This window comes from Marisediminitalea oceani (assembly GCF_003731635.1).
Taxonomy (GTDB): Bacteria; Pseudomonadota; Gammaproteobacteria; order Enterobacterales; family Alteromonadaceae; genus Alteromonas; species Alteromonas oceani.
Genome location: NZ_RCUA01000043.1, coordinates 1 through 57,133, shown reverse-complemented (window position 1 = coordinate 57,133; position 57,133 = coordinate 1). Strand labels below are relative to the sequence as shown.

The window sequence follows — 57,133 nt, the reverse complement described above, 5'->3', positions numbered from 1 at the left end:
TGAAGAAGCGGTACTACAACGCGCCATCTTTAAAAACGGACAATTTTATAACAGTCATATTTTCAGCCTGCTCAAACAGGCTTAAACGAGTATGTTTAACTGGTCGATAACTGTACAGTACGGCTGGGATTGCTTACTCTTAAGGTTTGAGTATGTCAGGTGAACCACAGGAAGGTAAATGAAACAGTCTGAACTTAAGTTGGTGCAGTCGGAGTTAAAATCTAGAGGCTATTACAGTGGCGGAGTAGATGGTTTATCCGGCCCGAAAACCCGTGCCGCAGTCCATCAGTTTCTTAGCGATAACACCGGGCAACTAAGCGTAGAGCGCTGGACCGAGTGGAACAACGCGCGTAAACGCGTGGCAGCTTTGCAGTTATTGGCGCTGCAAAATCAGCTTGACGTGGGGCCGGTAGATGGCTTGCACGGCCCGCAAACTGAGTCGGCAGCCACGTTGCTGCAGCAGTTATTAACCCAGGGGGCTATTGCCCGTCAATTCAGCGATATTACGCCTGTCAGGGAAAACCCCCATCAGTTTCCACTGGAAAATGAAGCCGCTCTGAATGCTTTTTACGGCCAGCCCGGCAGCATTGAACTGGTGCGGATAGAATGCCCCTGGCTGTTAAGGCTCGACTGGGATCTCTCTACCACCACCCGGGTAATTGCTATTCATGAAAAACTCAGTGAAAGCCTGGTAAAAGTGCTCAGTGAGGTTTACGAGCATTATGGTGATGCCGGCATCCAGCAACACGGGCTCAACCGGTATGGCGGCAGCTATAACCATCGTAAAAAGCGTGGCAGTGCTACGGCCTGGTCTACCCACGCCTGGGGGATAGCCATAGACTGGTTTCCTTCGCAGAATAAACTAAGCTGGCGCAGCGATCGCGCCAGCCTTGCCGATCCGGCACTGGATTTCTGGTGGCAAAGCTGGGAGCGAGAGGGATGGTTAAGTCTGGGCCGCAGCGAAGACAGAGACTGGATGCACGTGCAGGCGGCTAAACGATAGCTAACCTTCAGCGGTTTGGCTAAATTCTCCGGCGGATAAGTTGCTTAACAGTGCCCTGGATATGGTTTACTCCAACATAACACTAACTCACATATAAAAACTATGAACACATCACAACGGCAAGCCATTATAGATACCAGTTGGGACCTGCATAGCCAGGTCGAAAGCGCTTATCTTGAGCACCCGGCAGGGAAAGGGGATGACGCCTGGCATGACAAGCAACGATTACTGTTGGCCGACATGGCGTTACACCTGCTTCAAACGGCGGTCAAACCAGGCGATTTAGCGCTGGATAAACTGCAAAACAACCTGCATGCCATTTTAACTATCAGCGATCAGTTTTTACCGCAGGCGGGCTTAAAACAGGCAACCGACCGTATTTACACCGGCAGCAGTCATGACTGAAGTAGAACTGGTCGCCGAGCTTTTTCGGCAGATGGCTTTCAGTGCAGCCATTCTCGGCGGCTTTGCCATGACTTTTTTAAGTGTCTTGTTGTCAGCCTTTCCTAAGGGGCATCCGCTGGCGCTATGGTGCATTGGCGCTAAGGCAATGGCGGCGGTATTACTGATAGTGGCAACACTCGGCGCTACGCTTTCGTTGCTAAGCATCCAGCAAATGGGCTTATCGTTTAACTTTGCCAACTGGCCGGCCCATGTGTTGCGTACTAAGCTGATCACAGAGCTCACTTTTTTCAGTGGCGTAGTAGTGTTGCTGAGTGGGCTTGGATTAAGTGGCTTTGCACGCTGCCGTCGCACCGGGTTAATCACCGTGGCCGCGGCGCTGGTGGCAAGTGTATTGTTGGTGGTAATGTTTGTGCCCACTTTTTAACCGGATCCGGTGATGACAAAAAATACAATTGGTGCATGTGTGCTCTCATCCGAACAAATCGGTGAGGGCGTAAAACACGTAGCCACACAACTTAATGGCCAGTTTGAGCGGGCTGTGGTGATTGTGGTCGTTCCGGGCGGGATTTTCTTTAGCGCCGATCTGCTGCGACAAATCAATTTTGACGTATTGATGGAAACCATTTCCTGTCCGCACACCCCCGGGGAGCGAAATAACGCATCGCCTATTGTGTTTCACCCCAATGTGCCACTTGCCGGCGAAGATATTATTCTGGTGGATGACGCCATTGAATCCGGCGGCACCATGAAGCGCCTGGTAGCGCATGTCCGTTCCCACTATGCGGTAAACTCCATTAGTGTGGCAACGTTGTTTGTAAAGCCGGGCAGGGTGGATGTTGGTGCTCAGGAATATTATGGCCTGGCTATGCAAAGTGATGAGCTGTTAGTGGGCTACGGCTTACCCTGGGCGCATAAAAGTCGCAACCTTCCTTATATTGCCCGGGTAGAGAACACGTCTGAGTAATTTCTTCCTCAATGAATACTCGTTTTCGCCCTGCTTAGGCCGGCTGACTATCGTGATTATCCGGCGCCGCGCAGGGTAGAATTGTGGTGAGTAACCGCAACATGCAGGAGCATTATAATGATAAAAAAATGGCTGAAATCACTTCCCGACCAGGAGCGTGCTGGGGTAACCACCTTACTGGTTTTTTGCGCTATTGTTTTGCTAATTGCTTTAGGCCTTACGGTTTTCGATATATTGCGTCAGGCGCTGTAAATTTACCCCGGTAACAACAAATACTCGTTGCTCTGCGGAGCCGGTATCGCTATGGTAAAGCTCATTTTTTTAACAATTGAGATGAAGTATGCAGAAATGGTGGAAGTTAGCGATAGTCGGTTTGATGTTGGTATCACCCTGGTGTGCAGCCGCTGAAGACGATGAATATGAGCCGGTTCGGCACATTGTTGTGTTTAAGTACAAAGAGGGCAGCACACCAGCTCAGATCCAGCAGGTGACAGACGCATTCAGAGCGCTGAAAGATAAAATACCCGGCATTCTTAATTTTGAGTACGGCATTAATAACAGCCCGGAAGATCTTGATCAGGGCTTTACCCACATATACCAGATGACCTTTAAAAATGCCGAAGCGCGGGATAAATACCTGCCGCACCCTCAGCACAGCAAATTTGGTGAGTTACTGGGCGAACTTGAGATCCTTGACGGTGTGTTTGTAGTGGATTACGCCATTAAACCCTGAACGGTACCGGACTAAGTTGTTTGTAATACCCTGACTTCTTCACTAAAGTAAGGCCATATAGCCTGCAGTTTTTAGGGTAGTCAGGGTGATTAAAAAAGCGATAGTTTGTGGTGCTTTATGGTTATTGTGTTCTACGCAGAGCACATTAGCTGCTTATTCTTCTATTGTTGAAGCAACCGGCGAAAGCTGTGAGGCCGATGGGGGAAACGCTCAGCGCCTGCAACTGGCCCTTACCGATGCCCGGCGCAATGCCGCCGAAGCGGTGCAAACCTCGGTAGACAGCTACAGCAAGGTAAATAACTATGTGGTGGTTGAAGACCTGATTGAGTCTTATTCCAATGCCTCGGTAGAAACCCTCAATGTTTTATCCAGGTGGTTGCAAGACGGCTGTTTAACCGTAACCATTCGCGCCGAGGTCACGCCGCAGAAAAATATCGATCAGCAGTTTGTCAGTGAAGAGCTGCTTGCCGACCCGACCATTCCCCTTACCGTAAAGTTATGGCTTAGCAAAGCGCAATATGCCCTAGGCGAGCAGGTGAGTATTTACCTGAAGGCCAATAAACCTTTTTTCGGGCGTCTGGTGTATACCATGAATGACGGTACCCAGGTGCAGTTACTGCCCAACCCCTATCGCAGTGAAAACCATTTTCAGGGCCAGGTGCTGTATACCGTGCCCGACGCCAAAGACAGCTTTTTGCTGGAAGTCACGCCGCCTATTGGCGTGGAACAGCTTACTTTATATGCCAGTACCCATCCTTTAGGTGAATTACAAACCTCTGCAGTATCGGGCATGTATTTGATCAATAACTCGCAAACGTCGTCTGATGTGCGCAATCGCACCCGGGGCATCAAAATTAAAGCACTTAATCCGCCATCTGTTAAAGCGGCGGCCCAGCAAAACCCACCTGAAGTTGCTGAGTTTGCAGAAGTGTCTGCCGATGTGGTGATCACGCAGTAAGGAGTGAATTATGCGCTTAACATCCTTGTTGATTGTTACTTTCCTTGGCTTACAGGGCTGTGTGTCCAGCCCCTCCCACATGAATAAGTTTTCAGAGGGTAATTATGCCGAAGTGGTAGCAGAGGTAACCGGTAGTCACCTGACACTCGAAGATGTGCCGTTACACAAACTGTATCTGCTGTGCCCGGCTTACTACGAGATACGCGAATACGAAAAGTTTACCGAGTGCGCCGATTATGTACTGGCCCACCCGGATCCGGGTACGGAGTTTTACCCCGGACTGGATTTTACGTATGTGAATAAACTGGAATTTCAGGGCTATGTGAAGAGCTATCAGGCAAAAATGCTGCTGGAATTTACCGAGTACGAAGAAGCCTACGAGCTGGCCGGGGAAGCCTATACCCTGTTAAAGGAAAACACCTCTACGGAAGTCAACGAAGGCCGCTTGTTAAGTTATCTTGTTGCCCCGCTTGAGGTGCAGGCACTATCACTGATTTACCGTAACAAAGGTGCTCAGGCACAGCCGTATATCGAAGAGTTAAGCGGGCTGAACTATTATTCTCCTGGTCGTTCAAGCTTTCTGCGTGTTAAACAAACCGCGCTTGGACGCATCTACTTTGCGCAAAAAGACTATGCCCGTGCGCTGGATATTCTGCGCCAGGACATTTCTGATCCGCTGGCTGCGCTGGTAACCCCGTTAATCCTGATGGTGGAGAATGTGAGTACCGACGCGGATGTGCGAGAAGGCGCGTTGCGCACGCCAGAGCTTTATATGCTGAGCAAATCCTATTTTGAAACCGGTGATATTGATAAAGCCCGTCAGGGCTTTGATACCTTATTGGCCAATCCGATTATCAACAGCCTTGGCGAGATCCACTGGGCCGCACTGAAAGACCGCGCTGTGATCAGCTGGCAACAGCAAGCGCCCGATGAAGCAATTGAAATGCTGATGCAAGCCGTGGAGATTATCGAAAGCCAGCGTTCAACCATTCGCTCAGAGGCTTATAAAATTGGTTTCGTGGGCGATAAACAGGCGGTTTACGAGTTACTGGTGGAATATCTGCTGGCAAAAAACCGCACCGCCGATGCGTTTGTCTACGCCGAGAAAGCTAAAGCCCGGGCGCTGGTGGATATGCTGGCGCAAAAGCAATCCTTTGCGGGGGATGGTGCTGCCCGGGCCGGGCTCGCTGAGCTGGCAGATCTGGAATCACAAATGCAGCGCACGACCGTGGCGGCAATTAAAAATTCAGCGCGTACCCGTGGTTTAATCCTTCGCCAGCGTGAGGCGCTTGAAGCGCAGGCACCGGAAGTGGCTTCTCTGGTGAGTGTGGGAAATGTAGATACCCGTGCCTTACAACAGCAACTGGCTGGTGACGAGCAGTTAATTGAGTTTTTTGGTAACCATGAAGCGCTTTACGCCTTTATCGTCGACCGGGAGCAGATAACGGTAAAGCACCTGGACGGCAGGGGGCTGGCAGAGAAGATCAGCCGGTTCAGACAAGACATTATGCAAACCAACAGTAACGCCTGGCAGTAGTCGTCAAAAGCGGTGCATGAGACACTTATTGAACCGCTACAAAGCAGCCTGACGGCCGATAAACTGGTTATCGTCCCGCATGGTCCCTTACATTATTTACCCTTCGCCGCGTTGTACGATGGCGCCGATTTTATGCTGGAACAATACAGTTTGCGGGTGTTGCCCTCGGCCAGCGTGATGGCTTACTTAAAAACACCTCAGCGATCGGGCCAGACCACCATGCTGGCGCTGGGTAATCCGGCCCTTGGGGATCCGGCGCTGGATTTACCCGGCGCGCAAAACGAGGTAAGGGCACTTAGCAACGTTGTACCGGATACGGTGGTGGCGGTACGCGAGCGGGCCACCGAGAGTCTGTTTAAGCGCTATGCTGCCCGGGTGCCGGTATTGCATATTGCTTCACACGGCGAGTTTAATCCTGAGGAGCCACTGTCTTCCCGGTTACTGCTGGTGGGCGATGAATCTAACGATGGCTCGTTAACCGTAGGCGAGCTTTATGATCTGGAGCTTAACAGTGAATTAGTTACCCTCAGCGCCTGTCAGACCGGTTTGGGCGATGTGCAGTCTGGTGACGACGTGATTGGTTTAACCCGGGGCTTTTTGTTTGCCGGTGCGGCCAACATTGTGGCCAGTTTATGGATGGTGGATGATGAGGCAACGGCGCGTCTAATGGTTAACCTGTATAACAACCTGCAAAACCAGGATAAACAGCAGTCGTTGCGCAATGCTCAGCTGAGCGTAAAAAATAACTATCAGGCGCATCCTTACTACTGGGCGGCGTTTCAGCTAACCGGTTCTGGCCGCTAATCCTGGCGGCCGGGCTGTTAGTGCAGGTGGTTTAACCCATAGGTAACCAATCCAAACACTACCACTCCTAAAAACACCGGCTTACCGAGCGTGCGGCTGCGATACCAGCTTAACAGCGTGGTGGCACAACCGGCCAGCGTGGCGATAACGCCCACCCAATCCTGACGAACCGGTACCAGTGAAACGCCAAACATGGCGGCAATCATCAGCGGCCCGAGCAGTCCCAGCCAGGTTGGCAGGGTATTGGTCGTGTCATTTTGCCGGCGGGCCAGGTGTCTGCGGGTCCACACCAGCGGCAGGGCCCGAATTAAAAAGGTGCCGGCAGCGCACAGTAATATCAACAGCCAACGATTAGTGTCCATGCTCAGCTCCGGCTTTTTGGTTAAGTGCCATCAACGCGTAATAAGCCAATGCGCCGGCGGCGGCTGCCACCGGAATGGCGGCATTGGTAAATTGCAGCACGGCCAGTAATAAGGCGGTGCCAATGGTGATCCCCAGCACAATAAACCACAGGGGCGAGGTAAAGCGCGGCGCAATAAGTACAAGAAACAGTGCCGGCAGGGCAAAGGGCATAACCTCACCAAGCAGTGGCCACTGCTCAGTCAGGCTGGCACCGGCTACTGCGCCTAACGTAGTGCCCAGCACCCAGCTTGCCCAGGCCAGCAGGGCCGCGCCGCTATACCAGCCCTGACGAGTTGCCATGGGTAGTTGGGGTAAACGATTATGAGCCAGCGCAAACACCTGATCGGTGAGCCCGTGCATCAACGCTATCCATCGTCGCCCGGGCGGTAGCAGCGGTGTTAAATTAGGGGCATACACCACGTGACGGGCATTAATTAGTAACGTCATTACCACTACCAGCCAGGTTGATGCGCCACTGGCCAGCATCGCGACCATCAGAAACTGCGAAGCGCCGGCGTAGATTAGCGCCGAAATCGCAGTGGCTTCCCATACGCTGAAATTAGCCTGCGTGGCAATGAGACCAAAAGAGATTGCCACCGGAATATAACCGCCCAGTAATGGCATGGCATCGCGCATTCCTTGCAGCCACGGCGACAAAGTAGAAGCGCTGGTGGGATTATTCATGTTGGGTGGCCTGATGATAAATGATAGTAATTAAAAACGTGGCGCCGTGCTCACCGGTGGCATACAGGTGGGGTTGGTCGGCAATAAAAGTAAATGTTTCCCCGGCACTTAGTTGCCTGAGGTTTTCTATGCTACCCACTTCCAGCTTGCCACTTATTAATGTAATGGACTCGGTGGTGCCTGCAGTGTGGGGCTCTGCCTGGCGCGTGGTATGCGGGGCTACCGACATCCAGTAAGCATCTACCTTTGGGGTATCCTGACCCTGATCAATGAGCCTGACCTCCATGCCGGTTTCACCGAAGCTACTGTTAACCGGTGCCACCAGTGCGCCAAAAGGCATATTTAACTGCACTGCCAATCGCCAGATAGTATCGAGGGTCGGGTTGCCGTTACCTTGTTCCAGCCGCGACAGATTTGACTTGGCAATGCCTGCATCGGCAGCCAGCTGAGATAATGACAGCCCTCGCTCAAGACGAAGCTGCTGAAGGTGCTGGCCAAGGGTGATCAGTGATGCTTTATCCATACTTTGCATTGGCAATAAAGTTGTTCTATATATCGAACGTTCTATAAAAGGAACGCATGTTTGTCAAGTGATACCTGGCTCAACGCTTTATTTTGCGCGGTAGAGTGAAAGTACTGAGACGAAAGTGAATAAACCAGACCGGGCATTAAGGTTGCTATTCGCTGCGCTGCGTAGGATGATTGCCGGCATGCTAACTTATCTGTTAAATCACTTATGCTAAAAATTTGGGTTGATGCCGATGCCTGCCCGGTGGTCATTAAAGAAATTATTTTTCGGGCGGCTAATCGCACCAAAACCGAAGTCACACTGATTGCCAATCAGTATATTCGCACGCCACCATCAAAGTTTATTAACAGCATCCAGGTGCCTAAGGGCTTTGATGTGGCCGACAATGAAATTGTTCAGCGCTGCAATGAAAACGATCTGGTGATCACCAGTGATATTCCGCTGGCCGATGAAGTGATCGCCAAAGGCGCTCAGGCACTAAGCCCGCGAGGGGAACTGTTTACCCGCGAAAATATAAAATCACGGCTTAATATTCGTGACTTTATGGATACCCTGCGCAGCAGCGGTGTGCAAACCGGTGGGCCGCCGGCACTGGGATCCAGTGAAAAACAGGCATTTGGCAATGAACTGGATAAGTGGCTGGTATTCAGGCAGCGCCAAAGCTAGCCAGCAACGTCTGAAAGACCGCCTAAACCCAAAGGATCTCTAATGCCGGTTAAAAAATGGTTACGCCAGTATGCGATTACGTTTCCTGTGCTCACAGGCATTTTTACCCTGTCACAATACATAAAGGGTTATACCCTTAAAGATTCATTGAGCTTTGCGCTGTTCTGGGCACTTATTAGCCTGGGTATCTTTGCTGTCACGCGGGCGTGGAATTTTCATCGTAACCAGTACTGCGCACTGTGTAATGATTTGCCGGAAAACAACAATGATAATCAACCCTGATAAATTGTCTCTGGTAACGCCGGGAATGGCCTGGCAAGCCTCTTATATTAGTTACATAGAAGAGTTGGGGGAGGAAGAGCGCTATCCTTTCCCGATGGATTTTGACCATCGCGATTTTGCTTCCATGCTGCAAAAAATTGCGGATTTTGCCGCCGGTGTGAACCTGCCGGATGGCTATGTGGCAAGTACCACGTTGTGGCTGGTTAGCGGGGATGATCTGCTGGCTGTGGCCAATATTCGTCATACCCTTAACGATAATTTGCGTTACGCCGGCGGGCATATCGGCCTTGGCGTTCGCCCGTCTGCCCGTGGCCAGTCGCTGGGAAATTACCTTATGCAGCAATCTATTAACTTTGCCCGCCAACTGGGAATTGGTGACGTGCATATTCATTGTTATAAAGATAACCTCGCCTCGCGGGGGATGATTGAACACTGTGGCGGTGAGCTGGAAAGTGAAGTCGCAATGGATGATGGCACAGTGGTGTGGCGCTACGTGGTTCAAGAAAAGCCGGCGGCATAAAAAAGGCCGCTGAGTGAAGCGGCCAAAGTTGGGAAGGGGAAATATTAGCGGGACGGGTTTGGACCTTCCGGGCGTTCGCCCCGGTCTCCCCGCTCGCCCTTGTGATGGCCTTTACGGAAGTGTTTATCACCACCACGGTCTTTGCGGTGCTTCATCATGGCCTGCAGCATGGTGGTTTTCTGGTCTTCAGTAAAGACCTCCCAGAACTCGGAGCGCAGTGCCTGCTGACGCTCCTTAAGGCTTTTCAGTTCTGCTTGCTGGGCTTCGGTCAGGTCAAGCTTATCGGCCAGTCTCTCTATCATTGGCGGCAGTAGCGGCATTTCGCGTTCTGCCTGTGGTTGGTTACTGTTAGCGGCGATAGCCATACCGCTAATGCCGGTGCCAACAATCATCGTGGCACAGGTAATAATGCTAAGTTTTTTCATTAAACGTTTCATCAGGTTCTCCTGGTTATTTGGCTTCCCCGTATGAGGACGGTGTTAATACTATCTGGTTAAAAGTCAGGTAACGTTAAGATATGCAAATGTGCTGTGAACAAGTGAAAAGTCAGGCATTATTAGCCTTAAGCAATAGATGTAGACAGTAGAAAGATGACCATATTATTAATTGAAGATGACGCCGGCCTGGCGGAGCTGCTGACCGAATTTCTCGGTATGTCCGGCTACCAAGTGCTGCATTGCGCAGACGGTGAGTCGGGTCTTAACGCCGCTTTGCATTACGATAATATCGAATTAATTTTGCTGGACGTTATGCTGCCCAAACTGAATGGTCTGGATGTTCTTAAAGTGCTGCGCCAGAACAGTGAGATACCGGTACTGATGCTCACCGCTCGTGGCGACGATCTGGACAAAGTGTTGGGCCTTGAGCTTGGCGCCGACGATTACCTTGCCAAGCCGTTTAACGATCGTGAGTTGCTGGCCCGGATCCGGGCTATTATGCGCCGCACCAAAGACCGCAGTGACTCACCTGAAAATAATGGCGCCGGCTCGCGGGCAAAACGCATTGAGCTGGGCGATTTGCAGCTTGATTTACAACGGATGGAAGCGCACTGTAAAAATCAGCTGCTGGAGCTTACCGGCAGCGAGTTCGCGCTGCTTAAGCAGCTTTCCAATGCGCCCGGCGAACTGATCAGTAAAGATGATTTGTCGGAGCAATGCCTTGGCCGGCGACTACAGGCGTTCGACCGTAGTATCGATACGCATATAAGTAATTTACGTAAAAAGCTCAGTGCGGCTGACTCTGCTTGTGAAATAAAAAGTCAGCGTGGCAGGGGCTACGGGATCTTCAGCGGATGATAAGTCCCATTCGTAGTTTTAATGTCAAAGTACTCGGCTGGTTCTGGCTGACACTGTTAGTGTCGGTACTGTCGATTGCCATTCCGGCCGTGCTGATCCAACAGTTTTCCGACGAAAATCACCTGCAGGGTAAAGACCGTGATCTGCTCAATGCTATGGTTAGCCGTGTGGATACCCTGATTGCTGACAGTAACGGGGACTATCGACGCCTGGGCCGAATGCTAAACAAGTCTGACCGGCGCATGCCCTTTGAGTGGTTTGTGATTAATAATGAGCTCGAGATTGTCCTGAGTAGTGCGCCGCTGCGAAAGTCGTTACGAGAGCGCTTTGAAAACCCGCGTTTCTGGTACTTTCTGCAAAGCGATCACCTGCGCGATATTAACCTGGAATGGACCCGCTTACTTGGCCCGGGCGTACTGCCATCGCGGCCTGAACTTAAGCTAATACTGTGGCGACCGGAACGGCCCCGGCCAATGGAGATTTTTCGCGCCATGCCATGGTGGAGCATTATTGGCATTTTTCTGATCGTTACCAGTGTGATGAGCTTATTGCTGGTGCGTTCCATTGCGCAACCGCTTAACCGCCTTGGCAGTGCGTTTAACGCAGTAGGGCGGGGCCAGCTTTCGCATAAAGTTGAGGTGGATAACCCGGCCAGTGAAGATAAACGCTTTGCATCCAACGCGCAGTTTGCCCGCCTGTTTGAACAGTTTAATGATATGACAGCGCGGATCGCCGCGCTTATCCAGAATCAGAAACGCCAGAGCGCCGATATATCCCATGAGCTGCGCACGCCGTTAACCCGGCTGCAAATGACACTGGCACTGGTCCGAAAAAAGTCTGATGACGCCACTATTTTGCCACTGCTGGAGCGGGCTGAGAAGGAAAGCGAGCTGCTGAATTTGCATATCCAGCGTCTGAGTGACCTGACCACCATGGAAGCCCATGCTATTCAGCAGGGGCGCCAGCTACTCACTACAGAAGCACTACTGGATGACTTATGCGAAGATGCCGCCTTTGAAGCCAAAGGAATGAACATTGCCTGGCAGCATTCGTTGTGCAGCGCCACCTTAAACATTTATGAGGAGCCTTTTGTTACGGCTATCGAAAATGTGGTGCGCAATGCCTTTAAATATGCCAATTCATCGGTATCGTTGCGCTGTGAGTGCGATGCTGAGTGGTTTAAGGTGGTTATCTGTGACGACGGGCCTGGTGTGGCTCCCGAGGAGCTTGAGCGACTGACCAAAGCTTTTTATCGTACTGACAGCGCACGCAATTCAGATACCGGCGGCTTGGGCCTGGGGCTTGCCATAACGGCCGAAGCCATGCGTCTTAACGAAGGCGAGATAAGCTTTGCATTGGAGCCGGCTGGAGGCTTATGTGTAACGCTTAAGTTCCGCGTTGCCAATCAGGCAACACGAAACTAGCTAAGTTTTACTTACCATCGATATAGAATTTATCGTGGAAAGTGTAAGCCAGACCCGGAAAGTAAATGATCAGAATGGTCATGGTCATGCCGTTTAACATGCCTTCCGGAAACAGCAGCAACGGAATAAGAATAAGGTAGTTATCTTTCACCACCGACCAGCTGTAAATATCGTCGATAACGTAATAACCGCTCATCAGGGCAATTTTGAGGGCGATGGCCAGCGCGCCGGGAATAAAAGCGCACAGAAACACATAAATAAACAGGTTTCTGGGTAGCTTGTGAAATGCTAGCATAAACAACATGTAGCTAAAGGCGACGGGGGCAGCAATGCCCAGCATGCCGTTAATCCCGAACATTGCCCAGCTTTCCTTACCAATGGCGGTAGCGCCAAGCAGGGCGATGGTGGCAGCTATCATAGCGTATCTGAAACCGAGAATTAGCGCGAGTGCTACCAACCACATGAAATGCACACTGGGGCTCGGGTCGCCGGGCACACTGGCGCGAAAGATCCATAAAAAGAACACGGCAGCTGCGCAGCCAAACAGCATATGCTGCTTTTGTTTAGAGGCAACAAACTCGGGCCAGTGAATGTTGCGGACAATAAATCCCAGCAACACCACAAATAAACACAGCCCGACCAGTTGTAATGTGGTCATGGTTTATCCTTTGTAGGTGGCCCAGATGGGGGCATGATCAGAAGGCTTTTCGATACCGCGCAGTTCGTAGTCGATACCGGTTTCCTGCAACGTATTATGCATACTCTGAGTGGCCAGGATCAGATCGATTCTCAGGCCGCGATTATCGTTAAAGCCTTTGGAGCGGTAATCAAACCAGCTAAACTGATCGGTGCAGTCCGGGTGCTGACTGCGGAAACTGTCATACAGGCCCCAATCGAGCAACGTATTGAGCCATTCCCGTTCTTCCGGCAAAAAGCTGCACTTACCGGTGCGTAACCAGCGTTTGCGGTTGTCTTCGCCAATGCCAATATCACTGTCAGTGTGGGAAATATTCATATCGCCCATGATCACCAGATTATCTTCTGGGGTATGCTCGGAAGTGACATAGTGCATCAGATCAGCGTAGAACTTTTCTTTGGCCGGGAATTTGGTTTCGTGACTGCGGTTTTCACCCTGCGGGAAATAGCCGTTAAGCAGGGTAACCGGTTCGCCCTTATCGTTTTCAACCGTGACCATGATCATGCGACGCTGGGCATCTTCATCGTCGGTGGGAAAGCCGTATTGCACCTTGCTGGGTGTTTGCTTAGTCATGAACGCCACGCCGTAATGGCCTTTCTGACCATGAAAATACACGTTGTAACCCAGTGCTTCCACATCGGCCACCGGAAACTGGGGATTATCGACTTTGATTTCCTGTAATCCCACCACATCCGGCTGGTGCTTTTCGATAAGGGCGGTTAACTGATGAATGCGGGCACGGATGCCATTAATATTAAAAGAGATGACTTTCATTGAATCCACGGGTAGATAAATCTTCGATGCCGGGCATAGTACCAGAAAGCCAGGCTGAGCTTAACCGCCGGTTACGCCCGGGCTTACAAATTGTCAGAAACAGGTATAATCGGCGAAAATAATTAACTGAGTCACATTATGACGGCACAAACAGAACAGGAAAGTCAGCTTCCGGCCCGTGAGCGGGGAGAGTTATTGGTTGAACGGGTACTGGAAACCCAAACGATTTGGGGGCTGATGGGCGCCGATGGCTGGGTAATGGTCGACAGTGATACCCAGACCTGTCTGCCGGTATGGCCCGATGAGGCCAGCGTAGCCTTCTGGCAACGTAAGGATCTACCCGACAGTAAGCCTCAGGCTATTGCTCTGGATGAGTTTACCGGGACCTGGTTACCGGGCCTGAAAAAGAACCAGATTGGTCTGGTGTTATTTCCCTCAGGCAATTTGCGCGAGGGCATTGTTACATCAGCAGACGAACTTCTGTTACAACTAACCGATGACGACGAATAGCTCTAAACTCGCGACGCAACTGGCACAGGCGAAGGGATGGGATAATCTGTTACGGCAACTGATGCTGGCTGGCAAGGCGCTGCATCCGCTTAGCGATGAGGCTCGTGATGAGCACAGCGAAGTGCAGGGGTGTCAGAGCCGGGTGTGGTTGCAACTCACGCTAGATAGTAATCACCGGGTAGCAATGCTGGCCTGGTCAGACAGTAAAATAATCCGTGGCGTGCTGGCGGTGATCCAGGAAAAAGTCAATGAGCTTTCGCCTGAGCAGATTGCCGCCTTTGACTTTGATGACTGGTTTGCGTCGATACAGCTCGAACGCTATCTGAGCCAGTCCCGGGCCAGTGGTATTGCTGAAGTGATCAGGCAGATACGGCACCAGGCTGCAGTTAATGACTGATCAAATTTGCTCTGCCTGGCCGGGCAGGGTTAAAAACGTTTCATCAATACATGCCATGGCAGGGCTGTCCATGTCGCAGCGAAAAGGCAGCAGGGACGACATCAGACTCACCTGAGCCGAATTATCCTGATAACTGTGCCAGCAGGCGTGGGTATACAACATGCCCTGCCAAAGGTATGGCAAGTCTTGCGACTGGTTAAGAAACTGACCAATGTGACTGACCAGGTCGTTACCACTGTGCTCAGAGATACGTTTAAGTACTTGTACACCTTTGTTTTTGTCGTCGGGAACGCCCTGTTCGCGGCCCTGCGCTACCGTGGCCGTGGCCTGTCCGAGCCCCTGGCATAGCGCCATCATATTTTGTGGTGCCAAACGCGACTGTGCGCTGGCAGCCTGGCTAAAAGTGAGCAAAAGCATGCCCGCGCCAAGTGTAAGATAATGCCTCATTCGACTGTCCTGTTGGTAACCTGTATAAATGTATACGTGGTTAACAGCAAAACTGATTAGCGGTTTTTTGCTTCTATCCACTGACTCATAAACTGTGAGGCACGCAGGCTGTGGTGCCACATCAGGCTATGCAGAAATAAGCCCTGACGAAATGCCGGTAAATCGTTACGCGCAACAGTAATTTTCTCAAATAGGGCAGCTTGCGCCTGGTGCTGTGAAACCTGATAGGCAGCTGTGACCGTTTTAGCCTGTTGACTGGCTTGTTGCCAATTCGCTTCCTCGCTATATAGCTCGCAGGCAGCATCGATAAATGCCGCAGGCTCCGTTAATTCTATAACTTTACCAGGCCATTCTTCAGGACTGGCAATGCCTTCAGCACCAACCTCTGTAGTGACACTGGGCGTGGCATATTGCATGGCGGTCAGCAGTTTACCTTTGATGCCGGCGCCAAAGCGAAGTGGTGCCAGGCAAACCCGGGCGCTGGCCATAGCCTGGCCGATATCGTCTACCCAACCCTTAACAACGAAGCCTTGTTTTGAATTATGAAGCTGGGTGGCTTTTTTCGGTGGGTAAGCCCCATAAATGTGCAGTTCAGCATCGGGTATCCGGGTTCTGATGGCCGGCCACAATTGTTTTAACTGCAAGACCGCATCCCAGTTTGGTGCGTGTCGAAAATTGCCCACGGTAATAAAATGCTGGCGCGCCGCGTTATCGGGCAGTTCAGACGGAGTAGTCAGGGATTGCTGAAGTGGATATAACTGCAACTGTTTTTCCGGCACCTGATAATAATCGGTGAGCAGGCCGTATTCTGCCGATGAAATGATCAGGCTGATGTCACTGCGCAAAATAGCGGCGATTTCGCGCTGTGAAAAGGCATTGTTCAACTCTGCGTCGCCGGCCGAACCGCCTTGCTTCACCGCTTCATGGCGGGCATGACGCAGGCTGTGCAAATCTTCGGTGTTGAGAATATGCAGGGCATCGGGGCAATGCTTTTTAACTCGTGCTGAAAACTGCTCTTCGGTCATAAAGCGGTCGAAGATGACGATCACAGGGTTCAATTGCGCAACGAACGTGTCGAAAGAGGCGTCGTTCAGGTTTATTGAGTGCAGCGCACACTCGTGAAGCAGGTCGTTGTCCATGTGCGGGCTTTCAGCCGCCGCACTGGCGAAATGGATGCCGTAGTCCCTTGCGGCAAAGAGCTTAATCAACGCAGCCATATTCTGGCCGGCCGCAGAAGATTTCGACTCCGGCCACACGGCGCCAATTATCAACACCTTTTCTGTCATATCAGGTTCAACGCTAAAAACCGCAAATATACCATGGCTTGTGCTTTGCACACGAGTAAAGTCGGTTAACATAGGCATGTCTTTCATCGCCTGGATATTTTTTATGGCGCAATATCAGCATGTCATTGCCGGTAGTGGTTTAATTGGCGGTTTTCTGGGCGGCATTATTGGCCAGTCTGCCCGGGTGAGCTTTATTGGTCGCCCGAACTGGCTGGGGCGGCTGGCTGAGGGAGTAACCCTGACCGACTACGCCGGTAACGAAACAGCTTATAAAGCGAGCGCAGAAGAGTGCCTGTCGGAGCTGCCGACGAAAATTGAACGCAGCATTATCTGGCTGACAGTTAAAAATACGGCATTGGAAGAAATGCTGACGCGTTTACAGCCGGTGATCGCGCCGGATTGTATTGTCGTTTGCTGTCAGAATGGGCTTGGCGCAGCAGCGCTAGCGCGAAAGTACTTACCAGGCATTCGCATTTTACAGGGCATTGTGGGCTGCAACGTGGTTTGGAATGAATCACTAAAGCAGTTGCAAAAGACCACGGAAGGGGAGTTTTACCTGGAACAGCCAGAGGATCTGGCGCCTGAGCTAACTAAAGTGCTGAGTGCGGTGCAGCATAAACTTCTAATGCTTTCATGGCGCAAGGATATTGAAGCTGTCGCCTGGGCTAAGTTGCAGCTCAATCTGGCCAACAGTATCAATGCTATTGTTAATCAGCCGGTCAGAACCATGTTGCTGGACAGAGGTTGCCGGCAGGTGATCGCGGCGCTGATGGACGAACTGTTGGCGGTGACTGCCGCCCGCCATATCAGGCTCCCCAAACTCACCCGGGTCCCGGCTCGTTATTTACCCGCCGTTTTACGTTTACCTGACTGGCTGTTTAAGCGCCTGGCCAGCGCTATGTTGCATATAGAACCTACGGCGCGCTCTTCTATGTGGTGGGATTTGCAGGCCGGCCGGGTAACCGAAATAGATTATCTCAACGGCGCTGTGGCAGAGCAGGGCGCCCTGAGTGGTATTGCCTGCCCGATAAACAAAAGCGTAACTGTGCTGGTGAAATCCCTGGAAACCTCGGCGCTAGTCGCAACGCGACGCCCTTTGGACGGGAATTCTTTGAAATTTCAGCTACACTTGGAATAATGGCGCCAATTTAGTGGCAGTGCCAGCAGAGATGCGCTATATCAGTAGTGCAGAGAATGGAAATTGTTGTGAATAAGTATTTAAAAGGATTGCTTTCGCAGCAGAGGCTTTAATATGAAAAATGTGTCTGAAATTGCTTCACAAGCTACCGAAATATTCGTGTTACCTGAAGCTGTGACCCGTCTGAAAGCGTGCATGGATGATAGCGCTGCCAGCATGGATGATATTGGCGAAATTATCGCCTTCGACCCGGCACTGACCGGCCAGCTATTAAAAGTGGCTAACAGTGCGTTGTATAAATTCCCTAACCGTATCGACACTATCACCAAGGCATTGCAAGTGATAGGTACCCGTGCCGCTTATGATTTGGCATTGGCCTACGGTATTTCCCACGCGTTTCGTAATGTCGAAGCCAAAATTATCGATCTGGACCGGTTCTGGGAGCAGAGTGTTAGCTGTGGTTTGCTGGCTAAATACATTGCTGAGCAAAAGAAACACAAAGAGTCAGAGCGGCTGTTTGTGTCTGGCTTGCTGCATAACATTGGTGAGCTGGCGATGGTGTCTATGTATCCCAAACAAGCGCAGCGCTGCACGGCTTTTAATGCCAGGGTGAAACCGGCGGAGTTACAACAGGCGATCTGTGGCTTTACTTACGCTTCTTTATCTGCCGGTATTATTAAAAACTGGGGGATACCAGAGGCTATCAGCCATCCTTTGGAGCATATTCATAATACCGACACACCGGCGACCGAACTGGATATTCAGATCCTGCAGTTGTCTTATGTACTGGCATTGGATAACGTTAACACCGAGGTGTATCCAAGCTACAACAACCTGCTACCCCATTTACATGAAACCCTGGGACTGGCTCACGAGGATCTGGAAGACGCGCTGGACATTACCAATCTCCAGTGTCTCAGTGTGATGAGCTTATTTAACCCCAGCGCGTTTATGCTTTACTGACACACGCATTGTCTCAGAAGTTAGTATTCAGCGAATTGTCTCACGAGAATGATTGCGCTTACATAAATTCAGCCAATATTCCCACTTTTGCGCTTAATCCTGCAATATTCAACCATTGTTTAATTGTTAATCAAATGAGTTGCTAAGTGTCCGCTTTTCAGTACAACAGAGTAGAAAATGAAGGCGGCGAGCGCGTTTAGCGCTTAAAAAGCCACGCTACCAGACGTTTTAATTTCCGTGGGTAGTTGAATGAAATTAATACAAATCAATGTAATTAAAGCGAATTTCATGATTAATCCTTAACATTGGCGCGTTGAGCGAGCCGTGCTGACAGCACAAACCAAAAATCACAATCGTGATGCACTTTATAGTAAAAAAATTGTTAATTTGAATTTACTTCTCCAACTTAATGTAATAATCTCTGTAAGCGCTTACATAATTTTTTGATTGCACATGTAAGCGCTTACACTTTTACGGCGGATGAGAGCCGACAGGTGACGCAACATAAATTCCGTTTAGATCGGGGCTGAAGAATGAAAAACACAACAATGCAACTATCTCGGTTGCTTGCTGCTATGACCGCGGCAACGCTGATGGGTTGTGGCGGCGAAAGCGCCAAAACAGAATCAGATTTTACCACCGTTGATCCGGCTCAGCCGGTATCCGACTGGCAGTTAGTCTGGAGTGATGATTTTGATGGTAGCGCAATCGATAGCGCTAAATGGACACACGAAGTAAATTGCGCCGGCGGCGGTAACAATGAGCAACAGTGCTACACCGACGATCCGGCAAACTCTTATGTCGCCGACGGTATGCTGCATATCGTTGCACTGCCAGCAGAGGAAGGGGCTGAAAAGCCTTACACGTCTGCCCGGTTAAACACCCGCTATAAAGGTGACTTTAAATACGGCCGTTTCGAAATGCGCGCCAAACTGCCGTCAGGGCAGGGCAGCTGGCCGGCATTCTGGATGCTTCCTACCGACTATGTGTATGGCGGTTGGCCGAAATCCGGTGAAATCGACATTATGGAAGCGGTTAACCTGAAAGTGGCCGACGCGGAAGGTAATGTTGAGTCTAACATTCACGGTACCCTGCATTATGGTCGCGACTGGCCAAACAATGTGAACTCCGGTAAAGCTTATGAGTTCCCTGCCGACATGAATCCGGCTGACGATTTCCACACTTATGCTATTGAATGGCAGGAAGGGGAGATTCGCTGGTATGTAGACGGTTACCTGTATGCTACTCAGCGTAAATCCACAGTACGCTACAACGCCAGCGGTGAGGCCATGGGCCTGAGCCACCGTGGTTGGTTTGCTGAGTACTACGATCAAATCACCGGTGAGTTAACCACTTTCTGGAATAACGCACCGTTCGATCAGGAATTCCACCTGTTACTCAACCTGGCGGTTGGTGGTGACTGGCCTGAAAACGTCAATAACATGGGCATCGACGCTGAAGCGTTTGCCGCTGGCCAGGAATACGTTATCGATTATGTGCACGTGTATGAGTGTGCATCTGATCCGGATACCGGTAAAGGTTGTGAAACCATCCGCCCTGGCTACGAAAGCCTGGATGACGCGCTGGTTGAAGGCGAAGCGCCTATCCCAACACCACCATCAAGTGGTGTAGTACAAAACCTGACCATCTTTAACGATGCGGCGAACCCTAACTGGCCTGCCTGGGACTGTTGTGGTGGTTCAACGCCAATGATCGTTGAAGATCCGGATCAGGGTGCCGTATATGAATTCATGGTGGGTGCATCGCCCACGGTTAACGGTTTTATCAGCCGTGATGAGTTTATTACCGACGAAAACGGTCAGGCTTCTCCTTTTGATGGCTCTGGCATGCTGGAAACCGGCGTGATTTCATTTGATATGAAGGTCGTGTCTGCACCGGCCAGCCCGGATGCTACCTGGTTATTCAAGGTAGAAAGCAACAACGCGGCAAGTGCTGCCGAACTGCCTCTGACTGACAACCGCGACGGTGTAACGCCAGTGGTTGGCGAATGGCAGACCTATGTATTCCCACTGCAGATGCTGGCAGATATGGGACTGGATGTTAGCGCGATCGACGTGCTGATGGTGTTCCCTTCATGGGGCTTGGGCGAAGGTGCTGTTTACCAACTCGATAACGTTGAAATTAAAGCGCCATCCCCGGAAGTAGTGTTCTTTGACGACGGTGAAAACCCGGATTGGGTAATGTGGGACTGCTGTGGTGGTTCTATGCCTACTGAAGAACTTGACGATGATGATCATGGTCTGGTTGCGCAGTTCTCTATCGGCGAAGCGCCAACCGTAATGGGCTTTATTACCCGCGGTGCTAATGGTGGAGGTGATACACCATTTGACGCCAGTGCCATTTTAGAAACCGGTGTACTGGAATTTGAAATGAAAGTGGTTGATGCGCCATCAAGCCCGGATGCCTCATGGTTAATTAAGCTGGAATCCAGTGACGGTGCGACCGCGGTAGAACTGCCTGTTACTGACAGTCAGGAAGGCGTTGCCCCGGTGACCGGCGAATGGCAGACCTATACCTTTAAGCTGTCTGATTTATCAGCGGGTGGTCTGGATGTTAGTGCCATTGATGTGCTGATGATTTTCCCAGCCTGGGGAACCGGTAATGGTGCGGTGTACCGTGTGGATAACGCCCGCATCTACGACCCGTCTGCGGAGTCTGCCAACGGTATTAAACTGTTCGAAGATGTAGCCGCCGATGGCTGGTCTATCTGGGATTGCTGTGGTGGTTCTACACCAACCGTAGAGATGGACGAAGACGACAGCAAAGGTGCCGTAGCACAGTTCATCATTGGCTCACAGCCAACGGTAATGGGCTTTCTGGCCGATGACGGCGTGTCTTACGACGCTTCCGCTCTGCTGAGCACAGGTGTGGTTCGCTTTGACATGAAAGTGGTATCTAACCCGTCTGACCCGGACTCAAGCTGGTTATTCAAAATTGAGTCTACCGGTGCAGCCACCGCTGTTGAACTGCCACTGACTGACAGTGTGGAAGGCGAAGCGCCAGTACTGGGTCAATGGCAAACCTACACCTTTACCTTGCAACAGTTATTCGATGCAGGCCTGGATATCAGTGACATCAATGTACTGATGGTCTTCCCGGCCTGGGGGACTGGCGACGGCGCCGTCTACCGTATCGATAACGCAGAAATCGCTGCCGAGTAATGCAGCCGGTCGCAGGTGCCGCAGCCAACAGGCCGGTACCTGCACAAGGTAAAGAATTTAACGTGAGTATCGAACTATGAACTACACAATTTTTAATAAAAATCGTCTGGCCATAGCCGTAGGGTTATTGCTGGGCACCGCAGGTCAGGCAGCCTTCGCGCAGGAAGCGAACGAGTCTGAACAGGAACCGGCAGTTGAAGTTATCGAAGTGCAGGGTATCCGTGGCAGTTTAATTCGTGCAATGGATATCAAGCGCAGCACACCGGGTGTGATGGATGCGATTTCAGCGGAAGAAATGGGTAAATTCCCGGACTCTAACCTGGCTGAATCACTGCAACGTATTACTGGTGTATCGGTAAGCCGTGCCAATGGTGAGGGAAGCGAAATCACCGTGCGTGGTTTTGGTCCGGGTTTTAACCTGATCACCTTAAATGGTCGTCAGATGCCGGGTACGGGGTTTACCCGTTCTTACAGCCTGCAACACCTTTCTTCTGAGGGCGTCAGTGCCCTGGAAGTGTACAAAACGGCTAAAGCCGAACTGCCAAGTGGTGGTTTGGGTGCAACGGTAAATATCGTTACCTCAAAGCCATTGCAACAACCAGGTCAGCGTTACTCGTTTATGGCCAAAGCGCTGCATGATACGTCTGTAGTGGAAGGGGATGATGTAACGCCGGAAATCGCCGGTATCTACAGCAATACTTTCAACGATGACAAACTGGGATTTGCGGTAAGCTTCTCTCATTATCAGCGTGACTTCCAGCGTCAGCAGGCCAATATTCAGGGCTGGCAGGCGAATGTGGATTTGCCGGAATTTAACGAATCTACCATGATCGATCCGCGCGCCGTGGATGATGAAGGCAACCGCATTGGTAACCACTTTTTCCCTAAAGATATGAACTACGGTATCGACAATGTGGAAAACGACCGTACCAATGCTCAGGTGACTTTCCAGTATGCGCCTAACGACGACATTACCATGACACTCGACTACACCATGACCAATGCGATTGTGGGTCTGGAGAGTGTTGGCTGGGGTATCTGGAATGAATTTGGCGGTAACATTAACGGTTACGAGCTGGATGAAAACGGTACCGCAATTTACGCCGATATTGGTGGTAACGATGGCTCATTTACGGCCTTCCGTGAAACCACCGAAGTAGATGCCCGCTCAATCGGTCTGAATATCGACTGGCAGGTAACTGACGATCTGAAATTCAACATCGATTATCACGATTCCAGCAATGAAATCGATAACGGTGCGGATGATGGTATGGGCAGCAATGGCCAGATCATTCTGGGATCGGATAAACTCATTACCAAAATTTACGACTATCGTAACGGTGAAGTACCGTCTGCTTTTATCAGATGGCAAAACGGCACCAATGAGTTAATGCCAAGTGAAATCGACTCAAACTTCAGTCAGTTTATTCACTCTCCGGGTGAATCAAATGTAGAACAGCTGCAGTTTGACGGTGAGTGGTACAACTCTAAATTTGATATTCCTATGCCGGTAGTTAAATTTGGTTTTGCCCGCACTGAGCAAACCATGTACGGCACCAACGCGTGGAGTGGTCTGCGTGGTGGCCCGGGCTTCAACCCGTCTTTCCCGGAAATCTTCCCGGACAGCATGTTTACCCGTCATGACACTGGTAGCTTCCTCGATGAGTTTGCTGGTGGTGGCGCTAACCTGATGCCTAACTATTACTACACCTACGACTTCGACGAAGCTGTAGCGCGTCAAATGGCCTATCTGACCGAAGACGTTATGGGCGGCGACGCTTATGTACCAGATGCTTACTTCAATGGCATTACGGGCGAAAGTGAAGTAGAGGAAGTGACCAACAGTATTTACATTCAGACCGAATGGGAATTTGAAATTGGTGACTATCCGGCGCAGTTAATTGCTGGTGCCCGCTACGAAGAAACGGATGTAACCAGTACCGTACGTCAGCGTGTTGAGCAGCAGGTAAACTGGGTTGCAGCCTCTGAGTGGATCATGCAGTACGAAGAGGGCGGTACCGCCAACTACCTGACCCAGGAAGGCTCACACGATGTGTTCCTGCCGTCGATCGACTTCCGTCTGGACGTTACCGACGAGTTACAGGCCCGGGTATCATGGGGTAAAACCATGTCACGTGCACCATTAGGCTTCTTAGCCGGTGGCCGTGCCCTGAGCGGTAGCCCTAAACCAGGTTCACGGACTGGCTCACAGGGTAACCCGAACCTGTTACCGTTTGAGTCGACCAACCTCGATTTAGCCCTTGAGTACTACTACGGTGAAGCAAGTTACGCGTCAATCGTATGGTTTAAGAAAGACGTTGATAACTTTATTCAGACCACGATTACCGAGACCACCATCGATGGCTTGTACGATATCTACAATGGTCCGCGTTACCAGCAGGCAATTGCCGATATTGAAGCCCGCGGTGAGCAGGCAACCAGTACCGCGATCTTCGATCAGATGCTGGCCAATGGTCATGGCAATGCCGACGGTCAGATTGAGCCAAACAGCAATGATCCATTGATTGTGTGGAATGTCAGCCAGCCAAATAACACCGATGCAAAATCGGTTGATGGTGTGGAAGTGGCATTGCAGCACATGATTGGTGAAACCGGTTTTGGTTTCAATGTGAACGCCACCTTCGTTAACGGTGATGTAGAGTTTGACGTGGACAGTCTTACTCAACAGGCGCCATTAACCGGTTTGGGCGACTCTGCTAACCTGCAGGCGTTTTATGAAAAAGACGGTCTGTCAGTGAAGGTGACTTACGCCTGGCGTGATGATTACCTGTTAGGCGTTGGTCAGGCTCAGGGTTCTGCTGATGCACCACCTCAGTTCTTTAAAGACTATGGCCAGGTGGATATGAGCATTAACTACGACATCAATGAAAACCTCACCGTGTTCTTTGATGCGTTAAACCTGAACAACGAGACTGAACAGGGTTACGGCCGTTATGAGGAGCAGTTTCTGTTTGCCCGCCAGTATGGCACACGCTATGCGCTGGGTGTTCGTTACGGATTTAACTAATCAACCTCCCAACCAACCTGTGGAGAGTTCGCAGTAGCTCTCCACTGATTAGTTAAAGGTTGTCGGGGGCAGTGAGTTCTGACTCCGGCAATTTACCTTGCTAGCTTTATAATAATAATAAGTGCGTTAAAAATTTACCCGGCCTGTGCCGGGTTTTTTTATGTTTGAATGGCGCTACAACTTAATCGAAGACTGCGATGGTCTGGCGGCTGAGAGCGATTACCCGCTCTTTATCGTCCCAGATGGTTGCTTCGGTGTGGGCATAGCCACCATTGGCGAGTTTGGTATCCACCTGGTAGCCAAACCAGGGATTTTCACTACCTGGCGCAAGCGGTTGTACCAATTCAATATCCCAGCTCACGGTGCTTACCGGCGCCGGTAATTTGAGTTGTTGAATAATGGCTGGCGGCCAGGCATCAATCAGAGATATCAGGTGAGTGTAATTAAACTCGCTGACGGCCTCTTTAAAGCGCATCCAGCCATGATAATGACTGTGCTTACTCCAGCTGAACGGGATCTGGCCTTGTTCGATAGCCAGTTCGTAGTGCCGGAAGAAGCGCGGTGTCACCTTAGGAATTTGCGGAATAAACTTGGCTTTTTGCGGCAGCTTCATTGAGTGGGTAGGCAGTTTATCCACCTGTATTTTTGAACTGCGCTCTACGCCGAAACAGGCCTGCACACAAACACAGACTTTGCCATCCTGCTGCAGCCTGGCCAGGTATTGCGACATATTGCGCCCCGAGCGTAATTTCTCAACAATTAGTTCCAGCGGTTTATCGAAACTCACCGGCCCGACAAAATTGGTGTGATAAGCGCGTAGGCTACGGTCCTTATCCACCACCTGAGACAGAGCGTGGTGCAGGAAACCGGCAGTGATACCACCAAATGCAGTGCGGCCCTGACCCCAGGTATCGGGCAGACCCGGGTGGGTCATCAGCCACTCATTATCGTTAATGGTCGTTACGTCGGAAGTCAGGGCTAATAGTTTGTCTATGTGCATACAGAGTTCAACATCAGATAAATAGGATGATATTATCCCGGCTCGCTGGCCGTGTTTCGACTTATTCTTAATGATATACCGCTATAAGTCTGCTTGTTAATGTATTTGTATCACAGGTGATGTGTGAACCCTAATTCTGTTACCCCCGCTGAAAAACCTGATCGTTATCGGTATTACGTGTTGCTGATGCTCACGCTGGTGTACGCGTTTAATTTTATCGACCGTCAGATCATTGGTATTTTATCGCCGTTTATTAAGCAGGATTTAGGACTCGATGATGCCCAGCTAGGTTACCTTAAAGGGATCTATTTTGCGGTGTTGTATACCGTAATGGGGATTCCGGTGGCCTGGCTGGCAGACCGCTACAGCCGGGTTAATATCGTTGCCGTTTCGTTAAGTTTATGGAGTGGTTTTACGGCATTGTCAGGGCTTGCCGGCAGCTACCTGCAACTGACTTTATGCCGGATTGGCGTGGGGATTGGCGAAGCCGGCGGTACGCCACCGGCGCACAGTATTATTGCTGATCTCTTTACCCCGAAAGAGCGGGCCACGGCCATGGCGCTATATGCGCTGGGCATTCCCTTTGGCATTATGCTGGCGTATCTGGCCTCAGCATTTGTGCTCAGCGGAGGTCAGGCTAACTGGCGCTCGGTAATGATAGCGCTAGGGCTGCCCGGTATCGTACTGGCTATTGTGCTTAAACTGACGGTAAAAGAGCCCGTTAGACAGCAAACCGAACAAGAGCGTCAGCGACCCATGCTCGATAGCATTATTGAGCTGCTTAAAACGCCGAGCTGGTGGGGCATGGTACTGGGGATTACGTTGTCGTCATTTGCTAACTATGCCGTGATTGGCTGGCAGATGGATTACTTCGTGCGGCGCTTCAGTGAAGTAGACATAGTCTGGTTACTGGTAGTTTTTGGGGTTATTAACGGCACTTTATATGCCATTGGCGTGTGGGCCGGTGGTGCTATTGCCGATAAATGGGGGCGTAGCAATCCAGGTGCTTATGCGCGTCTGCCAGCCATTGCTCTATGCGTTGGCGTGCCGGCTTTTTTGCTGGCTATTCACAGTGAATCGCTGTGGCCGGCGATTGCTGGTTTTACTTTATTGCAGGTTACCAGCGGTACTTATTTCGGGCCGTGCTTTGCCATGGCACAAACGCTGTCTCCGGCTAATTGCCGGGCCATGTCTACCGCGTTATTTTTCTTTGTTCTGAACCTGATAGCGCTTGGCGGTGGGCCAACGTTTGTGGGCGTACTCAGCGAGCATTACACGGCGAGTCTGGGTGAACTTGAAGGGTTGGTAGCCGCACTTGACTGGCTGGCTATTCCGTTTGTGTTATCAATACTGGTGTTTGGCTGGACGTCGTTACGGTTACCGCAGGACCTGGCTAAGCGCCAGATCCATGGATAGAAGCATCAACCTAAGGCGGTGCCACCCACTGGCTGACCAAGCATCTCGCGGGTTACCAGCACAACGCCTTTTTCGGAGACGCGGAAGCCGCGGCGACGGTCTTCGTCGTGATCGTAACCTATTACAGTGCCTTCCGGGATTACGCAGCCGCGGTCAATAATCACCTTACGCAGTTTACAGTGACGCTTGATTTCCACGTTTGGCAGGATCACGGCTTCCTCAATCAGGCCATAAGAGTGGACCCGGACATTTGAGAAGCACAGTGAGCGACGCAGGGTCGAGCCGGAAACAATGCAGCCACCGGAGACTACCGAGTTGATGGCTTCTCCGCGGCGGTCATGATCTTCCCAGACAAACTTCGCTGGCGGCAGTTGTTCCTGATAAGTCCAGATTGGCCACTTACGATCGTATAAGTTTAGTGCCGGAACGGGCGCTACCATTTCCATATTGGCTTCCCAGAATGAGTCCAGGGTGCCTACATCACGCCAGTAAACGTGTTCGTTCTCGCTGCTCTGGAACGGATAAGCAAATACGTCGTGGTCTTTAATAATGCTGGGAATAATGTCTTTACCGAAATCCCGTTCAGAGCCTGAGGTTTCAGCATCGCGTGCCAGTTGCTCAAACAAAAATTCTGTATCAAATACGTAGTTACCCATGGAAGCCAGGCATAAATCCGGCTCGTTGGGTACCGGGTCCGGGTTAGCGGGTTTTTCGGTAAAGCCCTTAATACGGTAGTCTTCGTCTACCGACATAACACCAAATGCGCCGGCCGCTTCTTCCAGTGGCACCTTCATACAGCATACGGTCATCTTAGCACCGGTTTCCACATGGCGGGCTAACAGGTTGGCGTAGTCCATGCGGTATATGTGATCGCCGGATAAAATCATTACAAATTTAGGCAGCTCATCGCGGATAATGTCGATATTCTGGAATACCGCGTCGGCGGTGCCTTCGTACCAGTTTTCTGAAAAGCGCTGTGACGCAGGCAAAATTTCTACCGACTCGCCCAGTTCCTTTTTAAAGTGCCCCCAACCGCGCACCAGGTGGCGGATAAGTGAGTGTGATTTATACTGAGTGACAACGCCGATCCGGCGAATACCTGAGTTAATACAGTTAGACAACGGAAAGTCGATGATGCGGAATTTACCGCCAAAATAGAGCGCCGGTTTGGCCCGCCAGGTAGTGAGTTCGTGTAATCGTGACCCCCGGCCACCGGCGAGGATCAATGCATAGGTATCGCGGGTAAGATTACTGATATAACGAGGGCTCTTGTCGGACATTCTGTTTCTCCATCGACGCGCTGTGTAGTAACGGCTCATGCCTGCCGGTCTGGGTGACCGTATCCATCTATTTAAGGATAGGTTATTTGTAATTAAATTACATTATTTTTCACCATCTTACGCCTTGAATAATAAATGCTCAAGCGCCGTTGGTGTAAATAAATATTAATTTGTTTGTAGTGAAACTGTTAATTGTGAATGGGAGTCTGTTTTCCATAAAAACATCGGCTGGAATTATTGCGCAAACGGTTGTTTAACGCGGTTATACAGGAAAGATGAATTTCATTGCTTTCAGAAGATACTTTAGGGGCTACCGATAAGCGCTCATGGCTAATTTATGGCGCAAACTCAGCGAGCGCACTGCGTTATTAACAATCATGCGCTGCACGTCGCAATCAGAATAGCTTATTGATGTAGCAACGGTTTTATCGACAATTACGAGCTGGTCAGGCGTTTACTTAGCGGTCGATAAATCAATATTTGATTTAGTTCAAACAAAAAAGGCCGTTAAACTCTCATTTTGTTAAATTAATGTTATAATTGGCCGAGGTGGTTTTAACGGGAGACACTATGTGGGGCAGTAAATGGCTCATAAATCTGTTTATTGTGGCTTTTCTTGTCATTCTGACGGGACTGTTTCTGCCTGAAGAGTATGAAGTCGAGCGTACAATCGAAATAAACGCGCCCGCCGATAAGGTTTACGCCGCCATTGTTGATCTGCGCAAGTGGGAGCAGTGGAGTACCTGGTACCAGATGGATCCTAACGCTGTGATGACCTATGACGGGCCGGATCGCGCCATCGGAATGCGGTTGCGCTGGAGTAGTGATGTTCTTGGTCGCGGCACCATTGAAATTACCTCCCTGCAGTTTAACCGCCAACTGGTGTACAGCGTTGATAATCCCGTCCATGGCATTAAAGCCCACGGTGAATTACGTCTTAAACCTCTCGAGTCCGGCACCGAGCTCACCTGGAGCAGTCGTGGTAATGTCGGCGTTAATATTATTGACCGCTACAAGTTACTATTTTTTGATAATAAGCTGGGCAAAGACATTCAGGTGGGCCTGGAAAATATCAAAACCCTGGTAGAAAACAGCATGGGGTAGCAGCCTTGCTGCCCGGTATTAGTCTTTAGTACTGTTATACCAAACGGGGGATCTCAACCTGGAATTTCTGCGTATACTACAGCCTAATCAATTACTAAGGCGGTCGAAAGTGGTATCTTTCAGACCGGTAACTGCGCTTTGAACTCTGTCAAACGTCGCTTAATTGCCAGCCTCGCCAACACCAAACTGGCCGATTTGCTTATTTCTGCTAAAACAACCTTACCGGCCCTGATGCTGGCCCTGGGGGCGCCCGCCTGGATGATTAGCTGGCTGGTGCCTATCCGCGAGTCAGGAGCTTTGCTTCCTCAGGCTGCCATTGGTGTAGTACTGCGCAACTATCCGGCGCGACACCATGTCTGGCGCTTAGGTATGATTGTACAGTCGTTTTCTCTGCTAGCCATTATTCTTGGCGCTTTTTGGTACGAAGGCATGACCGCCGGATGGTTCGTACTAGGCGGACTGTGTTTATTGAGCTTAGGCCGCTCGGCTTGCTCGCTGACCATGAAAGACATTCAGGCCGACGTAGCAGAGCAGGGCGACAGGGGAAAATTGCTGGGTATTGCTTCTACCACCTCGGGCGTTTTAACGTTAATTATCGCCGTACCATTGGTGTATTTTGCCGATCAGTTGGGCGAAACCCTGATCTTTGGCTTGCTCATTGGCGCTGTCACCGCCATGTTACTCGGCTTGTTTATTTTATTGCCGGTAAAAACCTGCGTTGAGGCAGACGAGGATAAACAGCAGGGCGGTCAAAGTTGGTGGGATTTCGATGCCGTGGTGTACAAGTTTATTGTGGTAAGGGGGCTGTTTGTTCACAGCGCTCTGGTAGCGCCTTACTTTATGCTTGAAACCGAGCAGGAAGCTTCCAGCCTGTTACCGTTTTATCTTGGCGCGCAGGCAGCAGCAACCATGCTCTCTTCGTTTATCTGGGGCAGCGTGGCGGATTACAGCGCCAGGCTCACTCTGCAACTAGCCGGTGTGCTGGCGCTTATTGCCTGTGGCGGTTTGTTGTTATTGCCAGGTCACTCGCTGTGGATTTCCGGCGGCTTGTTCTTTGTACTGGCCGTGGCGCACACCGGCGTCCGCACTGGTCGTAAAACCTACAGCCTGGATGTTAAAGATGGTCAGCAACGCACCGAACTGGTGGCTTTTAGCAACACCGCAATCGGACTTATTTTGCTGGGTTTTGGTGCGCTTTATGCGGCGCTTAAGGCAGCCTTTGATATTAATATCGTTGCTACCATGGCGGCGATGTTACTGATAGGGATTGGGTTGAGCTTTATTCTGCCCAAAGAGAAACAACAAGCGGCCTGATCTACACAGCAGGCCGCTTTCAGACTATACCAGGCCGCAGCGCTATATCACATTGTGATGTTTGGCCAGCAACGCCCGCATGGTCCGCGAAGCGGGTTCACGGTTAAGATGGTCAAATATTTGCGTGGACGCGGCTACCAACGCATTGATATCAACGCCGCAATCTACCCCCATGCCGTTTAGCATATACACCACGTCTTCGGTGGCGACATTGCCGCTGGCACCGGCAGCATAAGGGCAGCCGCCTAAGCCGCCGGCGGCCGAATCAATCACACTGATACCATGCTGTAACGCAACCAGAATATTGGCCAGGGCCTGACCGTAGGTATCGTGAAAATGCACCGCCAGTTTTGATGCGGGGATGGTTTTTAACAAGGTGCTTAGCAGCTGCGCAGTCTGTCCCGGCGTGCCGGTACCTATGGTATCGCCCAGAGAGATTTCGTAGCAGCCTTTGTCGAGTAAAGTCTGGCTGACCGCCAGCACGGCATCCGGGCTGATAGCGCCTTCATAGGGGCAGCCCATCACGCAGGACACATAACCACGAACCCGCAGGTTATGCTGGCGGGCTAAACGGAAGATCGGTTCAAAACGTTCCAGGCTTTGCTCAATCGAGCAATTAATATTGCGCTGGGAAAAGCTTTCAGAGGCGGCGGCAAATACCGCAACCTCATCAACGCCCGCATCGATAGCCGCCAGCATGCCTTTTTCGTTGGGCGTCAGGGCGCTGAAAGTGGCGCCTGAGTCTTGCCCCAAGCTATTAAACACCGCTGCGCTATCGGCCATTTGTGGCACCCATTTAGGTGACACAAAACTACCGGCTTCAATACGTTTGAGCCCGGCGCGTACCAGTCCGTCTATAAACGCCAGTTTTACCGGCAGTTCGATCACCGCCGCTTCATTTTGCAAACCGTCACGGGCGCCCACTTCAACAATGCTGACCTGCTGCGGATAATTACTCATCAGCGACAAACTCCAGCAGGGCGGCGCCACCGTCAACCATGTCGCCGGCCTGGTAATAAAACTCCGCCACTTCACCGTTGGCCGGGGCTTTTACGTTGTGCTCCATTTTCATCGCTTCCAGGATCAGCAGTGAAGTGCCTTTAGTGACCTTACTGCCAGGCTCAACCAGTAGCTTAACCACAGTACCGTTCATGGGCGCAACACATTCGTTTTCATGGGCATCTTCATGCTGGCCGAAATCCGGTCGTTGCAACGTGAAAGGCAGGGCGCTGGCACCGTCAAACAGTACCCAGCCGTCGTCGCTGTCGGGGCAAACGGTATAGCGGCGCTGATAGTTATCGACGATAAGGTTAAGATTCTCATCCTGCCAGTCGCCACTTATCAGCCAGTGATTTTCCTCGCAGGTAACGCTGAGCTGACCTTCATTTGCGGTAACTGAGAGCAGATAGGCTTTATCCTGGCACTGTACTGCCAGATAGTACTGGCGCTGGTGATTTAAGCGGAAACCTTTAAGGCCTTCATCGCCGAGGGGGGCGCTATCAGACTGCATGGTCTTAAACAGGCAAAACGCCATGGCGGGCAGATAATCACAGTTAAACGCCTGCGGCGCCAGGGCCTCAGTGTGCTCGGCGATAAAATGCACCGTTAATCTGGCTGCGGCGAAGTCTGCATTTTCCATCACCCGGTGCACGTAGGGTAAATTGGTGGTCACGCCGGTAACCCGGGTTTGTTCCAGGCAGTTGAGCATTTTGGCCAATGCTTTTTCACGGTTATCACTGTAGGTAATGAGCTTTGCCAGCATGGGGTCGTAATGTACGCTGACCGTATCACCTTCGATAAAGCCGGTATCGACCCTTACGCCATTGCCCTCAGCCGGGAAACGTAAGCGTTTAAGCAGTCCGGTGGAGGGCAAAAATTCATTATCCGGGTCTTCGGCGTACAACCTTACCTCAAAAGCATGGCCGCTACAGCGCAATTGCTGCTGCGTTTTTGGCAGTGGCTGGCCAGCGGCTACCGTAAGCTGCCAGGCAACCAGGTCTTCACCACTAACCATTTCCGTCACCGGATGCTCTACCTGCAGGCGGGTATTCATTTCCATAAAATAGAAATCGTCGCCGTCGAGCAGAAACTCAACGGTGCCGGCGCCCACATAGTTAATGGCTTTGGCCGCGGCAAGGGCACTTTCGCCCATTTGCTGACGCACGGTATCGCTAATGCCGGGGGCCGGTGCTTCCTCAATAATTTTCTGATGGCGGCGCTGCACTGAGCAGTCGCGGTCGAACAGATAAACACCATTGCCGTGCTGATCGCAAAAGACCTGAATTTCCACATGGCGAGGCTCGGTTAAAAACTTTTCAACCAGCATCAGGTCGTCGTCAAAACTGGCTTTAGCCTCCCGTTTGGCAGCGTCCAGCGCAGCCTGAAAATCAGCCTCGGTCATTACCTGACGCATGCCCTTACCACCGCCGCCGGCAGCGGCTTTAAGCATCACTGGAAAACCAATCCGGCGGGCTTCGTTAAGTAAATACTCAGCACTTTGCTCATCGCCATGATAGCCGGGCACCAGCGGCACGCCGGCGTCTTCCATTATTTGCTTGGCCCGGGATTTAGAACCCATGGCCTCAATAGCACTGGCCGGCGGGCCAATAAAGATAATCCCTTCCTGTTCACAGCGTTTGGCAAAGGTGGCATTTTCAGACAGAAATCCGTAGCCCGGGTGAATGGCATCGGCCCCGCACTGTTTGGCGGCCGCTATGATTTTGTCCTGCACCAGATAGCTCTGACTGGCCGGGGCAGGGCCAATCGCAACGGCTTCATCGGCTTGTTTAACATGCATGGCATGCTGGTCGGCCTCAGAGTACACCGCTACAGAACGGATATGCTGCTGACGTGCTGTGGCAATAATCCGACAGGCAATCTCGCCACGGTTGGCAATCAGTACTTTATTGATGTTTTTGGTGACTGACATGATTTACTCCTTTGACCCTGCTGGTAACCAGTTTGGCGGGCGTTTTTGCAAAAAGGCGTTAAGGCCTTCCTGACCCAGCTCCGACACGCGGATCCGGGCAATCCAGTCGCTGGTGAGCGCGCGCATGGACTCATCAATAGGCTGGCCGGCCACGGTATTAACCAATAACTTTGACTGGCTGACGGCTTCAGGGCTATTGTGGCGCAGTGTATCGGTAAGCTGCTCGATGGTGGCATCAAGCTGGTCTTCACTCACCGCCTCGCTGATCAGGCCCAGACGACGGGCTCGGCGAGCAGTAAAGACTTCGGCGGTCATAAAGTAACGTTTAGCAATGCGCTTGCCCATGGCTTCGATAACGTAGGGGCTGATGGTGGCCGGGACCAGGCCTATTTTAGCTTCGCTTAAGCAAAACTTGCTGAGCTTGCAGGCGATGGCGATATCGCAGCAGGCAATTAAACCTACCGCGCCGGCGTAAGCCGCGCCCTGAACCCGGGCAATGGTTGGTTTGGGCAGGGTATACAGGGTATGTAACATGGTGGCCAGGTTCATGGCGTCGGCGCGGTTTTGCGCTTCGGTATAGCCAGCCATTTTCTGCATCCAGTTTAAATCGGCACCGGCACTGAAGTTTTTACCGTTACTGGCCAGTACCACTACTTTCACGGCGGGATCGTTGCCGGCCTGCTCAAAACTGGCGGTTAACCCGGCAATCATGTCTTCGTTAAAGGCATTGTGTTTGTCGGCGCGGTTTAGCGTAATACGTGCCACGCCTTGTTCGTTAACCTCATATAATACGTGTTCGGTCATCACTTCCCCCTACATTCTGAATACGCCAAACTGCGTATCCTCGATGGGTTTATTGAGACTGGCGCTTAATGCTAAACCCAGTACCTTGCGGGTATCCGCCGGATCGATTACGCCGTCGTCCCACAAACGGGCAGACGCATAATACGGATGGCCTTGCTGTTCGTAGCTGTCGATAACCGGCTGTTTGACTGCCTGCTCATCGGCGTCAGTCCAGCTTGTGCCGGCACGTTCGGCCTGGTCTTTTTTCACCTGGGCCAGTACGCCTGCGGCCTGTTCGCCGCCCATTACGGAGATCCGAGCATTAGGCCACATAAACATAAACCGGGGATCGTAGGCGCGCCCGCACATGCCGTAGTTCCCGGCACCAAAACTACCGCCAATCAGGACGGTGAGTTTGGGCACATTGGCGCAGGCCACGGCAGTTACCATTTTGGCGCCGTGTTTTGCGATACCGGATGCTTCGTATTGTTTACCCACCATAAACCCGGTGATGTTCTGCAGGAATATCAGCGGAATTTTGCGCTGGCTGCATAGCTCTACAAAATGCGCGCCTTTCTGGGCTGACTCGCCAAACAGGATGCCGTTGTTAGCCACAATGCCCACCGGCATGCCGTACAGATGAGCGAATCCGCACACTAAGGTGGTGCCGTAGCGGGCCTTAAACTCATCAAAGTCGGAGTCATCGACAATTCTTGCAATCACTTCTCTGACATCAAAAGGCTGGCGCAGATCCTGCGGCACGATGCCGTACAGTTCAGCAATGGGGTAACGCGGTGGTTTAACTGCCTGATTCGCAGTGGTCACCGGCTTCTTACGATTTAACCGGGCCACTGCATTGCGGGCAATATCCAGTGCATGCAGATCGTTATTGGCCAGATGGTCGGCAACCCCGGATACCCGGGTATGCACATCGCCGCCGCCCAGTTCTTCGGCGCTGACTTCTTCGCCGGTGGCGGCTTTCACCAGTGGTGGACCAGCCAGAAAGATAGTGCCTTGTTCCTTAACAATAATGCTTTCATCGGCCATGGCTGGTACGTAAGCACCACCGGCGGTACATGAACCCATAACTACCGCGATTTGCGGTATGTTCATTGATGACATGCGTGCTTGATTAAAGAAAATACGGCCGAAGTGATCCCGATCCGGGAACACCTCATCCTGACGGGGCAGGTTGGCGCCGCCGCTGTCGACCAGATAAATGCAGGGCAGGTGATTCTGCTCGGCAATGGCCTGAGCGCGCAGATGCTTTTTAACTGTTAAGGGGTAGTAGCTGCCGCCTTTGACGGTGGCATCGTTAGCCACCACCATACATTCACTGCCGTGAATAAGACCAATACCGGCCACTACACCGGCACAGGGTACGTCTTCGCCATACACGTTATGGGCGGCCAGCTGACCTATTTCAAGAAAGGGTGAGTCGGCATCCAGCAGCGCATCGATACGCTCACGGGCCAGCAATTTACCCTTGGCCTTATGTCGGGCCACGTATTTTTCGCCACCACCTTTTAAAATGGTCGCGATGGTTTTCTGCAGATCATCCACCACGTTCTGCATGCCTTGTTGGTTTTGTTTATAGGCATCGCTTTGTGGATTAACCTGACTGGTGAGTACAGGCATAGTGCCTCCTCTGTGTCCTGTCGTTAGTAAGGATTGTTGGTTCAGGCTGATTCTTTAAACAGCTCCCGACCAATCAGCATACGGCGTATTTCTGAGGTACCCGCACCAATTTCGTATAGTTTGGCGTCGCGTAGCAGGCGGCCGGTAGGAAATTCATTGATGTAACCATTGCCGCCCAGTAGCTGAATAGCATCGAGGGCCATTTTGGTAGCCAGCTCAGCTGAGTAGAGAATTGCACCAGCAGCATCTTTACGTGCTGTTTCGCCGCGATCACAAGCTTTTGCTACCGCATACACATAGGCGCGCGCGGCGTTCATCTGGGTATACATATCGGCTACCTTACCCTGCACCAGCTGAAACTCACCGATAGACTGGCCAAACTGTTTACGGTCGTGAATGTAGGGTACTACCACGTCCATACAGGCCTGCATAATGCCCAGCGGACCGCCGGATAACACCAGCCGTTCGTAATCGAGGCCGCTCATGAGTACACGTACGCCGCCGCCTTCTTCACCGAGGATATTTTCGGCTGGCACTTCGCAGTCTTCAAACACCAGCTCACAGGTGCTGGATGAGCGCATACCGAGCTTGTCGAGCTTCTGCGCACGGCTAAAGCCGGGGAAGTCACGCTCGACAATAAACGCAGTAATCCCTTTCGGCCCCGAGCTGACATCGGTTTTGGCGTAAATTACAAAGGTATGGGCATCCGGACCATTGGTGATCCACATTTTGTTGCCGTTCAGGATGTATTTATCACCGTTCTTACGTGCATTGAGTTTCATGCTGACAACATCAGAACCCGCGTTGGGCTCACTCATCGCCAGCGCACCAATATGCTCACCGCTGACCAGTTTCGGCAGATACTTTTCGCGCTGGGCGTCATTGCCGTTTTTAAAGATCTGATTCACACACAGGTTAGAGTGAGCGCCGTAGCTCAGGGCAATACCGGCTGAGGCACGGCTGATTTCTTCCATAGCGACAGTGTGGGCCAGATAACCCATTTCCGAGCCGCCGTACTGTTCGCTGACGGTGACGCCAAGCAAACCCATATCCCCCAGTTTTGGCCACAACTGGTTTGGAAAGGCATTATCTTCGTCGGCCTGGCTGGCTAACGGGGCGATTTCATTGAGGGCAAACTGGTGAACATGCTCGCGCAGCATGTCGATGTCTTCACCGAGATCAAAATTTAATGTGGGGTAATGTGTCGTCATGGCTTAACTACCTCTTTTTTGTAAGTCGGCCAGTTCGTCGCGGCAACGCTTTTCAACTTCATCCAGTTCATTCATGAGCATTTGAATATCGTCGAGCTGTTGGCGCAGGATGGCACGTTTTTGTTCTGTCATCTGTAACATGGCTTCCAGTTGCAGCATGGAGTTGGCGTTGCTATCGTAGAGCTCAAACAGGTTCTTGATTTCAGCTAACGAGAAGCCCAACCTCTTACCACGCTGTATTAGCTTTAACCTGACCCGGTCTTTGTTACAGTAGATACGTGTTTGCCCGGTTCGCTCGGGACTTAATAAGTCTTGTTCTTCATAAAAGCGAATAGAACGGGGTGTAATATCAAATTCTTTAGCGAGTTCACCAATAGAGTAGGTTACTTCATTATTTTGATTGGTCATTGCCGGTATCCTTTTTGTCACCTACTTTCAGGCGTGATAACTGTACTGGTAAAATTGATTTACGTTAACGTTAGGGTTAGGTTAAGGTGAATTTAATGTAACATTTATTTAACGTCAAATTTATAAACGTCATGGCTGACATAAAACCAAAGTCGTGTGTTTATTTTTTTATACAGGTGTAGGCTATGTGCAGTAGTAGGCTCGAGCAGGTGGTTATCTGTATTTGTTTAAATCTCAATTGAGGCAAGGAAACTATGAGTAAAGAATCTGTCGTTATTGTAGCTGCGAAACGAACTCCCATGGGCGGTTTTATGGGATCGCTGTCAACGCTGCCAGCCACTGATTTAGGCGCAGAAGCGATTAAAGCAGCATGCGGTGATGTTGATGTTGCTGCAGTAGACGAAGTCATTATGGGCTGTGTACTGCCAGCAGGTTTAGGACAATCACCCGCCAGACAGGCTTCATTGAAAGCAGAATTACCGTTATCGGCAGGCGTGGTAACCATTAACAAAGTGTGTGGTTCAGGGCTAAAAGCAGTGATGCTGGCATCCGACATGATTCAGTCGGGCAGTGCCGAAGTGATTGTTGCCGGTGGTATGGAAAGCATGAGTGGTGCGCCGTACCTGTTACCAAAAGCGCGTGGCGGCTATCGTATGGGTCATGGCAAAGTGCTTGATCACATGATGATGGACGGTCTGGAAAATGCCTACGATGGTCAGGCTATGGGCTGTTTTGCGCAGGCAACGGCCGATGCAGAAGGTCTGACTCGTGAAATGATGGATGAATTTGCGATAGGTTCATTATCAAAAGCCAACGAAGCCATTAACAGTGGCACCTTTGGTGATGAAATTGTGCCGGTAACCATTTCTACCCGCAAAGGCGATGTAGTGGTAGACATCGACGAAGGCCCTGGGTCTGCTCGTCCGGATAAAATTCCGTCGCTGCGCCCTGCGTTTAAACGCGATGGTACGGTTACTGCCGCTAACTCAAGCTCTATCTCTGATGGTGCTGCCGCGCTGTTGGTAATGAGTGAGTCTAAAGCCGCTGAACTGGGCTTAACGCCACTTGCGAAAGTGGTTGCTCACGCAACTAACTCTATTGCACCGGAAGACTTTACCGTTGCGCCGGTTGGCGCCATGGAAAAAGTGCTCGACAAAGCAGGCTGGAGCAAAGACGACGTTGATTTATTTGAAATCAACGAAGCGTTTGCCATGGTAACCATGCTGGCGATTAAAAAGCTGGGTCTGGATGAGAGCAAGGTTAATATTAAAGGCGGTGCGTGCGCGCTGGGTCACCCGATTGGTGCTTCTGGTGCCCGTATCCTGGTTACCCTGTTACACGGCCTGAAGCAAAAAGGCCTGAGTAAAGGGATTGCCTCACTGTGTATCGGTGGTGGTGAAGGTGTGGCACTGGCAGTAGAAATGTTGTAATCAGAACCGCCAATAACACAGGGCCAGCTTCAGGCGGCCCTGTGTACATTTACCAATCAGATAGTCCTGAACATTACATTGATTTTATTCGTAATTGTTTCAATGAGTTGATTTAGAGCACGCTGCAACGCATACTTGGTAAAAACAAGAATAAATGACATGGTGATGTTCAAATTACGAACAGTATTTACGCTTTGCTTTGTTATCTGCGCCGCTAGTTTTGCAGGTAAGGCAAGTGCCAGCCCAAAATCAGTAACCTACTGTATAGACCCTGCCTGGGTTCCTTACGAAATGCTCCGCAATGACAAACACGTGGGGATTTCTGCCGACTACCTCAAACTAGTGGGGGAGCTGGCTAATCTGAATTTCAAACTGGTTAAAACCGATTCATTCCGTCAGTCTCTGGAGTATGTGCAAACCGGCCGTTGTATGCTGATTTCGATGCTCAACAGTTCTGCGCACCGCAATGTATACCTTGATTTCACGGTGCCATACTTTCAGTCGCCGAATGTGTTGATTGCCCGTGATGCCAAAGTGATGTATCAGGGCCTGGAAGGGCTGAATAATCAATTGGTGGGCGTGGCAAAAGATTCTTTTCTGGCCGATTACCTGACCCGCTATTATTCGCAGCTCAGCCTGCAGTTGTTTGAGAGTGAAGGAGAAGGACTGCGAGCGTTGAGCAGTGGTGACGTTGATGTGTTTGCCGGTGCACTGCTGAGTATTAACTCAGAACTGAATAAAATGAACATGCAGGAAATGGCCATCGTCGGCTATGCCGAACCCTATAATTCCCTGCGCATGGGCGTAAACAAAGCCTACCCGGAACTGGTTGCCCGGATTAATGACGCCATTGAGCGAATTCCCGAAGCGGCCCGGGTGGATATCTATAAACGCTGGAGCAATGTAAAACGCCAGTACCATCAGGATTTTCGTTTGGCGGTGCTGGGCATTGCCTGTGTTGCGGTGATCCTGGCCACACTGTTCTGGCGGCGCAATATTATGCGCAGGTACAGTCGTGAATTACGTTCAAAGCAGGAAGAAATGGAAAACCTGCAGTCGGTATTGCTGGAAAAAAACCGCATGCTGGAGTTTTTATCCTCCCATGACACCGCCACCAATCTGTATAACCGCAATTTTATGCTGCACCGGGCAGAAGATGAGGTGTCTCGCTTTAACCGTTTCCACATCGCGGCTACGCTGATCCTGTTTGATTTTTCTACTCAGAATGTGCGGCCAAACCCCGGCGATAAACCATTCTCTGAAGAGGGCATGCGTGAGCTTGCCAGAGTATGCCTGCGCAGCGTGCGGGAAGTCGATATCGCCGGACGCTGGAGTGCTGAACAAATTATTATCCTGTGCCCGCAAACGCCCATTGCAGCATCGAAAATTCTGGCCGAGCGATTAAAGGATGCCATTGAAACGCATCCCCGGGATGACATTCGTTTATTACCATTTTCGATAGGACTGGCCGCTTTGCAGGAAGGTGAAACCTTTGCCGATTGGTATGAAAGAGCCAGTCAGGCGTTATACCTGGCGCGTCGTCATCATAGTGGTAAGGTGATGATAGCGGAGACCTGAGAGGCTTCAGGTGAGAATTAAACAGGGCAGCGATAAGCTGCCCTTTTTACTGGACTATACCAGTGGTTCGTATTTCCACTGGTGCATATCGTAGCTGACTTGCGCCCGGTCGTATTCGCGCTCGGAACGCCAGTTACGGTTGTTGAGTTTAACCGACACGCCGGAGTATAGTTTTTTGTTGGCAATTAGCCTGGCGGCTTCCTGATACTGTTGTTTGGCCTGTGCCATCTCCACTGATTTACTTTCCATCCAGGTCAGCAGATTCGACTCGTTTTTGAGCATTTCTTTAGCTTCGTCAACTTTGCTGAGTAAAGATTTGGGCACAACGCGGTTATTGATGTTGTCAATTTTCTGTTTGTGTCGTTCAGCATTGCCGCGGATCTGACGCAGCAGATCCTCAAAACTGTCTTTACGGGCCTGGAGTTGATTAAAGCCCATGCTGAAATCAATGCGCAAGGTACTGCCAGAGACTGCACCCACAGTACCCGCGATGACCGGGCCATGGCTGCTGATTTCGCAGGCAAACAGATTACCCTGAGGGTTATCCGGCTGTCCAACTACAATCTGGCCACCGGTAATGACCCGGCAATGAGCAAGCTGGCGGCCTACATTCAGGTTGCCACCACAGATAATGTCGAGTCCTTGTCCGTGTTGCAGGTAAACACTGCCGCCCGCCTGGATAGTGCAGGTATATTCGTTATGATCATCGGATTGTTTACCCATTGCCCCTTCGGTGATGATGACATCGCCATCAGCCTGAATATGAGCAGACTCGGCAAAGCCATTAACGGTGACATCACCTTTGGCTTTGACGATCATATTTTCAGTTACGTCACCATTTACCAGCACAGAACCTTCATAGGTAATATGACCGGTTCCCACGTTAACGCCCTGGCAAATAAAGGTATCGTCAACCTGCATCACCATGTTGTTGTATTTGGGCATGCCGGCAATAGTAGAGACCACCAGATTTTCATCGTGATCGCTAAGCGCGGTGCCACTGCCCAGGTTAAGTGGTACCCAGTCGCCAATTTTTGATGGCAGTACGTTGCCGCGCACATCAAAGCCATGGCGGCCTTTGCCGGGCGCTTCACGACGCAACACTTCGGCGCCGGCTTTAACGCAGACAATTTCGCCAAGGTTACGTAAATCGACCTTTTTATCAGTCTTGGCCTGAGGTTTGAGCACGCGCTCCAGCGCGTTGGGGACCAATGGCACCTGTTTAGATGAGTGGCCGTCGCGAGGCGGGAGCCCCTTGGCTATTTCACCTTCAACATGACTGCCAGGCTCTGCCTCGGCGACTCTGTCAAGTAACGCGCGAATGCGTTTGATGCCTACGCCGCGACGAATACCATTATTCTTTGCCATGATCTGGATTTGTTCAGCGCGCGGCAACTGGCCACCGTGAGGCGCTGTAAGAATGGCATAGGCGCTCATATTGTCTTCGCTAATGCGAAATTCAACTTCGGTATGGCGTCGTTCGCCAACCTGTTCGACCACCTGTTGTGAACTGTCACGGGTTTTGAACAGGTGATTTGCCTTATCACAGGCTGTTTTGATGGCATTCTCTGACAGATAGACTTCATCAAAGCCCTGTTCACACAGCGCTTTATGGACCTCTTCTGCCGAGAGTTCCTGTTCCAATTCACCGGGGGAGATGGTTAACGTTACGTTTTCCCGGTTGGTATCGAAAGAAAAATTTACACCTTGCATTGCCATTCCTGTCTGTTAGCGCTGCGCGCACGTGAACAAGTCGTCGTTATTATTATTCTATATCTGCAATTTTGGGTATTTCTGTAGCGGTTGACCCTACACAAATACTACAAATTTTGTGCGTAATCGTATAACGCTTTCAATATCGCTTTGTGCTCGTTATTTTCTGCATGTTGCATGGCCAGTTGTTCCAGCTCCAGCAGGTAAGCATCTATGGTGATACTGGCCGGAGAATCTGGCGCTGTCAATCTAAATTGGCGGTGCTGCTGCCAACGCTGGCTTTCCTCAAACGTTAGTGTATGCGGATAGTTTCTGGCCCGATAACGAAACAGCAGGGTTTTGAGTTTGGGGTTCTGCATGCGCTCAGCAAGTACGCTGAGCTGCTCCGGTTGAGCCTCTCGCACATCATCGCACCAGTGCTTCTCTTCGTTAGTTAAAAAGCCGCCGCTGTAGAGTGCGTGATCGGCATCAACTTCGCTATCTTCATGGGGCTCATTGTAAAGCTCAATCAGGGTATCCCGCCAGGCGGTATCTTCGGCCAGGCGTTTGTAATTTTCCAGGCATTGCTCACGGTCCAGGCCCAGACGATCGGCATTGCCTTCGGTCAGCGCCTTGGCGGTAGTAATAAACGGCGAACGGTTTATGTGGATAAGCTTAATCCCCGGGCGTTGCTGGCCTTCCTCAAAGCTCTCCTGGCGCGCATACAGCAGGCTACGCAGGGTTTCGGCATTCTCGTTTAAAATGGCTTGCGGATCCTTGCTTAAGTCTACGCAAATAATCGCGTTGGGGTTGGTGGGGTGCTGCGCAACAGGCAGGATCCACGTGCAACAGCCCTGACTGGCGGGGATCTTAGATGATACATGTACCAGTGGGGTGAGTTGCTGCAGGTTTATTTGTTTAATGACATGGGCTTTCTGGCGTAACGAGAAAGCATAGTCGAATAGTTTAGGCTGTTTTTCCTTTATCAGGCGGGCCAACGCAATGGTGGCACGCACATCTGCCAGGGCGTCGTGCGCCTGGCCATGGTCAATACCATTTGCTGCGGTGAGTAATTCCAGCTTAAAGCTCGGGCTGCCGTCTTCCCTCAGCGGCCACTCAATACCTTCCGGGCGGAGTGCATAACAGGCCCGAACCAGATCAATGATATCCCAGCGACTATTGCCGTTTTGCCACTCCCGGCCATAGGGGTCGTAAAAGTTTCGATAAAACATGTAGCGACTTACTTCATCGTCGAAGCGAATGCTGTTATAGCCCACCACGCAGGTGTTAGGTTCGCTCATGGCCTGATGTACTTTGGCGGCAAAATCTGCTTCTGTCATGCCGTCCCGCAGGGTGTGCTGTGGTGTCAGTTTGGTCACCAGTGCCGCCTGTGGATGGGGCAGGTAATCGTTGCTAATGCGACACATAATATTGATGGGTTTGCCCACCTCATTGAGATCCTGATCGGTGCGGATGGCAGCAAACTGACTCGGCTGGTCTTTTTGCGGGCTGACTCCCCAGGTTTCGTAATCGTGCCAGAGAAAAGTTGCAGAACTGGTAGTACTCATGGTTTAGGTCGTTTAATCCGTAACGCTTTTGCTTTTATAGCGACATCCTAACATGGTTAACCGGGGGAGAAGCCAGAAAATCCGTGTTCGGGAGGAAGTCCCGGTCTTGCAGGGTGAATGACTCTGGTACCTGCAGGCAATAGGCAGTAGAGTAAATTACACAACGATAATAAATTTTAGGAACCACTAATGTTGAATAATGTATCTGTCAAACCTCTTCTCGCTGCTTCTTTGTGCGCACTGGGTTTATCCTTTCAGGCTATGGCGGCTGACGTTGCCATTGTTATCCACGGCGGTGCCGGCACAATACTGAAAAAGAACATGACTCCCGAGCGTGAGAAAGCCTACGTTGAGAAGCTTACCGAAGCAGTTAAGAAAGGTTACGCGTTACTGCAGTCCGGGGTAGATGGTGAAACTGCAGTGGTAGAAACCATTCAGGTACTGGAGCAATCGCCACTGTTTAACGCCGGTATTGGCGCGGTGTACACATTTGACGGCGAACATGAGCTGGATGCCTCAATGATGCATGGTGGCACCTTAAACGCAGGTGCGGTAGCGGGCGTTAAAACCATCGCCAGCCCGATTGCCGCCGCACAAGCGGTGATGGAGCACTCTCCCCATGTTATGTTAAGTGGTAAAGGCGCCGAAGAATTTGCCTTGTCGCGCGGTATGGAGCCGGTTGATAACCATATTTTCGATACCGACCGTCGCTACAAAGCGCTGGAGAAAGCCCGGGAACGTATTTTAACGGGGGGCATTGCTTACGGTGGTCAGCAGGGCAACGAGCGCTTCGGTACGGTTGGCGCTGTAGTTATCGATAAGCAGGGTAACCTGGTGGCTGGTACGTCCACCGGCGGCATGACCGCCAAGCGTTATGGCCGCATTGGTGACTCGCCGGTCATTGGTGCCGGTACCTGGGCCGATAATAGTAGCTGTGCGGTATCTGCCACCGGCCATGGTGAGTATTTTATTCGCTACCACGTAGCTGCAGACATTTGTTCACGGATGAAATATACCGGTGTAAGCCTTGATGAAGCGGCCAATACAGTGATTAACGATGTGCTGGTTGAAGCCGGCGGCGATGGCGGTATTATCGCCATTGACCACGATGGCAACATTGCCGCGGTGTTTAATTCTGCCGGTATGTACCGGGCGCAAATCGATACTGACGGCAAAGTGAAAGTTGGCATCTATAAAGAATGGGTTGAGTAAAACTGATACCGGACATTAATACCTGTTAATGTCCGGTATGCCTTAAAAGGTGATACTGGTAGCGCTTCTGGGTTAATTCAGCTTGCTGAAATCACCTTTCATCCTCCTAAAATTCCCCCTTATTACGACCAAAGTAGTGTTAAGAAAAAGTTAACATTCCATCGCATTCTGAACTAGGCTTATTACAGGGCAAGACGCCCCAGAGGCTGTCTTAATAGCCGGGCAACAATGCCCCGTTATATAGCTGTAGTATGCGCTATCACCCTCTTGATAATAACAATCACGCCACAGCAGAGCGTAAGGTTTAATCGTGGCAAAGGAGGATCTATGGAATCGTTACTGGTAGGTAAATACATGAGTCAGCATCCGGTTAAGCTCACTGAGTCAATGCCGGTGGCTGAAGCGGTAGAAAAGCTACTGCAAAACAACCAGTCCGGTGGACCTGTGCTGGATAGTGCAGGGCAGTTGTGTGGCTTTTTATCCGAACAGGACTGCATCAAAGCCATGGTGGAGTCGACCTATTACCGTGAGCAAGTGTGTCGCGTGGGTGAAATCATGAAAACGCCAGTACTCACGGTGCGTGAAGATATGTCGATTCTGGAAGTGGCAGAAAAACTGCTGGTTGAAAAACCTAAGGTGTATCCGGTAGTCAACAGTGACAACAAGCTGGTAGGTTGCATTACCCGCAGTCAGATCCTGTTTGCTATCGATAAACACTTACACGCGGAATACCCCAAAACCGCCTGATAAGGCCGATAACGCCTGATTTTTACAGTGATGCTGGCTTAATAAAAGACCAGCACGCTGGCATTCGGGATATTGAGACTGGAAAAATGGCTGCGGTTCTTCTAGGATCGCTGCGTTTTTAGTTTCCGGATGTTATCTGCTTTTATGTCAAAGCCTTCGCCGATCGGTGCGTTACTCAGTCAATTGCCGCAATGTCTTATTAAAGACAGGTTTCCTATACGCCGTCAGTTACAAAAACTGGGAAAGGCTGATCTATCCAACGAGAGCAATCAGCAGCAATTGGCAAAAGTCATCGAACGTATTAATGCGTCGGTGGAAAGGTGCTCGGCCCGCCAGTCGTCTATTCCGGATATCGATTATCCGCCACTGCCGGTCAGTGACAGAAAGGATGACATCAAACAGGCCATTGCCGACAATCAGGTAGTCATCATCGCTGGTGAGACCGGCTCCGGTAAAACCACCCAGATCCCTAAAATCTGCCTGGAACTTGGCCGCGGCGTGGCCGGCACCATTGCCCACACCCAGCCGCGGCGACTGGCCGCCCGCAGCGTGGCCAACCGCATTGCCGATGAACTCAATACCACTATTGGTGATCTGGTCGGTTTTAAAATTCGCTTTTCTGATCAGGTCAGCGACAACAGTCTGGTAAAGCTGATGACTGACGGTATGCTGCTGGCAGAAATGCAGCAGGACCGTTTTCTGAATCAGTACGATACCATCATTATCGATGAGGCCCACGAGCGCAGCCTGAATATCGATTTTCTGATTGGTTATCTTAAACAACTGCTGGCCAAACGCCCGGAACTGAAAGTTATTATTACCTCAGCGACTATCGATCCTGAGCGTTTTTCGCGCTATTTCAATGATGCGCCGATTATTGAGGTGAGCGGCAGAACCTTCCCGGTAGAAGTTCGCTATCACGATCCGGAAGACGCCGAGGATGATGCCGACCAGGTGGAGCGGATCATCCACGCGGTAGACGAGCTTATGCGCGAACCACCGGGTGACATTCTGGTGTTTTTAAGCGGTGAGCGTGAAATTCGCGATGCGCAGGATGCGCTGAGTCGCCGCCAGTACCGGCACACCGAAATTATTCCCTTGTATGCAAGATTGTCGGCTTCTGAGCAACAGCGGATCTTTCAGTCGCACAGCGGGCGGCGCATTGTGCTGTCTACTAACGTTGCCGAAACCTCGCTAACAGTGCCGGGCATTAAATATGTTATCGACCCGGGCACGGCTCGAATATCCCGCTACAGCGCGCGCAGTAAAGTACAGCGCCTGCCCATTGAGCCTATTTCCCAGGCATCAGCGAATCAGCGGGCCGGTCGATGCGGCCGGGTCTCTGAAGGTATCTGTATTCGTTTGTATTCCGAGCAGGATTACGACAACCGGCCGGCATTTACCGATCCGGAAATTCTGCGTACCAATCTGGCCTCAGTTATTCTGCAAATGGCCAGTCTGGGGTTGGGTGACATCAACCAGTTTGATTTTGTGCAGCCGCCGGACAGTCGTCAGATCAACGATGGTTTTCGCTTGCTGGAAGAAATTGAAGCCATTACCCGCAAAAAGGGGCGGGTAGCGTTAACCAAACTGGGTAGACAGATATCCCGCCTGCCGGTCGATCCACGCTATGCCCGAATGGTGGTGGCCGCCGGTGAGTTTAACGCGCTGATGGAAGTGATGGTGATTGCCGCCGGATTATCCATTCAGGACCCCCGTGAGCGCCCTCAGGATAAACGGGCGCAGGCCGATGAGGCGCACAGTGAATTTGCCGATAAAGACTCCGACTTTATTGCTCTTTGGAACTTATGGGTAGCCTTCAGGGAGCAACAAAAAGCACTGTCGAACAGCCAGTTGCGTAAATGGTGCCATGGCCATTTCATCAATTACCTGCGTATGCGCGAATGGCAGGACATCGTTAGCCAGTTACGTAAGTCTGTTGCTGAAATCGATTTGCGAATTACCAGTCAGGCCGCCGATTATCAGGCCATCCATCAGGCCTTGTGTAGCGGTTTGTTATCCCATGTGGGCATGAAAGACAAAGACCGGGAATACCTTGGTGCGCGCAATACCAAATTTATGATCTTTCCCGGCTCAGGGCTCGCTAAAGCCAATCCCAAATGGATTGTGGCAGCCGAGCTGGTGGAAACGTCCAAGCTGTTCGGCCGTATGGTAGCCAAAATTGAACCGCAGTGGCTGGAATCGCTGGGTGAGCATCTGGTGAAACGCAATTACGCTGAACCGCACTGGTCGAAAAAACGTGGTGCAGTGACAGCCAGCGAGCGGGTGACCTTATTTGGCCTGCCGATTGTGGCGCAGCGTTATGTGACTTACAGCCAGATAGATCCGGCCACCTGTCATCAGCTGTTTATCCGTGAAGCACTGGTTAATGGCGAGACAAAGCTGCGCTATGCCTTTTTAGAGGATAATCAGGCGTTACTTGAACTCGCCGATGGCTGGGAGCAGAAAACCCGGCGTCGGGATCTTATGGTCGACGAACAAATCCTGGTGGATTTTTACGCCGATAAACTGCCGGTTGAAGTGAATAACGACGCCGCGTTTAAAAAGTGGTTAAAGCAGCAGTCCTCTACCGACTTTTTACGCCTGACCGAGCAGGATGTGTTTCGCGAGCAACCCGGCACCTCGGCGGCTAATGCGTTTCCGGACGTCTGGCAACAAGGCAATATTACTCTGCCGCTGAACTATCATTTTGAGCCTAACGCCGAAGACGATGGCGTGACGGTAAGCATCCCTTTACCGCTGCTTAATCAGGTGGTGGAAGACGGCTTTGACTGGCAGGTCCCGGGACTTCGCGAAGAGCGGGTGGTCCAGCTGATTAAAAGCCTGCCGAAACGTTTGCGGCGTAACTTTGTGCCTGCGCCAAATTACGCCCAGGCGGCACTGGCTGATATGCGCATGCAGGAAGAAAAGTCCGGTAAGCCAATTAAGCTGCTTGATGCACTGACCACCAAGTTGCTAAGAATGACCGGGGTGAGGGTAGAGCCGGAAGACTGGCAACCGGAGCAGCTGGACAAGCACCTGATCATGCATTTTGCTGTGGTGGATGCTGATAACAACGTACTTGGCCGCGGCGATGATTTACAAGCCTTGAAAGACCGTCTGCAGGGGCGGGTAAAAGAAACCTTTGAGCAGGCTGCTACGCCGGAACTTGAGCGTAAGGATATCACCAGCTGGGATTTCGATACGCTGCCAGCCAGCTTTACCCAAAAGCACGGTGGCTTTGAGGTACAGGCCTATCCCGCGCTGGTTAATCATAATGGCCGGGTAGACATCGAGCTGATTGCCGAGCAGGAAAAAGCTAACGCACTGCATCAACAGGGGCTGAATCGCTTGTTGATGCTGGGTATGCCTTCGCCGGTGAATTATCTGGAGCAGAAGCTGCCAAACAAAGCCAAACTGGGGCTGTACTTTAACCCCTTTGGCCAGATTAAAGCGCTTATTGATGATTGCATTCTGGCTGGCATCGACGCGCTCAGCCACGAATTTCAGGCAAAGCACGAGCTGGTCATTCGCGATAAAGAAAGCTTCGACCGGTGCCTCGATCACGTGCGGGCCAACATCAACGAGTCGGTGCTGGCCATTGCTCAGCAGGTAGAAACCGGTCTGACGCTGGCCCATCAGTGTCAGAAGAAAATGAAAGGCAAGGTGTCGCTGGACATGGTGGCTGGCCTTAACCACATTAAACAACATCTGGGGACGCTGGTGTACCCGGGCTTTGTGGCCGAGGTGGGCTTTGCCCGGCTGGCCGATTGGAACCGCTACATTAAGGCACTGGCCCGCAGGCTGGAAAAGCTGCCGGTCGACCCGAATCGTGACCGCTTACAACAAATAACGCTGGATAAAGTTGAGCAGGCCTATGCGGCAGTACTCAATAAATACCATGCCGACAAAGTGCCTGCCGAACTGGCTGAGGTGCGCTGGATGATTGAGGAGCTGAGGGTTTCGCTGTTTGCCCAGCAGCTGGGTACGGCTTATCCAATTTCAGCTAAACGGGTGTTAAGCGTACTGGAAGCGTATTAAAAATCTTTCTGAGCGGCATAGAAACCAACAAATAACGTTATTTTAAACTTAACCCTCGGGACTGGCCTGAAATTACATTGACAACTCACGGATGTCACCCTATAAACTTGTTAGTAGTAAGGCAGTTTTGCCTTCCCATTTGCAGTTGAGGTGAGAGGAGAAGTAAGTAAATGTTAGGATACGATGATAAACGCAACTTTTTCAGGATGATGGTTAACTCTCCGTGTCAGTTACAAATAATCGATGATGAGTCGAGCCGGACGCTTCAGGCGGTATGTAAGGATATCAGCGCAACCGGTATGTCGTTGGAAGTTGATGAGCCATCAATTGAAGTCGGCACGCAGGTAAGCGTTAGCATCGATTCAACCAGTTCACAGATACCGTCGTTATCAGCGGTGGCTAAAGTGGTGCGTTGCGTACCCGAGTCTGATAGCAGTTGTATTGTGGGTGTTGAAATTTCTGAGATGAAATAAGTTACGGTGATCTGGTTAAGCGCTACCTCTGGCGGGCAGCGCTGGGACTCGTATGCTTCTTTTATTGCTTATCTGCTACAAAACCACACAAACTAACCCTTTCAGGTAATAGCCTTCCGGATAATTCAGACCAACCGGATGATCGGGCGCCTGCGACAAATGCTCTAGTATTTGCACTCGTCGACCGGCATCCAGTGCCGCATCTGCAACAATTTTCTGAAACAGCGACTGCTCCATTAAGCCCGAACAGCTGAACGTCAGCAAAATACCGCCAGGTTTAACCGCGTGAATGCCATACATATTGATATCCTTGTAGCCCCGGCAGGCCCGTTTAAGCGACGCTTTGCTGTCGACAAACTTAGGCGGATCGAGGATCACCATATCAAATTGCTGTTGCTTACTATGGTAATTGCGCAGCACCTCAAAAACATCGCCTTTTACCTGGCTACACTGCTCGGCGGCAAAACCATTGAGCTCAATATGGCGACTGGCCATATCCAGTGCCGGTTGCGACACGTCTACGTTGGTCACGTGTGACGCTCCGCCGTTAAGGGCGTAACAGGCAAAGGTGCCGGTATAACTAAAACAGTTCAGTACGCTGGCCTGCTGCGCATAGCGACTGGCGGCTAAACGGTTTTCGCGCTGGTCGAGATAAAAGCCGGTTTTATGGCCGGTATGCGGGTTTACCAGGATTTTTACGCCGTGCTCAACAATTTCTACTTCGTCGGGAATATCGCCGTGCAGAGGCTGAATAAGCGGCTCAAGCCCTTCCTTACTTCTTACATCCACATCGCTGCGTTCAAAGATTGCCACGTCCGGCAACAACTTTTGTAAAGCCCAGACAATCTTACTGCGATGTTTATCGGCCCCGGCACTAAGTAATTGCAGCACTGCCAGGTTGTTATATAAATCTATAGTAACGCCGGGTAACCCATCAGACTCGGCGGCAACCAGCCGGCAGGCATTGGTATTTGCCTGTTGCATAAGGCGCTGGCGGAGCTGCCAGGCCTGCTCGATACGGCGCAGAAAAAACGCGTTATCGATGACTTCCTGCTGGTCGAATGTCCAGATACGCACACGGATCTGGGAAGCCGGGGAATAGGCGCCACGGCCCAACCATGAACCGTCAGCGGCCACTACGTCTACCGTATCACCGCTGCGGCAGCGACCTTTCACATTAGCCACTGCACCATCGAATACCCAGGGGTGATGACGTTTAAGCGATTTCTCGCGACCTTCTTGTAATATAACGGTAGCAGGCATACTCTGACATTCTTCTTAAGTTCGACCGGCGCGCAGTATACTGGTTATTGCCGTTCACTGCACGGCCAGGTTTAGTTGCCACAGGACGGGCTATGTCTGCTTCTGCCATTAGTATCACCAATCATTTACATGAAATGGATTTTCAAACCATTCATGAGTTTATCCGTAACAGTTACTGGGCGAAAAACATCCCGGTGGCAACATTACATAAAGCACTGCAAAATTCGCTGTGTTTTGCGGCCCTCGATGCACAGCAAAACACCGTAGGCTTTGCCCGCATGGTCACTGACAAAGCCACTTTTGGTTATCTGTCTGATGTATTTGTACTACCTGAATGGCGCGGTCGCGGCGTAAGCCGTGAAATACTCGATGCGGTAGTTGCCCATCCTGATTTACAAGGGCTCAGACGATTTATGCTGGCCACCAAAGACGCCCATGATTTATACAAAAAATACGGCTTTTCACCGGTGGAAGACGCCAGTCCGTTAATGCAAATCTGGCAGCCGGATATTTATCAACAATGAGTGTTTTCATGCAATTTATTCAACATACCGAAGGTAACATGGAGTCGGGTTTATCATTGCAAACCACTGAGTTACCTGTTCCTACAACGACTCAGGTGCTGGTTAAAGTAGCCGCGTTTGCGGTTAATCGCGCCGATTTACTGCAGCGCGCCGGCCATTATCCGCCGCCTAAAGGTGAAAGCCCAATTTTAGGGCTGGAAGTGAGCGGTGTTATTGAGTCGGTGGGCGAAGCGGTAACTGACTGGCAGCCCGGGCAGCGGGTATGCGCCATTGTCTCAGGTGGTGGTTACGCTGAATATGTGGCTATTGAGGCCAATCATCTGATGGCCGTTCCGGAAGCGCTGTCTGATACCGAAGCAGCCGGTTTAAGTGAAGTGTTCTTAACCGCTTATCAGGCCCTGCGCTGGGTTGGGCAGATAGATAATGGCCAGAAAGCGTTAATACACGCGGGCGCCAGCGGAGTAGGGCTTGCTGCCCTGCAACTGTGTAAGCTGTGGAATATCAGCACGGCGACTACCGCTTCGTCGGCACAGAAACTGGCCGTTTGTGAAGCGGCCGGGGCCGAATTACTGGTGAACTATAAGCAGCAAGACTTTGTAGATGAGCTCAAATCGCACTGGCCTGAGGGCGTTAATATGGTGCTGGACATGGTGGCAGGCGATTACCTGAACCGGAATCTTAAAGTGCTCGCCACTGATGGCTCAGTGGTGTACCTGGCCATGATGGCCGGACGCTTTGCCGATAAACTTGATATGGCGCTGTTATTAGGTAAACGAGCCAGTGTGCGCGGCACCACCTTGCGTAGTCGCGACAATGATTATAAAGCCCGACTGACAGAAGCTTTCAGCCGCGACTGTTTGCCGGCTTTTAGTACCGGTGAATTAAAAGTACCGCTTGATACGGTCTATACAGTGAATGAAGTCGAGCAGGCGCATCAACAGGTGCTGAATAACAACACCAGCGGTAAGGTTGTCATCAGCTGGTAGTTCAGCGCTGAGACTGGTTATTCAGGTGCTTGCGACTTCGAGCTTAATGTGAATTTTCAGGAGACGTTATGAGTGAACAATATGTCCCGCCTAAGGTCTGGGTAAATGACGCAGCCGGTGGCAATAAGTGGGCGAACATCAACAGCCCGGAATCCGGTGCCCGTTTTGAGCGGGAACTACCGATAGGCGAACATCCGCTGCAGCTTTACTCGCTGGGTACACCCAATGGCCAGAAAGTAACTATCATGCTGGAAGAGCTACTGGCGGCCGGGGTAACTGCGGCAGAGTATGATGCTTTTCTGATAAATATTGGTGAGTCCGATCAGTTTTCATCGGGCTTTGTGGCGGTGAATCCGAATTCAAAAATTCCAGCACTGGTAGATAAGTCCGGTGAAAACGAGGTTAACGTGTTTGAATCGGCGTCGATTTTGGTTTATCTGGCAGAGAAGTTTGGCAAGTTCCTGCCAACAGAAGGCCTGGCCAGAACCCAAACCTTAAACTGGCTGTTCTGGGCACAGGGTTCGGCACCGTTTCTAGGTGGCGGTTTCGGCCATTTTTATGCCTATGCCGATGAGAAACAGGAATACCCGATTAATCGCTTTGCCATGGAAGCGAAACGTCAGTTGGATGTGCTGGATAAGCATCTGGCGCAGAATACCTATATAGCGGGTGATGAATACACTATCGCTGATATGGCTATCTGGCCCTGGTATGGCTGTTTGGCTCTGGGTTATCTGTATAACGCCGCTGAGTTTCTGCAGGTTCACACCTATACTCATGTAAGGCGCTGGGCCGGGCAGGTTGAGGCTCGTGAAGCGGTGCAGCGTGGCCGCATTGTTAATCGCACATTTGGTGAGGAGTGGGAGCAGCTTCGGGAGCGTCATGAGGCTGCGGATATTGATGCCGTGCTGGCTAATAAGCCGGCTTAAGATGCCTTACATAAGCGCCCTGAACCGGGCGCTTTTTTGTGGATCACGAGTTATAACCGGTATCTTCTTTGGTAGGTGATTCTGCAGCGTTACGGGCTAAATCATCGCAGCGTTCGTTTTCCGGGTGGCCACTGTGACCTTTTACCCAGTGCCAGTTGACTTCATGTTGCTGGATTACCTCATCGAGGGCCTGCCACAGGTCGGCATTCTTTACCGGCTTTTTATCTTTGGTACGCCAGCCATTGCGCCGCCAGTTATGGATCCACTGGTTGATACCGTTCTTTACATACTGGCTGTCGGTGGTGAGTTCCACCTGGCAGGGTTTAGTCAGCAATTTGAGCGCTTCAATGGTGGCCAGTAGTTCCATGCGGTTGTTAGTGGTTAGCGTAAACCCTTCGCTGATCTCTTTACGGTGCTTGCCATAAATTAAGATTGCACCATAGCCGCCAGGGCCGGGATTGCCTAAACAAGAGCCGTCGGTATAAATATGCACAGATTGTTGGGCCACGGATTCTCCTTTTTTTAACCTCAAGCGTGGTCACTTGGCAGTGGCTTGGTATACTACCGCAATCAGCAATAAGATAAGAGTGGTTTATGCGTCAAATTGTACTGGATACGGAAACAACGGGTATTAATCCAAAAGAAGGCCACCGGATCATCGAAATAGGGTGTGTGGAAGTGATCAATCGCCGTCTTACGGGCAATCATTTTCATGTTTACATTAACCCTAAGCGCGAAATTGAACAGGAAGCCATAGAGGTTCACGGTATTACCAACGAATTTCTGGCTGATAAGCCGGTATTTGCCGATGTGGCCAGTGAGTTTATAGAGTTTATCCGCGGCGGCCAGTTAGTTATTCATAACGCGCCCTTCGACGTGGGCTTTATGGATCACGAGTTCGCTATGCATGGCCCCACCGCGAGCGTAAAAACCAAAGAAATTTGCGGCGTGCTGGATACCCTGGTACTGGCCCGTGATATGCACCCCGGGCAAAAGAACAACCTGGATGCGCTGTGTAAGCGTTATGGTATCGACAACAGCCATCGTGAACTGCACGGTGCATTACTGGATGCCGAAATCCTGGCCGACGTGTACCTGATGATGACCGGTGGACAGACCGATCTGAATCTTAGTGGTAACAATCAGGCCAATTCTGGTGGTGCTGAGGTGATCCGCCGAATTCCCCGTAATGGAAAAAAATTAAAGGTTATTCAAGCTACTGCCGATGAATTAACACAGCATGAGGCGCGTCTGGACCTGGTACAAAATCCAATCTGGCGCCAGTAAACCGGTGAAATTTGCCAACACAGGGCTAATTGGGTGAGCAGAGCATTACTGATAATTTTGAGTGTAGCACTGGCCTTTACGGTTAGTGCCCGGCAGGCTGCAGAGCAGGGCGCTGAGCCAACGCCTGAGGCTTCCGCTGAGCAAGCCGAGAGTGAATCACCCATTGCGCTGATTGGTAACGATTATGAAAATGGTATTAAGCTGCTGCAAAACCGTTTTCGCATCGATCACAATGTTAAGGAAGTCACCATGGTGTTCTTCCGGGAATACGGCTCTGCGCCCGTGGTGCTGGTTCGCCCGGATGGCTCCAAAATATTCCAGTCGCAGGTAGAAGGTGAGGACATCTTCTGGTTCGATTCTGATACCTACGACATGATCAGCATTAAAAATCCAGTGCCCGGCCCCTGGCAGGCGGTGGGGCAGATTGTTGAAGGCAGCCGCGTGATGGTGCTATCTGACATTGCCTTGCACGCTGAGCCCTTACCACCCATTTTATTTTCCGGTGAAATTCTCAAACAAACGGCCTACCTGACCAACGGCGATAAGCCCATCGATTACAGCCAGTTTCGTGACGTGGTTGAGCTGACCATTGATTTGGTGAGCACAAACAACCCGAATTACGATAACTTCGGTGCCGACGACCAGCAAATTGCCACGTTCGAAGATAATGGCCGAGGCATGGATGAGGCGCCGCTGGATGGTGTGTTTACCGGTCAGTTTAATCTGAATGTACCGGCTGGTGAGTGGCAACCGGTTTTTCGGGTTACCACGCCTATGTTTACCCGTGAACAGGTCGACCCGCCACTCAGACTTTACCCTAACCCGGTTAAAATAGACGTTGAACTCGACGGCGGCGGTAACGATTATCACAAATTGCTGATCGACGTAGACCGTGACCTGGTGGATATAAACACCTTGCTGGTAGACGGCAAAGTGCGTTACCCCAATGCCGACGTGCGCAACTTTTCGCTCACTGAGTTGGGCGGCGATGTACGCGAATACCTCATCATTGCCTACGATTACGGTATTTTCAGGGTAAAAATGACCGCTTATGGTAAAACCGTCAACGGCCGTGATTTTATTCTGGATGTGCCGGAATTCACCTTTTTAGTGGCCGAACCTGAATTACCCGAGCCTGAGGTTACCGAATCGGCCGCCGACAACAACGTGGATGAAGTTATTCCCGAGCCGCAGGTTACCACCGAAGAAGAAGAGGGCATGGACGACGACACCCTGATGATGTGGCTGATCATTGTTAATGGCAGTATTGTTGGCGTTGGGCTACTCGGTGCTGTTGTGGTTATCTTCCTGAAGCGTCGTAAAGGCAAGGGAAGTGCACAGCCAGCTAAAGCAAAGGCTGATGCGAAAGCCGCAGCTAAACCTGCCGAGGCGGCCAGGCCGGGTTTGTTAGGCGGTCTGCTGGGTAAGTTTAAAAAGCCTAAAGAATAACCTGCATGCGCCGGTTTTGCTGGCTTTTCGGCCAACGTGGCGAATTATCAGGCAAACGATCCAAAGAATGACATTTTCGTGAAAAAAACCGTTGACTCCTTTCGGGGTAATACGTATCATCTGCGCCGCAGTGAGGGACAGGTTAATGCACTTACCCAAGTAACTTGCTGAAATGATTGAAAATGTGGAGCGGTAGTTCAGTTGGTTAGAATACCGGCCTGTCACGCCGGGGGTCGCGGGTTC

General features: G+C 51.1%; 56 protein-coding genes (1 of these 56 cut by a window edge). 35 read left to right on the top strand and 21 right to left on the bottom strand.

Features of this window, described 5'->3' with window-relative positions; all coding sequences use genetic code 11:
- The 10 genes from D9T21_RS13405 to D9T21_RS13365 all read left to right on the top strand — a co-directional run.
- Positions 1–85 carry the 3' end of a GNAT family N-acetyltransferase gene (locus D9T21_RS13405; protein WP_123325486.1) on the top strand. Its footprint begins 410 nt before the window's first position, so 85 of the gene's 495 nt are visible here — the last part of the coding sequence; its start codon lies off the left edge, out of view; the stop codon is at positions 83–85.
- A 93-nt stretch (positions 86–178) separates the two neighbouring features.
- The gene (locus D9T21_RS13400; RefSeq protein ID WP_123325485.1) at positions 179–1,003 is read left to right on the top strand and encodes a M15 family metallopeptidase; all 825 of its coding nucleotides are present in this window, start codon (positions 179–181) and stop codon (positions 1,001–1,003) included.
- A gap of 102 nt (positions 1,004–1,105) precedes the next feature.
- Entirely contained in the window at positions 1,106–1,408 is a 303-nt protein-coding gene (locus tag D9T21_RS13395) for a hypothetical protein (RefSeq protein ID WP_123325484.1), read from the top strand.
- Positions 1,401–1,832, top strand: coding sequence for a hypothetical protein (locus tag D9T21_RS13390; RefSeq protein WP_123325483.1), 432 nt, complete (start codon positions 1,401–1,403; stop codon positions 1,830–1,832). The genes D9T21_RS13395 and D9T21_RS13390 overlap by 8 nt, the downstream gene beginning before the upstream one ends.
- 12 nt (positions 1,833–1,844) lie before the next feature.
- Positions 1,845–2,372 carry a phosphoribosyltransferase gene (locus tag D9T21_RS13385; RefSeq protein ID WP_123325482.1) on the top strand — a complete coding sequence of 176 codons (528 nt, stop codon included), beginning with the start codon at positions 1,845–1,847 and terminating at the stop codon, positions 2,370–2,372.
- 117 nt (positions 2,373–2,489) lie between these two features.
- Positions 2,490–2,624: a hypothetical protein gene (locus D9T21_RS23130; protein WP_277423859.1), complete on the top strand. Its 135-nt coding sequence runs from the start codon at positions 2,490–2,492 to the stop codon at positions 2,622–2,624.
- 88 nt (positions 2,625–2,712) lie between these two features.
- The gene (locus D9T21_RS13380; RefSeq protein WP_123325481.1) at positions 2,713–3,105 is read left to right on the top strand and encodes a Dabb family protein; all 393 of its coding nucleotides are present in this window, start codon (positions 2,713–2,715) and stop codon (positions 3,103–3,105) included.
- Positions 3,106–3,190: 85 nt separating this feature from the next.
- On the top strand, positions 3,191–4,063 hold the full coding sequence (locus D9T21_RS13375) for a flagellar assembly protein T N-terminal domain-containing protein (RefSeq protein WP_123325480.1): 873 nt from the start codon (positions 3,191–3,193) through the stop codon (positions 4,061–4,063).
- Positions 4,064–4,073: 10 nt separating this feature from the next.
- The gene (locus D9T21_RS13370) at positions 4,074–5,600 is read left to right on the top strand and encodes a hypothetical protein (RefSeq protein ID WP_123325479.1); all 1,527 of its coding nucleotides are present in this window, start codon (positions 4,074–4,076) and stop codon (positions 5,598–5,600) included.
- Positions 5,601–5,612: 12 nt separating this feature from the next.
- A complete protein-coding gene (locus tag D9T21_RS13365) occupies positions 5,613–6,404 on the top strand; it encodes a CHAT domain-containing protein (protein ID WP_123325478.1) in 792 nt (263 codons plus the stop codon).
- A gap of 17 nt (positions 6,405–6,421) precedes the next feature.
- Here the strand turns inward: D9T21_RS13365 and D9T21_RS13360 are convergent, their stop codons facing one another.
- From D9T21_RS13360 to D9T21_RS13350, 3 genes are read right to left on the bottom strand one after another with little or no spacing between them, the layout of a single operon-like run.
- Positions 6,422–6,766, bottom strand: a complete 345-nt coding sequence (locus tag D9T21_RS13360) for an AzlD domain-containing protein (protein ID WP_123325477.1) — start codon at positions 6,764–6,766, stop codon at positions 6,422–6,424.
- Entirely contained in the window at positions 6,756–7,490 is a 735-nt protein-coding gene (locus tag D9T21_RS13355; RefSeq protein ID WP_123325476.1) for an AzlC family ABC transporter permease, read from the bottom strand. The genes D9T21_RS13360 and D9T21_RS13355 overlap by 11 nt, the downstream gene beginning before the upstream one ends.
- On the bottom strand, positions 7,483–8,013 hold the full coding sequence (locus tag D9T21_RS13350) for a helix-turn-helix domain-containing protein (protein WP_123325475.1): 531 nt from the start codon (positions 8,011–8,013) through the stop codon (positions 7,483–7,485). The genes D9T21_RS13355 and D9T21_RS13350 overlap by 8 nt, the downstream gene beginning before the upstream one ends.
- Before the next feature lie 213 nt (positions 8,014–8,226).
- Here D9T21_RS13350 and D9T21_RS13345 point away from each other — a divergent pair, with 213 nt between their 5' ends.
- Genes D9T21_RS13345 through D9T21_RS13335 form a run of 3 tightly spaced genes read left to right on the top strand, consistent with a single transcriptional unit; the run spans position 8,227 to position 9,487 of the window.
- The gene (locus D9T21_RS13345) at positions 8,227–8,685 is read left to right on the top strand and encodes a YaiI/YqxD family protein (protein ID WP_123325474.1); all 459 of its coding nucleotides are present in this window, start codon (positions 8,227–8,229) and stop codon (positions 8,683–8,685) included.
- 42 nt (positions 8,686–8,727) lie between these two features.
- On the top strand, positions 8,728–8,967 hold the full coding sequence (locus D9T21_RS13340; protein WP_123325473.1) for a hypothetical protein: 240 nt from the start codon (positions 8,728–8,730) through the stop codon (positions 8,965–8,967).
- A complete protein-coding gene (locus D9T21_RS13335) occupies positions 8,951–9,487 on the top strand; it encodes a GNAT family N-acetyltransferase (RefSeq protein ID WP_164464682.1) in 537 nt (178 codons plus the stop codon). Before D9T21_RS13340 ends, D9T21_RS13335 begins: the two co-directional genes overlap by 17 nt.
- A gap of 44 nt (positions 9,488–9,531) precedes the next feature.
- Here the strand turns inward: D9T21_RS13335 and D9T21_RS13330 are convergent, their stop codons facing one another.
- The gene (locus tag D9T21_RS13330; protein ID WP_123325471.1) at positions 9,532–9,924 is read right to left on the bottom strand and encodes a hypothetical protein; all 393 of its coding nucleotides are present in this window, start codon (positions 9,922–9,924) and stop codon (positions 9,532–9,534) included.
- Positions 9,925–10,077: 153 nt separating this feature from the next.
- Here D9T21_RS13330 and D9T21_RS13325 point away from each other — a divergent pair, with 153 nt between their 5' ends.
- Together D9T21_RS13325 and D9T21_RS13320 are read left to right on the top strand one after the other, a co-directional pair.
- On the top strand, positions 10,078–10,782 hold the full coding sequence (locus D9T21_RS13325; RefSeq protein ID WP_123325470.1) for a response regulator: 705 nt from the start codon (positions 10,078–10,080) through the stop codon (positions 10,780–10,782).
- On the top strand, positions 10,779–12,206 hold the full coding sequence (locus D9T21_RS13320; RefSeq protein WP_123325469.1) for an ATP-binding protein: 1,428 nt from the start codon (positions 10,779–10,781) through the stop codon (positions 12,204–12,206). Before D9T21_RS13325 ends, D9T21_RS13320 begins: the two co-directional genes overlap by 4 nt.
- Before the next feature lie 7 nt (positions 12,207–12,213).
- On the opposite strand, the gene D9T21_RS13315 is transcribed toward D9T21_RS13320, so the two are convergent.
- Positions 12,214–12,864 (bottom strand): energy-coupling factor ABC transporter permease, encoded by a 651-nt coding sequence (locus D9T21_RS13315; protein WP_123325468.1) that lies wholly within the window; start codon positions 12,862–12,864, stop codon positions 12,214–12,216.
- Between the two features lie 3 nt (positions 12,865–12,867).
- Entirely contained in the window at positions 12,868–13,677 is an 810-nt protein-coding gene (xthA, locus tag D9T21_RS13310) for an exodeoxyribonuclease III (protein ID WP_123325467.1), read from the bottom strand.
- A gap of 138 nt (positions 13,678–13,815) precedes the next feature.
- On the opposite strand from xthA, the gene D9T21_RS13305 reads away from it, so the two are divergent.
- The gene (locus tag D9T21_RS13305; protein ID WP_123325466.1) at positions 13,816–14,187 is read left to right on the top strand and encodes a DUF2750 domain-containing protein; all 372 of its coding nucleotides are present in this window, start codon (positions 13,816–13,818) and stop codon (positions 14,185–14,187) included.
- Positions 14,174–14,584 (top strand): SufE family protein, encoded by a 411-nt coding sequence (locus D9T21_RS13300; protein WP_123325465.1) that lies wholly within the window; start codon positions 14,174–14,176, stop codon positions 14,582–14,584. Before D9T21_RS13305 ends, D9T21_RS13300 begins: the two co-directional genes overlap by 14 nt.
- Here the strand turns inward: D9T21_RS13300 and D9T21_RS13295 are convergent, their stop codons facing one another.
- The gene (locus D9T21_RS13295; protein WP_123325464.1) at positions 14,585–15,031 is read right to left on the bottom strand and encodes a hypothetical protein; all 447 of its coding nucleotides are present in this window, start codon (positions 15,029–15,031) and stop codon (positions 14,585–14,587) included.
- Between the two features lie 56 nt (positions 15,032–15,087).
- On the bottom strand, positions 15,088–16,317 hold the full coding sequence (locus D9T21_RS13290; protein WP_123325514.1) for a glycosyltransferase: 1,230 nt from the start codon (positions 16,315–16,317) through the stop codon (positions 15,088–15,090).
- Positions 16,318–16,420: 103 nt separating this feature from the next.
- Here D9T21_RS13290 and D9T21_RS13285 point away from each other — a divergent pair, with 103 nt between their 5' ends.
- From D9T21_RS13285 to D9T21_RS13270, 4 genes are all read left to right on the top strand, one after another.
- Positions 16,421–17,455, top strand: a complete 1,035-nt coding sequence (locus tag D9T21_RS13285) for a 2-dehydropantoate 2-reductase (protein ID WP_164464681.1) — start codon at positions 16,421–16,423, stop codon at positions 17,453–17,455.
- A gap of 114 nt (positions 17,456–17,569) precedes the next feature.
- Positions 17,570–18,418 carry an HDOD domain-containing protein gene (locus D9T21_RS13280; RefSeq protein WP_123325462.1) on the top strand — a complete coding sequence of 283 codons (849 nt, stop codon included), beginning with the start codon at positions 17,570–17,572 and terminating at the stop codon, positions 18,416–18,418.
- A 533-nt stretch (positions 18,419–18,951) separates the two neighbouring features.
- Positions 18,952–21,600 (top strand): glycoside hydrolase family 16 protein, encoded by a 2,649-nt coding sequence (locus tag D9T21_RS13275; RefSeq protein ID WP_123325461.1) that lies wholly within the window; start codon positions 18,952–18,954, stop codon positions 21,598–21,600.
- Positions 21,601–21,676: 76 nt separating this feature from the next.
- Entirely contained in the window at positions 21,677–24,628 is a 2,952-nt protein-coding gene (locus tag D9T21_RS13270) for a TonB-dependent receptor (RefSeq protein ID WP_123325460.1), read from the top strand.
- 181 nt (positions 24,629–24,809) lie between these two features.
- Here the strand turns inward: D9T21_RS13270 and D9T21_RS13265 are convergent, their stop codons facing one another.
- Complete coding sequence (locus tag D9T21_RS13265; protein WP_123325459.1) at positions 24,810–25,628, bottom strand: thioesterase family protein; 819 nt, start codon at positions 25,626–25,628, stop codon at positions 24,810–24,812.
- 123 nt (positions 25,629–25,751) lie between these two features.
- On the opposite strand from D9T21_RS13265, the gene D9T21_RS13260 reads away from it, so the two are divergent.
- The gene (locus D9T21_RS13260) at positions 25,752–27,044 is read left to right on the top strand and encodes a spinster family MFS transporter (protein WP_241155711.1); all 1,293 of its coding nucleotides are present in this window, start codon (positions 25,752–25,754) and stop codon (positions 27,042–27,044) included.
- A 5-nt stretch (positions 27,045–27,049) separates the two neighbouring features.
- Here D9T21_RS13260 and glgC read toward each other — a convergent pair whose 3' ends face one another.
- On the bottom strand, positions 27,050–28,324 hold the full coding sequence (gene glgC / locus D9T21_RS13255; RefSeq protein ID WP_123325458.1) for a glucose-1-phosphate adenylyltransferase: 1,275 nt from the start codon (positions 28,322–28,324) through the stop codon (positions 27,050–27,052).
- A gap of 570 nt (positions 28,325–28,894) precedes the next feature.
- Here glgC and D9T21_RS13250 point away from each other — a divergent pair.
- Complete coding sequence (locus tag D9T21_RS13250) at positions 28,895–29,428, top strand: SRPBCC family protein (RefSeq protein ID WP_123325457.1); 534 nt, start codon at positions 28,895–28,897, stop codon at positions 29,426–29,428.
- A 138-nt stretch (positions 29,429–29,566) separates the two neighbouring features.
- Positions 29,567–30,742 carry an MFS transporter gene (locus D9T21_RS13245; RefSeq protein ID WP_123325456.1) on the top strand — a complete coding sequence of 392 codons (1,176 nt, stop codon included), beginning with the start codon at positions 29,567–29,569 and terminating at the stop codon, positions 30,740–30,742.
- 42 nt (positions 30,743–30,784) lie between these two features.
- On the opposite strand, the gene D9T21_RS13240 is transcribed toward D9T21_RS13245, so the two are convergent.
- The 6 genes from D9T21_RS13240 to D9T21_RS13215 are packed head-to-tail and all read right to left on the bottom strand — an operon-like array spanning position 30,785 to position 37,711.
- Positions 30,785–31,702 carry a hydroxymethylglutaryl-CoA lyase gene (locus D9T21_RS13240; RefSeq protein ID WP_123325455.1) on the bottom strand — a complete coding sequence of 306 codons (918 nt, stop codon included), beginning with the start codon at positions 31,700–31,702 and terminating at the stop codon, positions 30,785–30,787.
- Positions 31,695–33,671 carry an acetyl/propionyl/methylcrotonyl-CoA carboxylase subunit alpha gene (locus D9T21_RS13235; RefSeq protein ID WP_123325454.1) on the bottom strand — a complete coding sequence of 659 codons (1,977 nt, stop codon included), beginning with the start codon at positions 33,669–33,671 and terminating at the stop codon, positions 31,695–31,697. The genes D9T21_RS13240 and D9T21_RS13235 overlap by 8 nt, the downstream gene beginning before the upstream one ends.
- 3 nt (positions 33,672–33,674) lie before the next feature.
- Positions 33,675–34,475 carry an enoyl-CoA hydratase/isomerase family protein gene (locus D9T21_RS13230; RefSeq protein WP_123325453.1) on the bottom strand — a complete coding sequence of 267 codons (801 nt, stop codon included), beginning with the start codon at positions 34,473–34,475 and terminating at the stop codon, positions 33,675–33,677.
- 9 nt (positions 34,476–34,484) lie between these two features.
- Positions 34,485–36,092 carry a carboxyl transferase domain-containing protein gene (locus D9T21_RS13225; protein ID WP_123325452.1) on the bottom strand — a complete coding sequence of 536 codons (1,608 nt, stop codon included), beginning with the start codon at positions 36,090–36,092 and terminating at the stop codon, positions 34,485–34,487.
- Positions 36,093–36,133: 41 nt separating this feature from the next.
- The gene (locus tag D9T21_RS13220; RefSeq protein ID WP_123325451.1) at positions 36,134–37,303 is read right to left on the bottom strand and encodes an isovaleryl-CoA dehydrogenase; all 1,170 of its coding nucleotides are present in this window, start codon (positions 37,301–37,303) and stop codon (positions 36,134–36,136) included.
- 3 nt (positions 37,304–37,306) lie between these two features.
- A complete protein-coding gene (locus D9T21_RS13215) occupies positions 37,307–37,711 on the bottom strand; it encodes a MerR family transcriptional regulator (protein ID WP_123325450.1) in 405 nt (134 codons plus the stop codon).
- Between the two features lie 254 nt (positions 37,712–37,965).
- On the opposite strand from D9T21_RS13215, the gene D9T21_RS13210 reads away from it, so the two are divergent.
- Positions 37,966–39,141 carry a thiolase family protein gene (locus D9T21_RS13210; protein WP_123325449.1) on the top strand — a complete coding sequence of 392 codons (1,176 nt, stop codon included), beginning with the start codon at positions 37,966–37,968 and terminating at the stop codon, positions 39,139–39,141.
- 159 nt (positions 39,142–39,300) lie between these two features.
- Positions 39,301–40,719, top strand: a complete 1,419-nt coding sequence (locus D9T21_RS13205) for a transporter substrate-binding domain-containing diguanylate cyclase (RefSeq protein ID WP_123325448.1) — start codon at positions 39,301–39,303, stop codon at positions 40,717–40,719.
- 54 nt (positions 40,720–40,773) lie between these two features.
- On the opposite strand, the gene D9T21_RS13200 is transcribed toward D9T21_RS13205, so the two are convergent.
- Both D9T21_RS13200 and sbcB read right to left on the bottom strand, forming a co-directional pair.
- Positions 40,774–42,432, bottom strand: coding sequence for a DUF342 domain-containing protein (locus D9T21_RS13200; RefSeq protein WP_123325447.1), 1,659 nt, complete (start codon positions 42,430–42,432; stop codon positions 40,774–40,776).
- Between the two features lie 107 nt (positions 42,433–42,539).
- On the bottom strand, positions 42,540–43,979 hold the full coding sequence (gene sbcB / locus D9T21_RS13195; protein WP_123325446.1) for an exodeoxyribonuclease I: 1,440 nt from the start codon (positions 43,977–43,979) through the stop codon (positions 42,540–42,542).
- A gap of 189 nt (positions 43,980–44,168) precedes the next feature.
- Between sbcB and D9T21_RS13190 the strand changes: the two genes are divergently transcribed.
- From D9T21_RS13190 to D9T21_RS13175, 4 genes are all read left to right on the top strand, one after another.
- Positions 44,169–45,191, top strand: coding sequence for an isoaspartyl peptidase/L-asparaginase family protein (locus D9T21_RS13190; RefSeq protein ID WP_123325445.1), 1,023 nt, complete (start codon positions 44,169–44,171; stop codon positions 45,189–45,191).
- Positions 45,192–45,518: 327 nt separating this feature from the next.
- Positions 45,519–45,938, top strand: a complete 420-nt coding sequence (locus tag D9T21_RS13185; protein WP_105935861.1) for a CBS domain-containing protein — start codon at positions 45,519–45,521, stop codon at positions 45,936–45,938.
- Positions 45,939–46,082: 144 nt separating this feature from the next.
- Positions 46,083–49,979, top strand: a complete 3,897-nt coding sequence (gene hrpA, locus D9T21_RS13180) for an ATP-dependent RNA helicase HrpA (RefSeq protein WP_123325512.1) — start codon at positions 46,083–46,085, stop codon at positions 49,977–49,979.
- 170 nt (positions 49,980–50,149) lie between these two features.
- The gene (locus D9T21_RS13175) at positions 50,150–50,452 is read left to right on the top strand and encodes a PilZ domain-containing protein (protein ID WP_105935860.1); all 303 of its coding nucleotides are present in this window, start codon (positions 50,150–50,152) and stop codon (positions 50,450–50,452) included.
- Between the two features lie 75 nt (positions 50,453–50,527).
- Here D9T21_RS13175 and D9T21_RS13170 read toward each other — a convergent pair whose 3' ends face one another.
- Positions 50,528–51,715, bottom strand: coding sequence for a class I SAM-dependent rRNA methyltransferase (locus D9T21_RS13170; RefSeq protein ID WP_123325444.1), 1,188 nt, complete (start codon positions 51,713–51,715; stop codon positions 50,528–50,530).
- Between the two features lie 92 nt (positions 51,716–51,807).
- Here D9T21_RS13170 and D9T21_RS13165 point away from each other — a divergent pair, with 92 nt between their 5' ends.
- The 3 genes from D9T21_RS13165 to yghU all read left to right on the top strand — a co-directional run bounded on the left by D9T21_RS13165 (position 51,808) and on the right by yghU (position 54,154).
- Positions 51,808–52,239, top strand: a complete 432-nt coding sequence (locus D9T21_RS13165; protein WP_123325443.1) for a GNAT family N-acetyltransferase — start codon at positions 51,808–51,810, stop codon at positions 52,237–52,239.
- Between the two features lie 8 nt (positions 52,240–52,247).
- Positions 52,248–53,225, top strand: coding sequence for an NAD(P)H-quinone oxidoreductase (locus tag D9T21_RS13160; protein ID WP_241155710.1), 978 nt, complete (start codon positions 52,248–52,250; stop codon positions 53,223–53,225).
- Between the two features lie 68 nt (positions 53,226–53,293).
- Positions 53,294–54,154, top strand: a complete 861-nt coding sequence (yghU, locus tag D9T21_RS13155) for a glutathione-dependent disulfide-bond oxidoreductase (RefSeq protein ID WP_123325441.1) — start codon at positions 53,294–53,296, stop codon at positions 54,152–54,154.
- Between the two features lie 43 nt (positions 54,155–54,197).
- On the opposite strand, the gene rnhA is transcribed toward yghU, so the two are convergent.
- The gene (rnhA, locus tag D9T21_RS13150; RefSeq protein WP_123325440.1) at positions 54,198–54,662 is read right to left on the bottom strand and encodes a ribonuclease HI; all 465 of its coding nucleotides are present in this window, start codon (positions 54,660–54,662) and stop codon (positions 54,198–54,200) included.
- A gap of 86 nt (positions 54,663–54,748) precedes the next feature.
- Here rnhA and dnaQ point away from each other — a divergent pair, with 86 nt between their 5' ends.
- Both dnaQ and D9T21_RS13140 read left to right on the top strand, forming a co-directional pair.
- Entirely contained in the window at positions 54,749–55,441 is a 693-nt protein-coding gene (gene dnaQ / locus D9T21_RS13145) for a DNA polymerase III subunit epsilon (RefSeq protein ID WP_123325439.1), read from the top strand.
- A 33-nt stretch (positions 55,442–55,474) separates the two neighbouring features.
- The gene (locus tag D9T21_RS13140) at positions 55,475–56,890 is read left to right on the top strand and encodes a TIGR03503 family protein (protein WP_206427270.1); all 1,416 of its coding nucleotides are present in this window, start codon (positions 55,475–55,477) and stop codon (positions 56,888–56,890) included.
- Here the strand turns inward: D9T21_RS13140 and D9T21_RS22875 are convergent.
- A partial coding sequence (locus tag D9T21_RS22875; protein WP_206427269.1) for a hypothetical protein occupies positions 56,849–57,133 on the bottom strand: 285 nt, incomplete at its 5' end. The genes D9T21_RS13140 and D9T21_RS22875 overlap by 42 nt on opposite strands.

Bases quoted from the DNA above. Each gene is read 5' to 3' on its own strand.
- D9T21_RS13225 (WP_123325452.1), bottom strand. From the start codon at position 36,092: ATGCCTGTACTCACCAGTCAGGTTAATCCACAAAGCGATGCCTATAAA.
- D9T21_RS13305 (WP_123325466.1), top strand. From the start codon at position 13,816: ATGACGGCACAAACAGAACAGGAAAGTCAGCTTCCGGCCCGTGAGCGG.
- D9T21_RS13400 (WP_123325485.1), top strand. From the start codon at position 179: ATGAAACAGTCTGAACTTAAGTTGGTGCAGTCGGAGTTAAAATCTAGA.
- D9T21_RS13380 (WP_123325481.1), top strand. From the start codon at position 2,713: ATGCAGAAATGGTGGAAGTTAGCGATAGTCGGTTTGATGTTGGTATCA.
- D9T21_RS13205 (WP_123325448.1), top strand. From the start codon at position 39,301: ATGGTGATGTTCAAATTACGAACAGTATTTACGCTTTGCTTTGTTATC.
- D9T21_RS13165 (WP_123325443.1), top strand. From the start codon at position 51,808: ATGTCTGCTTCTGCCATTAGTATCACCAATCATTTACATGAAATGGAT.
- D9T21_RS13340 (WP_123325473.1), top strand. From the start codon at position 8,728: ATGCCGGTTAAAAAATGGTTACGCCAGTATGCGATTACGTTTCCTGTG.
- xthA (WP_123325467.1), bottom strand. From the start codon at position 13,677: ATGAAAGTCATCTCTTTTAATATTAATGGCATCCGTGCCCGCATTCAT.
- D9T21_RS13160 (WP_241155710.1), top strand. From the start codon at position 52,248: ATGCAATTTATTCAACATACCGAAGGTAACATGGAGTCGGGTTTATCA.
- dnaQ (WP_123325439.1), top strand. From the start codon at position 54,749: ATGCGTCAAATTGTACTGGATACGGAAACAACGGGTATTAATCCAAAA.
- D9T21_RS13230 (WP_123325453.1), bottom strand. From the start codon at position 34,475: ATGACCGAACACGTATTATATGAGGTTAACGAACAAGGCGTGGCACGT.
- D9T21_RS13390 (WP_123325483.1), top strand. From the start codon at position 1,401: ATGACTGAAGTAGAACTGGTCGCCGAGCTTTTTCGGCAGATGGCTTTC.
- D9T21_RS13275 (WP_123325461.1), top strand. From the start codon at position 18,952: ATGAAAAACACAACAATGCAACTATCTCGGTTGCTTGCTGCTATGACC.
- D9T21_RS13325 (WP_123325470.1), top strand. From the start codon at position 10,078: ATGACCATATTATTAATTGAAGATGACGCCGGCCTGGCGGAGCTGCTG.
- D9T21_RS13185 (WP_105935861.1), top strand. From the start codon at position 45,519: ATGGAATCGTTACTGGTAGGTAAATACATGAGTCAGCATCCGGTTAAG.
- D9T21_RS13370 (WP_123325479.1), top strand. From the start codon at position 4,074: ATGCGCTTAACATCCTTGTTGATTGTTACTTTCCTTGGCTTACAGGGC.
- D9T21_RS13250 (WP_123325457.1), top strand. From the start codon at position 28,895: ATGTGGGGCAGTAAATGGCTCATAAATCTGTTTATTGTGGCTTTTCTT.
- D9T21_RS13270 (WP_123325460.1), top strand. From the start codon at position 21,677: ATGAACTACACAATTTTTAATAAAAATCGTCTGGCCATAGCCGTAGGG.
- D9T21_RS13190 (WP_123325445.1), top strand. From the start codon at position 44,169: ATGTTGAATAATGTATCTGTCAAACCTCTTCTCGCTGCTTCTTTGTGC.
- D9T21_RS13175 (WP_105935860.1), top strand. From the start codon at position 50,150: ATGTTAGGATACGATGATAAACGCAACTTTTTCAGGATGATGGTTAAC.
- D9T21_RS13295 (WP_123325464.1), bottom strand. From the start codon at position 15,031: ATGAGGCATTATCTTACACTTGGCGCGGGCATGCTTTTGCTCACTTTT.
- D9T21_RS13350 (WP_123325475.1), bottom strand. From the start codon at position 8,013: ATGGATAAAGCATCACTGATCACCCTTGGCCAGCACCTTCAGCAGCTT.
- D9T21_RS13335 (WP_164464682.1), top strand. From the start codon at position 8,951: ATGATAATCAACCCTGATAAATTGTCTCTGGTAACGCCGGGAATGGCC.
- D9T21_RS13355 (WP_123325476.1), bottom strand. From the start codon at position 7,490: ATGAATAATCCCACCAGCGCTTCTACTTTGTCGCCGTGGCTGCAAGGA.
- glgC (WP_123325458.1), bottom strand. From the start codon at position 28,324: ATGTCCGACAAGAGCCCTCGTTATATCAGTAATCTTACCCGCGATACC.
- D9T21_RS13290 (WP_123325514.1), bottom strand. From the start codon at position 16,317: ATGACAGAAAAGGTGTTGATAATTGGCGCCGTGTGGCCGGAGTCGAAA.
- D9T21_RS13360 (WP_123325477.1), bottom strand. From the start codon at position 6,766: ATGGACACTAATCGTTGGCTGTTGATATTACTGTGCGCTGCCGGCACC.
- D9T21_RS13220 (WP_123325451.1), bottom strand. From the start codon at position 37,303: ATGACGACACATTACCCCACATTAAATTTTGATCTCGGTGAAGACATC.
- sbcB (WP_123325446.1), bottom strand. From the start codon at position 43,979: ATGAGTACTACCAGTTCTGCAACTTTTCTCTGGCACGATTACGAAACC.
- D9T21_RS13215 (WP_123325450.1), bottom strand. From the start codon at position 37,711: ATGACCAATCAAAATAATGAAGTAACCTACTCTATTGGTGAACTCGCT.
- D9T21_RS23130 (WP_277423859.1), top strand. From the start codon at position 2,490: ATGATAAAAAAATGGCTGAAATCACTTCCCGACCAGGAGCGTGCTGGG.
- D9T21_RS13300 (WP_123325465.1), top strand. From the start codon at position 14,174: ATGACGACGAATAGCTCTAAACTCGCGACGCAACTGGCACAGGCGAAG.
- D9T21_RS13265 (WP_123325459.1), bottom strand. From the start codon at position 25,628: ATGCACATAGACAAACTATTAGCCCTGACTTCCGACGTAACGACCATT.
- D9T21_RS13240 (WP_123325455.1), bottom strand. From the start codon at position 31,702: ATGAGTAATTATCCGCAGCAGGTCAGCATTGTTGAAGTGGGCGCCCGT.
- D9T21_RS13280 (WP_123325462.1), top strand. From the start codon at position 17,570: ATGAAAAATGTGTCTGAAATTGCTTCACAAGCTACCGAAATATTCGTG.
- D9T21_RS13345 (WP_123325474.1), top strand. From the start codon at position 8,227: ATGCTAAAAATTTGGGTTGATGCCGATGCCTGCCCGGTGGTCATTAAA.
- hrpA (WP_123325512.1), top strand. From the start codon at position 46,083: ATGTCAAAGCCTTCGCCGATCGGTGCGTTACTCAGTCAATTGCCGCAA.
- D9T21_RS13210 (WP_123325449.1), top strand. From the start codon at position 37,966: ATGAGTAAAGAATCTGTCGTTATTGTAGCTGCGAAACGAACTCCCATG.
- D9T21_RS13200 (WP_123325447.1), bottom strand. From the start codon at position 42,432: ATGCAAGGTGTAAATTTTTCTTTCGATACCAACCGGGAAAACGTAACG.
- D9T21_RS13315 (WP_123325468.1), bottom strand. From the start codon at position 12,864: ATGACCACATTACAACTGGTCGGGCTGTGTTTATTTGTGGTGTTGCTG.
- D9T21_RS13385 (WP_123325482.1), top strand. From the start codon at position 1,845: ATGACAAAAAATACAATTGGTGCATGTGTGCTCTCATCCGAACAAATC.
- D9T21_RS13170 (WP_123325444.1), bottom strand. From the start codon at position 51,715: ATGCCTGCTACCGTTATATTACAAGAAGGTCGCGAGAAATCGCTTAAA.
- D9T21_RS13285 (WP_164464681.1), top strand. From the start codon at position 16,421: ATGGCGCAATATCAGCATGTCATTGCCGGTAGTGGTTTAATTGGCGGT.
- D9T21_RS13330 (WP_123325471.1), bottom strand. From the start codon at position 9,924: ATGAAACGTTTAATGAAAAAACTTAGCATTATTACCTGTGCCACGATG.
- D9T21_RS13235 (WP_123325454.1), bottom strand. From the start codon at position 33,671: ATGTCAGTCACCAAAAACATCAATAAAGTACTGATTGCCAACCGTGGC.
- D9T21_RS13320 (WP_123325469.1), top strand. From the start codon at position 10,779: ATGATAAGTCCCATTCGTAGTTTTAATGTCAAAGTACTCGGCTGGTTC.
- D9T21_RS13395 (WP_123325484.1), top strand. From the start codon at position 1,106: ATGAACACATCACAACGGCAAGCCATTATAGATACCAGTTGGGACCTG.
- yghU (WP_123325441.1), top strand. From the start codon at position 53,294: ATGAGTGAACAATATGTCCCGCCTAAGGTCTGGGTAAATGACGCAGCC.